The organism is Lacticaseibacillus camelliae DSM 22697 = JCM 13995 (genome assembly GCF_001311195.1).
Classification (GTDB): domain Bacteria; phylum Bacillota; class Bacilli; order Lactobacillales; family Lactobacillaceae; genus Lacticaseibacillus; species Lacticaseibacillus camelliae.
Genome location: NZ_BBAJ01000008.1, coordinates 1 through 52,439, shown reverse-complemented (window position 1 = coordinate 52,439; position 52,439 = coordinate 1). Strand labels below are relative to the sequence as shown.

Annotated in this window: 35 protein-coding genes and 19 pseudogenes; 17 read left to right on the top strand and 37 right to left on the bottom strand. The window is 57.1% G+C overall.

Features of this window, described 5'->3' with window-relative positions:
- Positions 1–144 precede the first annotated feature (144 nt).
- From JCM13995_RS02735 to efp, 4 genes are all read right to left on the bottom strand, one after another.
- Positions 145–651: a polysaccharide deacetylase family protein gene (locus tag JCM13995_RS02735; protein WP_082397679.1), complete on the bottom strand. Its 507-nt coding sequence runs from the start codon at positions 649–651 to the stop codon at positions 145–147.
- The gene (locus JCM13995_RS02730; RefSeq protein ID WP_156314293.1) at positions 606–887 is read right to left on the bottom strand and encodes a polysaccharide deacetylase family protein; all 282 of its coding nucleotides are present in this window, start codon (positions 885–887) and stop codon (positions 606–608) included. Before JCM13995_RS02730 ends, JCM13995_RS02735 begins: the two co-directional genes overlap by 46 nt.
- 119 nt (positions 888–1,006) lie before the next feature.
- Complete coding sequence (locus tag JCM13995_RS02725; protein WP_156314292.1) at positions 1,007–1,411, bottom strand: hypothetical protein; 405 nt, start codon at positions 1,409–1,411, stop codon at positions 1,007–1,009.
- Positions 1,412–1,629: 218 nt separating this feature from the next.
- The gene (gene efp, locus JCM13995_RS02720) at positions 1,630–2,232 is read right to left on the bottom strand and encodes an elongation factor P (protein WP_054662217.1); all 603 of its coding nucleotides are present in this window, start codon (positions 2,230–2,232) and stop codon (positions 1,630–1,632) included.
- A gap of 238 nt (positions 2,233–2,470) precedes the next feature.
- On the opposite strand from efp, the gene JCM13995_RS02715 reads away from it, so the two are divergent.
- Positions 2,471–3,172, top strand: coding sequence for a DUF805 domain-containing protein (locus tag JCM13995_RS02715; protein WP_054662214.1), 702 nt, complete (start codon positions 2,471–2,473; stop codon positions 3,170–3,172).
- 63 nt (positions 3,173–3,235) lie between these two features.
- Here the strand turns inward: JCM13995_RS02715 and JCM13995_RS02710 are convergent, their stop codons facing one another.
- Together JCM13995_RS02710 and JCM13995_RS02705 are read right to left on the bottom strand one after the other, a co-directional pair.
- The gene (locus JCM13995_RS02710; protein ID WP_054662211.1) at positions 3,236–3,640 is read right to left on the bottom strand and encodes a flavodoxin family protein; all 405 of its coding nucleotides are present in this window, start codon (positions 3,638–3,640) and stop codon (positions 3,236–3,238) included.
- A gap of 341 nt (positions 3,641–3,981) precedes the next feature.
- Positions 3,982–4,674 (bottom strand): 2,3-diphosphoglycerate-dependent phosphoglycerate mutase, encoded by a 693-nt coding sequence (locus JCM13995_RS02705; protein WP_054662209.1) that lies wholly within the window; start codon positions 4,672–4,674, stop codon positions 3,982–3,984.
- A 150-nt stretch (positions 4,675–4,824) separates the two neighbouring features.
- Between JCM13995_RS02705 and JCM13995_RS02700 the strand changes: the two genes are divergently transcribed.
- Entirely contained in the window at positions 4,825–5,034 is a 210-nt protein-coding gene (locus tag JCM13995_RS02700; protein WP_054662206.1) for a hypothetical protein, read from the top strand.
- A gap of 49 nt (positions 5,035–5,083) precedes the next feature.
- Here JCM13995_RS02700 and JCM13995_RS02695 read toward each other — a convergent pair whose 3' ends face one another.
- The gene (locus JCM13995_RS02695) at positions 5,084–6,115 is read right to left on the bottom strand and encodes an AI-2E family transporter (protein WP_054662203.1); all 1,032 of its coding nucleotides are present in this window, start codon (positions 6,113–6,115) and stop codon (positions 5,084–5,086) included.
- 77 nt (positions 6,116–6,192) lie between these two features.
- Positions 6,193–6,906, bottom strand: a complete 714-nt coding sequence (locus JCM13995_RS02690) for a class A sortase (RefSeq protein ID WP_054662200.1) — start codon at positions 6,904–6,906, stop codon at positions 6,193–6,195.
- A gap of 171 nt (positions 6,907–7,077) precedes the next feature.
- On the opposite strand from JCM13995_RS02690, the gene JCM13995_RS02685 reads away from it, so the two are divergent.
- The gene (locus tag JCM13995_RS02685) at positions 7,078–8,454 is read left to right on the top strand and encodes an MFS transporter (RefSeq protein WP_054662197.1); all 1,377 of its coding nucleotides are present in this window, start codon (positions 7,078–7,080) and stop codon (positions 8,452–8,454) included.
- 56 nt (positions 8,455–8,510) lie between these two features.
- Here JCM13995_RS02685 and sfsA read toward each other — a convergent pair.
- The 5 genes and pseudogenes from sfsA to JCM13995_RS02660 all read right to left on the bottom strand — a co-directional run bounded on the left by sfsA (position 8,511) and on the right by JCM13995_RS02660 (position 13,378).
- A pseudogene (gene sfsA / locus JCM13995_RS17465) lies at positions 8,511–9,233 on the bottom strand (DNA/RNA nuclease SfsA).
- A gap of 96 nt (positions 9,234–9,329) precedes the next feature.
- A complete protein-coding gene (locus tag JCM13995_RS02675; RefSeq protein ID WP_054662194.1) occupies positions 9,330–9,791 on the bottom strand; it encodes a universal stress protein in 462 nt (153 codons plus the stop codon).
- 138 nt (positions 9,792–9,929) lie between these two features.
- Positions 9,930–10,739 (bottom strand): DUF2785 domain-containing protein, encoded by an 810-nt coding sequence (locus JCM13995_RS02670; protein ID WP_054662191.1) that lies wholly within the window; start codon positions 10,737–10,739, stop codon positions 9,930–9,932.
- Positions 10,740–11,328: 589 nt separating this feature from the next.
- A pseudogene (locus tag JCM13995_RS02665) lies at positions 11,329–12,420 on the bottom strand (metallophosphoesterase family protein).
- Between the two features lie 42 nt (positions 12,421–12,462).
- Positions 12,463–13,378: pseudogene (locus JCM13995_RS02660) on the bottom strand (1,4-dihydroxy-2-naphthoate polyprenyltransferase).
- A gap of 86 nt (positions 13,379–13,464) precedes the next feature.
- Between JCM13995_RS02660 and JCM13995_RS02655 the strand changes: the two are divergent.
- Positions 13,465–14,432 (top strand): annotated as a pseudogene (locus JCM13995_RS02655) (polyprenyl synthetase family protein).
- A gap of 65 nt (positions 14,433–14,497) precedes the next feature.
- Here the strand turns inward: JCM13995_RS02655 and cydC are convergent.
- From cydC to JCM13995_RS02630, 5 genes and pseudogenes are all read right to left on the bottom strand, one after another.
- Positions 14,498–16,213 (bottom strand): annotated as a pseudogene (gene cydC, locus JCM13995_RS02650) (thiol reductant ABC exporter subunit CydC).
- A pseudogene (gene cydD / locus JCM13995_RS02645) lies at positions 16,200–17,938 on the bottom strand (thiol reductant ABC exporter subunit CydD). Before cydD ends, cydC begins: the two co-directional pseudogenes overlap by 14 nt.
- A gap of 28 nt (positions 17,939–17,966) precedes the next feature.
- Positions 17,967–18,974 carry a cytochrome d ubiquinol oxidase subunit II gene (gene cydB / locus JCM13995_RS02640; protein WP_054662188.1) on the bottom strand — a complete coding sequence of 336 codons (1,008 nt, stop codon included), beginning with the start codon at positions 18,972–18,974 and terminating at the stop codon, positions 17,967–17,969.
- A pseudogene (locus tag JCM13995_RS02635) lies at positions 18,971–20,346 on the bottom strand (cytochrome ubiquinol oxidase subunit I). The gene cydB and the pseudogene JCM13995_RS02635 overlap by 4 nt, the downstream one beginning before the upstream one ends.
- 196 nt (positions 20,347–20,542) lie before the next feature.
- The gene (locus JCM13995_RS02630) at positions 20,543–21,847 is read right to left on the bottom strand and encodes a pyrimidine-nucleoside phosphorylase (protein WP_054662186.1); all 1,305 of its coding nucleotides are present in this window, start codon (positions 21,845–21,847) and stop codon (positions 20,543–20,545) included.
- A gap of 116 nt (positions 21,848–21,963) precedes the next feature.
- Between JCM13995_RS02630 and add the strand changes: the two genes are divergently transcribed.
- Entirely contained in the window at positions 21,964–22,983 is a 1,020-nt protein-coding gene (add, locus tag JCM13995_RS02625) for an adenosine deaminase (RefSeq protein ID WP_054662183.1), read from the top strand.
- A 62-nt stretch (positions 22,984–23,045) separates the two neighbouring features.
- Here add and JCM13995_RS02620 read toward each other — a convergent pair whose 3' ends face one another.
- Both JCM13995_RS02620 and JCM13995_RS02615 read right to left on the bottom strand, forming a co-directional pair.
- A complete protein-coding gene (locus JCM13995_RS02620; protein WP_054662180.1) occupies positions 23,046–24,491 on the bottom strand; it encodes an amino acid permease in 1,446 nt (481 codons plus the stop codon).
- Positions 24,492–24,649: 158 nt separating this feature from the next.
- Entirely contained in the window at positions 24,650–25,816 is a 1,167-nt protein-coding gene (locus JCM13995_RS02615) for a GNAT family N-acetyltransferase (protein ID WP_054662177.1), read from the bottom strand.
- 152 nt (positions 25,817–25,968) lie between these two features.
- Between JCM13995_RS02615 and JCM13995_RS02610 the strand changes: the two genes are divergently transcribed.
- The gene (locus JCM13995_RS02610; protein ID WP_054662174.1) at positions 25,969–26,208 is read left to right on the top strand and encodes a hypothetical protein; all 240 of its coding nucleotides are present in this window, start codon (positions 25,969–25,971) and stop codon (positions 26,206–26,208) included.
- 1 nt (position 26,209) lies between these two features.
- On the opposite strand, the pseudogene JCM13995_RS02605 reads toward JCM13995_RS02610, so the two are convergent.
- Positions 26,210–26,703, bottom strand: a pseudogene (locus JCM13995_RS02605) (hypothetical protein).
- Positions 26,704–26,843: 140 nt separating this feature from the next.
- Here JCM13995_RS02605 and JCM13995_RS17460 point away from each other — a divergent pair.
- A pseudogene (locus tag JCM13995_RS17460) lies at positions 26,844–27,030 on the top strand (hypothetical protein).
- Positions 27,031–27,091: 61 nt separating this feature from the next.
- On the opposite strand, the gene JCM13995_RS02600 reads toward JCM13995_RS17460, so the two are convergent.
- The 6 genes and pseudogenes from JCM13995_RS02600 to JCM13995_RS02575 form a co-directional block, all read right to left on the bottom strand.
- A complete protein-coding gene (locus JCM13995_RS02600) occupies positions 27,092–28,192 on the bottom strand; it encodes a cysteine desulfurase family protein (RefSeq protein WP_054662171.1) in 1,101 nt (366 codons plus the stop codon).
- A gap of 8 nt (positions 28,193–28,200) precedes the next feature.
- Positions 28,201–29,289, bottom strand: coding sequence for a quinolinate synthase NadA (nadA, locus tag JCM13995_RS02595; RefSeq protein ID WP_054662168.1), 1,089 nt, complete (start codon positions 29,287–29,289; stop codon positions 28,201–28,203).
- Entirely contained in the window at positions 29,276–30,700 is a 1,425-nt protein-coding gene (locus JCM13995_RS02590; protein ID WP_439645192.1) for an FAD-binding protein, read from the bottom strand. Before JCM13995_RS02590 ends, nadA begins: the two co-directional genes overlap by 14 nt.
- A gap of 257 nt (positions 30,701–30,957) precedes the next feature.
- The gene (locus tag JCM13995_RS02585) at positions 30,958–31,884 is read right to left on the bottom strand and encodes a DMT family transporter (RefSeq protein ID WP_054662165.1); all 927 of its coding nucleotides are present in this window, start codon (positions 31,882–31,884) and stop codon (positions 30,958–30,960) included.
- A 29-nt stretch (positions 31,885–31,913) separates the two neighbouring features.
- Positions 31,914–32,446, bottom strand: a pseudogene (locus JCM13995_RS02580) (DNA-3-methyladenine glycosylase I).
- A gap of 135 nt (positions 32,447–32,581) precedes the next feature.
- Positions 32,582–33,030: pseudogene (locus JCM13995_RS02575) on the bottom strand (universal stress protein).
- Here JCM13995_RS02575 and JCM13995_RS14840 point away from each other — a divergent pair.
- The 4 genes and pseudogenes from JCM13995_RS14840 (at position 32,926) to JCM13995_RS02560 (ending at position 35,023) form a co-directional block, all read left to right on the top strand.
- Positions 32,926–33,234, top strand: coding sequence for a hypothetical protein (locus JCM13995_RS14840; protein ID WP_162230897.1), 309 nt, complete (start codon positions 32,926–32,928; stop codon positions 33,232–33,234). The pseudogene JCM13995_RS02575 and the gene JCM13995_RS14840 sit on opposite strands and share 105 nt — an antisense overlap.
- Positions 33,235–33,323: 89 nt before the next feature.
- On the top strand, positions 33,324–33,716 hold the full coding sequence (locus JCM13995_RS02570; RefSeq protein WP_054662162.1) for a helix-turn-helix domain-containing protein: 393 nt from the start codon (positions 33,324–33,326) through the stop codon (positions 33,714–33,716).
- Between the two features lie 89 nt (positions 33,717–33,805).
- Positions 33,806–34,594: a tyrosine-protein phosphatase gene (locus tag JCM13995_RS02565; protein ID WP_054662159.1), complete on the top strand. Its 789-nt coding sequence runs from the start codon at positions 33,806–33,808 to the stop codon at positions 34,592–34,594.
- Between the two features lie 64 nt (positions 34,595–34,658).
- Positions 34,659–35,023 (top strand): annotated as a pseudogene (locus tag JCM13995_RS02560) (hypothetical protein).
- Positions 35,024–35,083: 60 nt separating this feature from the next.
- On the opposite strand, the gene dapF reads toward JCM13995_RS02560, so the two are convergent.
- The gene (gene dapF, locus JCM13995_RS02555; RefSeq protein WP_054662156.1) at positions 35,084–36,079 is read right to left on the bottom strand and encodes a diaminopimelate epimerase; all 996 of its coding nucleotides are present in this window, start codon (positions 36,077–36,079) and stop codon (positions 35,084–35,086) included.
- 168 nt (positions 36,080–36,247) lie between these two features.
- On the opposite strand from dapF, the gene lysA reads away from it, so the two are divergent.
- Positions 36,248–37,492, top strand: coding sequence for a diaminopimelate decarboxylase (gene lysA, locus JCM13995_RS02550; protein WP_369385587.1), 1,245 nt, complete (start codon positions 36,248–36,250; stop codon positions 37,490–37,492).
- Between the two features lie 60 nt (positions 37,493–37,552).
- Entirely contained in the window at positions 37,553–38,125 is a 573-nt protein-coding gene (locus tag JCM13995_RS02545) for a class I SAM-dependent methyltransferase (RefSeq protein WP_054662154.1), read from the top strand.
- 41 nt (positions 38,126–38,166) lie between these two features.
- Here JCM13995_RS02545 and JCM13995_RS17455 read toward each other — a convergent pair.
- A pseudogene (locus tag JCM13995_RS17455) lies at positions 38,167–38,912 on the bottom strand (TIGR02452 family protein).
- A gap of 95 nt (positions 38,913–39,007) precedes the next feature.
- On the opposite strand from JCM13995_RS17455, the pseudogene JCM13995_RS02535 reads away from it, so the two are divergent.
- From JCM13995_RS02535 to JCM13995_RS02525, 3 genes and pseudogenes are all read left to right on the top strand, one after another.
- Positions 39,008–40,396, top strand: a pseudogene (locus JCM13995_RS02535) (hemolysin family protein).
- Between the two features lie 169 nt (positions 40,397–40,565).
- Positions 40,566–42,025 (top strand): annotated as a pseudogene (locus tag JCM13995_RS02530) (MDR family MFS transporter).
- Positions 42,022–42,525 carry a DUF4811 domain-containing protein gene (locus JCM13995_RS02525; RefSeq protein ID WP_054662151.1) on the top strand — a complete coding sequence of 168 codons (504 nt, stop codon included), beginning with the start codon at positions 42,022–42,024 and terminating at the stop codon, positions 42,523–42,525. The pseudogene JCM13995_RS02530 and the gene JCM13995_RS02525 overlap by 4 nt, the downstream one beginning before the upstream one ends.
- 69 nt (positions 42,526–42,594) lie before the next feature.
- Here JCM13995_RS02525 and JCM13995_RS02520 read toward each other — a convergent pair.
- The 8 genes and pseudogenes from JCM13995_RS02520 to JCM13995_RS02485 form a co-directional block, all read right to left on the bottom strand.
- Positions 42,595–43,272: pseudogene (locus JCM13995_RS02520) on the bottom strand (ABC transporter ATP-binding protein).
- Positions 43,273–43,287: 15 nt separating this feature from the next.
- Complete coding sequence (locus tag JCM13995_RS02515; protein ID WP_054662148.1) at positions 43,288–44,748, bottom strand: ABC transporter permease; 1,461 nt, start codon at positions 44,746–44,748, stop codon at positions 43,288–43,290.
- Positions 44,749–44,909: 161 nt separating this feature from the next.
- Positions 44,910–45,911 (bottom strand): aldose epimerase family protein, encoded by a 1,002-nt coding sequence (locus JCM13995_RS02510; protein ID WP_054662145.1) that lies wholly within the window; start codon positions 45,909–45,911, stop codon positions 44,910–44,912.
- A 13-nt stretch (positions 45,912–45,924) separates the two neighbouring features.
- Positions 45,925–47,388, bottom strand: coding sequence for a UDP-glucose--hexose-1-phosphate uridylyltransferase (locus tag JCM13995_RS02505; protein WP_054662142.1), 1,464 nt, complete (start codon positions 47,386–47,388; stop codon positions 45,925–45,927).
- Positions 47,385–48,381, bottom strand: a pseudogene (gene galE / locus JCM13995_RS02500) (UDP-glucose 4-epimerase GalE). The gene JCM13995_RS02505 and the pseudogene galE overlap by 4 nt, the downstream one beginning before the upstream one ends.
- A gap of 45 nt (positions 48,382–48,426) precedes the next feature.
- Positions 48,427–49,591 (bottom strand): annotated as a pseudogene (locus tag JCM13995_RS02495) (galactokinase).
- Between the two features lie 32 nt (positions 49,592–49,623).
- Complete coding sequence (locus JCM13995_RS02490; RefSeq protein WP_054662139.1) at positions 49,624–49,875, bottom strand: substrate-binding domain-containing protein; 252 nt, start codon at positions 49,873–49,875, stop codon at positions 49,624–49,626.
- A complete protein-coding gene (locus JCM13995_RS02485) occupies positions 49,857–50,609 on the bottom strand; it encodes a LacI family DNA-binding transcriptional regulator (RefSeq protein ID WP_054662136.1) in 753 nt (250 codons plus the stop codon). The genes JCM13995_RS02490 and JCM13995_RS02485 overlap by 19 nt, the downstream gene beginning before the upstream one ends.
- Positions 50,610–51,071: 462 nt before the next feature.
- On the opposite strand from JCM13995_RS02485, the pseudogene JCM13995_RS17450 reads away from it, so the two are divergent.
- Positions 51,072–52,439: pseudogene (locus JCM13995_RS17450) on the top strand (DHA2 family efflux MFS transporter permease subunit); the annotation flags it as partial.

The window sequence follows — 52,439 nt, the reverse complement described above, 5'->3', positions numbered from 1 at the left end:
GGCGAGTCGACCAGGCCGCCGTTAAAGGCCCCTTTTTGATTGATTTCCGTTTCGCCGTGCCGCACTAAATAAAACTCTGTCATGAGCCGCCTCCGGGGTGATTCTACCAAAAAAAAGCGTCTGCTCTCGCAAACGCTTCTGGGCCTAACTGATCAACCGCTCGTCGCCCTGACCAAAGTACTGATGGCCCGGCAGCAGCCGCTGACCCAGCAGCTGGCTGACCGTCACGAACTGATAACCCTGGCTTTTCAGCTTCGTGATCACGACCGGCAGCGCCTCAACCTCGGCCGGCTGGATGTCATGCATCAAAACGATGGCCCCTGGCCGCGCCGTCGCCTGGACGCGCGCAATGATTGCAGGTTTGCTCTTTGACCGCCAGTCCTGTGAGTCGACCGACCACTGAATGGCGGGCATCCCCACCAGAGCGGCGTTTGCCTTGGACATCGCCCCGTACGGCGGCCGGATAAACGGTGGCAGCGTCCCGAACGCCTGGTAATAAGTCCAAAGATTCTTGCCGTAAACTTCATCCAGCAGCTGAGGCCGGGCCAGCTTGGGCAGGTATGGGTGATCATAGGTGTGGGTCCCGACTTCGTGGCCTGCTGCCTTCACACTTTTGGCCAGAGCCGGGAATTGGGCAATACCAGTCCCCACCTCGAAAAATGTGGCTTTGACTCGACCGCGGCCAGCGTCTTTAAAATGCTGGGCGTCGTCTGCGGGTTAGGCCCATCATCGAAAGTCAGGGCAATCAGCTTCCCGGCAGGCGCGTGGGGCGTCGCGCCCTTCAGGTAAGGAGCAAGTTTCGGGTATGGCACTGTCGCGACCGCCTGGCCGGCTGCCGCGGTGATGGTCAACGCCGCTGCGGTCAGTTTGAAATTGGTTGCGGTCAATGACGCCAGTAGCGGGGCCTGTATCAACTGATTCAGCTGTGCCTCATCTAGCCGGTGCGTTTCAGCCTGGTGCGTTTGTGCCGCGTAGTTGACCGCCCGTCGTGCATTGTCATCAGCGACTAAATCCCCAATGCGCGCAGCGTCCCCTGAGCGGTAGTCGTCAGCTCCCGAGTCAGTTGCCGCTGCTGGACACGCTTGCCCTGTGCGTACAGGCTTTCAATATCTGCGTTCCACGTCACCAACCCCAGCGGTGCAGGCTGCGATTGAGCCGTCACGATTACAGTCTTGTTTCGCGCCTTTTTCGGCAGCTGCGAAAGCACCGCCGCAGCAGCCTGTTTAAGCGCTGGGGCCACTGTTTTTTGCCTATCAGGGAGCACAAATCGCGCACGCCCCTCAGGCAGCGTCACTTTGATCGACTTGCCTACGTGATGTCTGAGCAGCGAGGCTTCTTCCCGGCTCAGCGAATCGGGCTGCACCGCCGGGTGATTCACCCTGGTGGCCGTCCACAACCCAAGTCCGACCAAAAGCGCCCCCACGCCGCCTAACGCTAGGCCCCATCTGATGTTGCGGCGTCGTCTCCTTCTCATTATCCTCCGCCCTTCCCTGTTACCTTTTCAGTATAAGGGGAAAGGAGGTGATTTGACCTAACAATGCTGTTAGAAGTAGACCAATTACTCTCAGCGGGTTCTCATAAGTAGGTTGTGCCTGTCAAGATTGTGTGCGTTTTTTCCATTAAACGCCTTCAGAAGGGACAAAAAAAAGCGCCGCCGCAGCGGTGCTTCGGTAACCTATGCACGCTTCTCGTAGTTCCCAGTCTGGTGCTGACAACGATTGTTTCGCCCGCCTGAACAAAGTCGGGGACGTTCACGACCAATCCAGTTTCCATCGTAGCCGGCTTGCCGCCGTTGGTCACTGACCCACCCTTAAGCGACGGCTGGGTCTCAACCACCTTCAAGTTTACCGTGCTTGGCAGGGTAACCCCAATGACCTCGGTGCCGTAGAACTCGATAGCGACCTTCATGTTTTCTAGCAGGTACTTGCGCTCCGATTCCAAGCTAGCCGTCGGGATCTCATACTGCTCGTACGTTTCCAGGTCCATGAAAATCGCGGTGTCATCCTGCGTGTACAGGTACTGAGCCGGCTTGGTGATCAGCTCGGCCAGCTCGATTTTTTCCGTCGGGCGGTAGGTCGTTTGGACCGTGGAGCCGGACCGTACGTCGTAGAGTTTCAGCTGCATTAAGGTGTTACCCTTGCCCGGCTTGTGGTGATTGCTTTCCAAAACCTTGATCAGCTTGCCGTCCTTCACGAACGTCATGCCGGCACGTAAATCGATTGCTTGCGTCATTATTTATCTCTCCTTAAAAGCTAAGCTGCGTCCGACTGGCCTTGCGCCATGGGGGCGGCAGCACGCGCCACTTTAAAATGTCCATGCAACAGCCTCCAATCAGCGGTGCATCAGCGCACCATCCGTTCCAGTATACCATTTATAACGGCGCAAAACTAACCACCTCTAGGCGGAAGCGATTGCGTGCACCACGGCGTTATGCTACGATTCAGTAAAATTGGGTAAGGAGTGAGAAAAAATGGCAATCAAGTCTAGTGCACAGGAGCAGGCCGCCGCGAACAACAAGTACTACCGCGCCACGGGCTTTTCAACAATTAAGGCATTTTTCGGTAACTACTTCAACTTTACGGGACGCTCCAGTCGCAGTGAGTACTGGTGGGTCATTCTGTTTGGTGCCATCCTAAGCATTGTCGCCATGATTGGCTTTATCGTTGCGGTGGTTGGCTCTGCGATTGGCCTCGACCCGGACACCATGAGCCCGGCCAAAATCTTTGGCCACATGGGAATCGGCCTTGTGATTTTTCTACTGTTGGTCATTCTTGTAGCACTGGTGCTACTGGTCCCATCCTTGGCCCTGCTCATTCGGCGCTACCGCGATGCGGGGATTCCATGGTGGATCTACCTGGTCCAACTGTTAATAAACGCCTCCACTAACTTCATGCCGAAGGACTCGACAGTCGCCAGCCTCCTGTCCTGGGCCGTCTCCCTGTCGATCCTGATTCTCACCTTACTGCCGTCCAAACCATTACCAAATTTGCCTGCTGATGACACCGGTACCCGTTCCGACTTAGATTCGCGGATCGATCCTAACGTCTTTGCAGCGCCGACTACCAGTGTTGCACCACAAGCACCCAAGGCACCTGAGACTCCGAAAGGCTCTCAGGCCAGCGAGGCACCGGAAAAACACGACGACCCGGATCATCCTTACACAGAAGGGTAATGACAAATAGGCGATGGGACTTTTGCCCCACCGCCTGAACCGAGATTCAAATTTAATCCATGCTCATTTCAAGGATTGCTGCGCAAAGGCGGCAATCTTTTCTTTTTCGTCATCACTGAGCGCCTTTTTGCTTGGCATCATGCCGTGCAGGAACAACCGGTGCTGCGAAACGTTGAGGTGCTGGGCCTTCAGCTCTTTTTCCAGCCCGTGGCCGATCGACATCACGCCGCCTGAGGTCCCGAACATGGTGACCGTGCCGACTTGCGCCGGGTCCAGCTTGGCGACAAACGCCTTCAACTCCTTGTCGATGCTGCCCATGTGAATGGCGCCACCTAAGAAAAGCTGATCAACGTGCTCCGGCAAAGGCGTGTCAACGGTTTGCGCCTCGACGTTCAGGTGCTGAGCCAGTTCATCAGCGACCTTTTGCGTGTTCCCGGTCTTAGAAAAATACCTTACTGCAATACTCATCTTTCTGCCTCCATGATCATGTGATTTTTTAATCTGTTGCCTGGCGCTCCCCGTTGACCCGGCCAATCATTTTTGTGCCACTGCTGGATGACCGCTCCTAAACTCATCATAGCACCACGGTTTCACCTGCGTTTCTTTGCACCCCTGAACGCGGCAGCTGCGACATCAGCCTGATCGTCCCAGGTCCAAGGACAATTGATGTTTGCGCTTACACATTGCTAGCACTTTTATTATAGGCCATTTAACCGGCAGCGGCGCATTTCAGTCACGGGTTACCGGCTCGCCTTGCTCAACACAAAAAGCCGCCTGCATAAGCAGACGGCTGATGGTGTAGACTGAAATTACTTGCTGAGCTTAACCTTGTCGGTAACTTCCAGCTTGTCGTTGAATGTGTAAACAACAGGTTCGCCAGTGGTCATTTCCAGGTTGATGATGTCTTCATCGGAAATGTTTTCGATGTACTTGGTCAAGGCGCGCAGTGAGTTGCCATGGGCAGCGATGATGACGTTCTTACCGTCAAGCAGGTCTGGCGCAATGTGATCTTCCCAGAATGGGATAACCCGTTCCAGCGTGACCTTGAGGTTCTCGCCGCCAGGAATGATGCGTGGGTCGAGGTTCGCGTAACGACGGTCCTTAGCAGCAGAGCCTTCGTCGTCAGCGCTCAAAAGCGGTGGCAAAGTGTCGTACGAACGACGCCAGATGTGAACCTGCTCATCGCCCCACTTCTTGGCTGCTTCGGCCTTGTTTTGGCCCTGCAAAGCGCCGTAGTGACGTTCGTTCAGGCGCCAGGTCTTGGTTTCTGGGATCCAGAGCTGGTCGGATTCTTCCAGTGCGTAGTGCAAAGTCTTGATCGCACGAGTCAAAACGGAAGTGTACGCCTGATCGAATTCAAGGCCGGCCTTCTTGATGCGACGACCTGCTTCCTTCGCTTCTTCAGTTCCTTTTTCGGACAGGTCAACATCGACCCAGCCGGTAAACTGGTTGGACAGGTTCCATTCACTTTGACCGTGACGGATAAGCACTAATTTTGCCATCGAGAGATTACCTCACTTTTTAATTTTGCTGCATTCACAGCTGTTTTCGACACTTAATGATACACCATTTGCAGAAAAAGCGCGACGCCTTTTACCCGCCGTGGCATCCTCAAGGCAGATTTCTGGTAAACTCTAAGCGGAGGCGAATTTATGCGTAAATATTGGTGGCTGACCGTGGTCGTGCTGTGGCTGCTCAGCATTGTTTATTTTCTCGTCTACGTCAACAGTCCGGCCCTGCGCACCGCCGTCGATGCCAGCACCGCCTTGTCGATGCTGCACGGCCTGATGGACCTGCTGCTGATTGGCGGCGGCATTGCCATCATCGCCGGGTTGTTGCATAAAATTTTTCATCGCAAGTAAAAAACCAGCCCGTTGCGGCTGGTTGATGGCTCATTTAGTCGGCGCGGCCTTAGCGGGTGGCGTTTTTTTTCGTGTCTGGCAACTTCTTGACGCCCAGCAGATCCAAGATAAACGTGAAGATCGGAATGCCGACGATCAAGCCCCAGGTGCCAAACAACCAATCGCCCGCCATCAGCACGACGAACGTGAAGAATACCGGCAGTTTGGTGCGGCTGCTCATAAATTTCGGGTTCAGCACGTAAGTTTCGAGCAGGTGGATGACGATGATCATGATGATAATCGTGAGCACGCCCTGCCACCCACTGACAGTGTAGGCAATGATGGCCAGTGGAACCACCGAGATCAGCGCCCCGGCGACGGGAATCAGGGACAGGAGGAGGACCATGACCGCCAAGCTGGGAATGTTGGGCATTTTCAGGAAAATCAACGTGACCGTCGTGATGGCCGTGTTGACCAGCGCGATGAACAGCTGCGCCTCGATGACGACCCCGAAGGAATCGATAAACTTCTTGGCGAAGTAGGTGACATCCTGGAAGTACCAGCCAAACGTCGAATTCGTGAAATTGCGGCCAAAGCGCATCAGCTCATCGATTTCGATCGAAAAGAAGAAGCTGAGGATCAGGGATAACACCAACGTCACGCCCATTGCAGTCAGGCTCCCGGCGTACTGCAGCAGCGCGGTCACCGACGTCTTGATCTGCTCGTTCAGGTTCATCTGGTTGGCGGCCTGCACGACCCACTGCATGGCCTTGTTATTCGCAAAGGCCTTGCTGTTGTAAAAATCGCTGACGGAGTTGACCAAATGAATCGTCTGCGCCACCACTGCCGGGACGTAGTGAATCACCGCGTACGCCATGCCGGCGATGATCAGCAGGTACAGCGGCACCACTACGACCATGGCGGGCAAGTGCACGCGCCGGCGAATCAATCGGATCAGGCGGGTCACCAGAAACGAGAAAATGAACGTCAGCAAAATGGTGCTCATCACCGAGCGCACCAGCCATAGAACAATCACTAAGCTAAGCAGCACCACCCAGCGCCGCAGTTTCACATTCGCCACAAACCGTTCATACTTGGTCATCAAACCCCTCCCATCAGCCGTTATTATACCCTAGCAAGCACAAAAGCGCCGGCTCAGTTGCCGACGCTTCGCAGCAGTCACTTATCCGCTTTAAAGACTTTGAGGTGCTTCTTGGTCGCCTTCGACACTTTTTTAAGCTCACCGCGCACCATAATGCGGTCGGCACGGCTGGCCGTGCTGACCTCACAGGTGATGAGCGTAATCAGCTTCTGGTTCGGCACAGGATCGACCCAGTGCACCTCGTACTGATCAACGTTTTTCTTCAGGGTCACCTTGTAGCGGTAGACTTTTTTCATGTCGGTCAGGTAAATGTTATCGCCTTTTTTAACGTAACCCAGCGGTGAAAACAGCACGCCCTTGTGCGAGGTGTCATGCCCGGCCAAGGCGTAGTTGCCCTCACCCATTTTCTGGTCTGCGGTCATCGTCGCAGCGCCGACAGACAGGTTGTCATTGGCCAGCCCCTTCATGATTGGCAGGCGCAGCGAAACCTTGGGAATCGCGATCATCCCGATGGCGTTTTTCGTGTTCATCGCGGCGTTGCCAACGGTCCCCAGGTCCAGATCATTGACCTTTGAAAAATCGTACGTGGCCTTCTTCTTATTGTTCTTTTCAACTGACTGCTTGTCGACCGCACTCAAGGTCGAGCGGCTCATCCAGTCAACCACGAACAACTTGATCTGCTCGTTGAACACCAGTGCGAGGCCCAGCAACAGCCCCAGGGTCAAAAAGACGCGCCACGCCCACGTCTTGGCTTTCGAACTTTTCTTCGGCTGCTTTGGCGCTTTTGCCATCCTACTACCTCCCACAGACTGGTTTGAACTGACTCTTGTGCTGATTATAACCCGTAAATTAATTGAGCACAACGAAGCCACTTGCGCTGCAAATTGGAACAGTTATAATTGAACTCGGGATTAAGGGTTGCCTAATAAGTGACCCAAAGCATTTAGAGAGGATGAGTTTTTTTGTCGCAATCACAATCGGTTTCAGGCACCAAGCACACCGCGTTTATCGTGACGTTGCTGACCGGCACGTTTTCCATGTCGATCTCACAGTCATCGCTGAGTACCGCCTATCCAGCCTTCATGAAAAGCTTTGGCCTCAGCGCCAGCACCGTCTCCTGGCTGACCACCGGCTTCATGCTGGTGATGAGCCTGATGATTCCAGTCTCGCCATGGCTGCTGAACAACGTTGGGTTTAAGCGGCTGTTTCAAAGCATTGTCGCCCTGTTCGCGGTGGGAACGGTCTTTTGCATCTGGGCCCCAAGCTTCACGGTCCTGATGATCGGGCGGTTAATGGAGGCCTTGGCCGTGGGGATCATTTTTCCCAGTTACCAAACCGTGCTGCTGACGATCACGCCGCGCGAAGCACGCGGGCGGACCATGGGCCTCGCCGGTCTGGTCATGGGTTCGGCCCTAGCGGTCGGTCCCATCATTTCCGGGGTGCTGCTCAGCTTCTTCCCGTGGCAGGCGCTGTTCGCCCTGTTTCTGATCGTTGCGCTGATGGTCTTGGCAGCCTCCACTGTCACGATCACCGATGTGATGCCCAAGGACCTGTCCACGCTGGACTGGCTGTCGGTGATCCTCGCCGCCAGCTTCCCGGCCCTGCTGTACGTACTGTCTGAAGCCACCCACGCCGGCATGAACGCGGCGCTGTGGACCATCCTGATCGTCTCGGTGCTGGCCGCGCTCTGGTTCACCGCCCGCCAGTTGAAGATGAAAAAGCCGCTGCTGGAACTGCGCGTGTTCAAAACCTCGCTGTTCACTAAAGCGGTGCTGATGACGGGCATTTCCTACATTGCGTTGATCGTCACGACCATTGTGATGCCGCTGTACTTCCAGGACGTGCTGAAGGTCTCCCCGCTGATCTCCGGGCTGTCACTAGTCCCTGCCGCGGTCCTGCTTAGCCTGCTGAATCCGCGCGCTGGGTCGCTGCTGGATAAAATTGGGCCGCGGCGCGTGGTCACCATCGGCATGAGCCTGATTGTCATCGGGTTCATCATGCTGGGGCTGCTCGTCGGCCGCATGCCGCTGATTGTCGCAATCATTGGCGCCATGTTCACTGAGGCCGGCAACGCGTTTGTCATGATGCCGGCGGTGACCGCTGGCGCCAATGCGCTGCCCAAATCGCTGATTTCCGACGGCACCGCGGTGACCACCACGATTCGCCAGCTGCTCGGCTCCACCGGCGTTGCCGTGGCCACCATGATCCTGAGTACTGTCCAGGCGGCGACTGGCAGCCAGAATGCCGGCTTCACGGCCACCTTCTTCGTCTTTGCGGCGGTCGGCGTGGTCGGCCTACTGCTGGGGTTGACCATGCTGGAAAACAAGCTGCCTAACTAAAAAATGGCTCGGTACCGCTTCGCTCAAAAGTTTGAGGAAGCGGCGCCGAGCTTTTTTTAATCCAGTTTGATTTCTTCAAATGGCAAGTTTTCATCGAACAAGATTGGCTGGTCGAGGGTAATCTCAGCCGGCCCCGTGTGGCAGGTCATGGCGATGAACTGCACGCCGGCGCTTGGCTGCTGTGATGGCAGGGGCCAGCTCCGGAAACCGAGCCTTGAAAATCGTCATGCTGGTAATGCCAGGCAGCTGCACCACAAACACAAGAAAGGCGCGGTAGCCGCTTTGGGCCGCATGCGTCAGCGTGTGCACATGCTTCAGACCGCGGACGGTCGGCGCATCGGGGAACGCTGCGCGCGGACCGTTGGCCAAGGTCACGCCTTTGACCTCAACAAACCAGTCCTGACCGCCTGCATCCTGACCCGCAAAATCCAGCCGGCTGTCCAGGTAGGTCGTTTCCGGCCGCACCTGATAAGGTTCGACGCACGCCGCAGCACTAAGCTGCCGTCATTCAGCGCGGCGTTCACCACGCGGTTCGGGGCCAGACTATCGATGTTGATCCACCGCTGGGCGCGCTGGACGGCCAGAATGTCGTAAGGCGTTTTGCGCGCAGGATTGTCAGCCTTGCGCACGCTGATTGGCGCGCCGGGAAGCAGGAGTTCCTTGTTGCGGCCAGTGTTGCTGAGGTGTGCTGCCACGTGCTCTCCCTTGAGGTCGACCGTGACCGTGAAGCGGCTCACGCGCTTAACGACGCGGCCGATAACGACATTTGAATATTTCACCATGACCTCCGACTAAGTTCGAACTCACAACGCACGAATGGCTAGGTTGCTTCGCACACCTGACAAAAAAAGCCGGCAATCACTGCCGGCAGCCGGTTAACGAACAATAATCACCGAGGCATCCGCTTCGCGCGCAATTTCCGCGGCGACATGCCCCAAGCGAGAGCGGCCGCGCCGCTCGTGCGAGCCCAAAACAATCAGGTCTGGCTTGAAGGCCGGCACGATCTCGTCGAGAATGACGGCGGCTGGTTTGCCTTCCCCAATCAGCGGCTGAACGTCTTGCGCGCCGAACGCCTCCGCCTTTTCGACGTAGGTGTTCAGGTGGGCGGCCATTTGGCTGCGCCGGTCCGCTAACAAGTCCGGGGAAAGCGATTGATAAATGTTCAGATCGCCGGTTTCCAGGACCGAGACGATGCCAAGCGGGATATTGTAGATTTTGGCCAGCGTTGCCGCGTAGTTAAACGCCTTGTGTGATGAGTCGTCATCGTCGTCATCAACCGCAAGCAGCAGCCGGTTGTAATGCATTGATTCAACTTCAAAATCCTGTTCAGTTGCCATGTGCACTCCTCCTTGGTTTGACCGCGGCAAGCCGCGGGCTGAAGCTTCCCCTTGATTATACCGCACCAGTCGGCATTAAGGGACTAATCGCTCGCGCCGAAAGCACCGAGCCGATGAGGGAAAAAGTCCGTCAAGCCACTAACTTTCGAGGTAGCCATTTTCGCGGTAGTAATGCCTGAGCAGAGGTAAACAGGCCTGCTGCAGGCTCGGCGCGAGAAAATAAAGTGTCTGAAGCACCCGCTTCCAGGCACTGAGGCGATAACCCGCCGCCCGCTCTGAGTCGGCGCCTTGCCACAGGGCCTGATCCGTGGCCGTCAAGAAATGGGTCAGGGTGGCTTGACTCAAAGTATGGGCCTGCAGTCCCTGCTTCAAGGCATTGGCCAGGCGCTCCTCCTCATCCTCGGCCAAGGGTTGAATGATCCGGTCAAGCACGGCGCGGACCGTGCCCAGCACCACTTCCTGTCGGGCAGACCCAAAAAGCGGATGGGCCAGCGCCGCCGCCAAAAGGTCGCTGCCATGCGCCAGCGCGTGGGCGAAGCCGTGGCCGGCCACATAGCCGCGCCAGTCACGCTCGCGGTAAAGGTACTCCAACGCCCACTGAAACCACAGGCCACGGTCAGTGCGGGTTAAAAAAGGCCTTTGCGCATCCGCCTGCAAGATGCAGGACCCGATTAACGCGGTGAAACTGCGCAGAAAAACGGCATTGTTTTGAGGCGCGTCAATGCCGGAGAAAATCTGTTTAGAGGCAACGATTGCGTCGTTGACCCGTCGTTGTTGCGCGGCTGTAAAACCGCCAGCCAACACGCCACGCGCAATCAGCGTGAAGGTCAGGTCGTCGCGAATGTGCCCGTCCAAATCTCCAACATGCGCAATGAGCCACGCCACGTCGGCCCCTGTGAACGTCAGCGGATCCGCCTCGTTCAATTTTGCTTCCAACGCCTGCTGCATCCAGCTCGCCTTCTTTGGCTCCATGATAACGGACCCGTGCGCCCTCGGCAATCCGAAAAAAAGCACAAAAAATAGGCTTCAAATCGGATCTTGCACTAATCACGATTCGAAGCCCTTTAAGAGTTAAGGTGATCCTCGGTACTGCTAAGTTGCTTACTAGAAACTTGGATACTGCGACACCTCTAATATCTCTTATTCACTTGTACGGTCCGACAACTTGAAGTACTTTGGTGCTGCCAGATAACTTGGCGTTGTGTGTTGTTACTTTATTCAACCGATATGCACCTTTATCTCGTCGCCATTCCGCTTGGATTATTGAGCCTCTTTAACAGACTCACACCTCCATTAAACTGACAACTTTCTGGTTCTATCAGGTAGTTCACTTGGTGGCACAGAATCAACTGTGTCTTGGCTCTAATCATGTGTTGGACAACCGGCACTTTCGAGCAGGTCTTGATGGTGCTAGTGCTTGGATCTCTCCGAGTGACATCCCTTAACTCCATCTATAATATACCATGGTCCGCGAAAAGGTGCAAGCGCTTACGCCGTTATTTTTTTTGAAGAAAAATTGCGTTCTTTCCAGCGCTCGTCAGTAGCGGAATTGGCGGAGCGGGCTGGCCGCGCCGTAGCCGAATTCCCGCAGCATTCGCGCCTCCTGGTCAATGGAAACAATGTACCCTGCATACTCGCTGGGCGTGTTGATCAGCCGGTTCCACTTGCGGTTGTAATTAGTCGTCAACCCGTGCAGCCGGCCCATCAGCGCCGAGCAGTTCAGCAGGCTGTAATGCAGGCCGTTCACGCGGTAGTCTTCTTCTGTGTGCCAGTGCCCCGCCAGATAGGCAATGATTTTGCCGCTCGTCTGCGAGAAATCGAACCGGGCGCTGCCGCCAAAATCAGGATCAGTGCCGCATTCGACCCGGCCGGTGAGCTTGGCGTTAAAGGCGCGCAACAACTCGTGCAGCGGGCGACCGTTGAACTTCAGCCCCGGCTTGCCGCTGCGCACCATCGCCGGCGCGTGTGCCATGATCAGCACGTCGCGGCGGCCAGCCCCAGCCAGCGCGTCGCTCAGCTCTTGAAGCTGCTCGGCGGTGACGGCCAGGGTCTTCTTTAAATCATAGTTGCGGCGGCCGCCCACCCAGCGCACCGGCACATCCGAGGTGTTCAGGACAATGACGCGCACCGTGCCGGCGTCGAAGAAGGACAGGCCATGGCGGGTCACGGCCGGGCCGCCAACCTGCTGCGTCATCGGGCGAAAGACCGTGTCGTTAAACACCCAAGGGTGAAAACTGCCGGCAAACCGGCGATTTTTTTTCGGCGTACTTGTCATTATCGTCATGGTTGCCCTTCGCGATCACAAACGGCAAATCGTCAGCTTTGAAGTCCGCGGCGATGTTGCGCAGCCGCCACATGGTCATAAACGCCGGCTCCGAGCCGTCAACCAGATCCCCCAAGTGAATGCGCCAGCTCACCGGCAGCTCGCCGGCCAGCCAGTGCTGCTCCTGCACGTGCCAGTAGCCGTTGGCCCATAGTAGGTGCGCGAAAAGGCGGTCCGGTCATGGGTATCCGTGATCACGGCCAGATTCAGCGCCGAGGCCGGCAACTGAGGCCGTACCCACTCGGCAAACTGGGTCAGATCAGCCTTGGCAAAACGGCGAATCGAAATATTCGGCAGCAGTCTCATCTTGTCCTCCTTGCGGCGCCGCGTCGGCGCCACTCATTTTAATCAGAAGTTCACCAGCACGCCCAACCCCATGAACACGACCTGCGCGAGCGTCGTCAGAAATAGACTCTTGATCGCCAGTGGGAACGTTTCGGTTTTCACCGGCCGCTTAGCAAAGGTCCGCACGTTGCGCACCACAATGGGCACGGTCACTAGCGTCAGCAACGTCAGCACCGGCAGAATCCGCATCCACACGGCGATGATCAAAGCCGCGTACCCCACCGTGTAGAGTCCGGCAAAGAAGGTCAGACTACGCTTGCGGCCCAGGTAGTACACGATTGTCCGCCGGTTCAACTGTTTGTCCTCTTCCTCGTCGGCAATGTTGTTCGCGAGCAGTAGCGCGGCGATGGCGCCTTGCGCCAGGCCCGAGGCCAGCAGGACCGGCCAGACAAACGCCCAGTTAAAGGTGACGACCGAAAACACATTCACGTAGACGGCAATCAGGAAGATCACAAATCCCATGGTAAAACCGGAGAAAAGCTCACCGGTCGGGGTGCTTGAGATCGGGCGCGGGCCGCCGGCGTAGCAATAGCCAACTGCGAAGCTAAACAGACCCAGCCATAGCAGCGGCCATCCGGTCCGGGTCACCATCCAGAGTCCCAACGCCCCACTGACTGTCATCATGCCCACGATCAGCCAGCCAATCATACTTGGATTCAGGTGCTCGCGGCCGATGATGTTGGTCTTTTTGCGAAAGGCCTCGGCCTCCTCACGCTGGGCTCGGCGGTAGTCTTGGTAGTTGTCGTTGGCGTCCACGGCCATATTGAACAGAAGCATCGCAATAAAAAAACACGATCAGCTCCGGCAGGTGCAGGGTGTGATAATGATACCAAGCGTACAGCGTACCCATCAGAAAAGGAAACACGGACGCGGTTTTTGCTTTGATCTCAACCAGTTCAAAAAACACTTTTGGCTTCAAATTCTTTCCCCCTAATCCTCGGTCTTAGCGTTGACACTGTTAAAGTGGCTGGGGTAGAGTTGACGTACAAAGTGGAGGTCAACGTGATGGTCCAGCCGCAGTGGCAACAGTATCCCGAAGTTTATGAAAAACTCGCCTTGGTGCAGACCCGCCTGGCAGACCGCACCCGCCTGCGCGTGCCGCCGGTCAACGCCCGCGTGCAGGCGCAGGTGAAAGCCGGCGGCAAAATGCTCCGCAGTGGCTCATGTTCATGCTAGCGCGTTTCCATAGCATTGACAATCCGGCCCTGATTTCGGCCGGTGCGGCGATCGAAGCCCTGCACCTGGCCACCCTTGAGCACGATGACGTGTTGGACACGGCGGCCACGCGCCGCGGCATGCCGACGCTGACCGCCACTGCCGGCAACAAGGCTGCCATTTACGCCGGCGACTTTCTTTTCTCGGTCTACTTTGAACTGCTGGCAGAAGCCGCACCTACCGTCGACAACGTCGGCACCAACGCCCGCATCATGCACCGCATTTTCATGGGCGAGCTTGACCAAAACGCCGTCAGCCGCGGCACCAAACTGACGGTACACCAGTACTTGCGGCAGATCAGCGGCAAAACGGCGGCGCTGTTCGGCCTGGCCGCTTACCAAGGTGCAACTCTGTCTGGTGCCTCCGCCGCCGAGCAAACCGCCGCATATCGCTACGGTCGCTGCGTCGGCATGGCCTTTCAAATGATCGACGACCTGCTTGACCTCACCGGCCGCCCGACCCAGACGCAAAAACCGCGGCTGGAAGACCTGCAAAACGGCATCTACACCCTGCCGGTGTTGTACGCCTTGCAACAGGACGACGGCACGCTGGCGGCCCTGCTTGATCAGATTGGGACTGAAGACCAGGCCTTGCTGCAGGCCGCCACGCTGATCACCCAAACCGGGGTCCCCGCCGCAGAAAATCTCGCCACGGCCTACACCAGCAAGGCACTGGCGGCACTGGCGGCATTTCCGGCCGGGGCCGCGCGCGACGAGCTGCGTGACCTGACAAAACGACTCCTGGCAAGAACCAAGTAAACCTTACGCTGCCCGCATGCCAAAATGACCAGCTGACGATTCACGCCAACTGGTCATTTTTTGACTTAATCACCGGCATCCAGTGCGTACAGGCGCTGGTACCGCTCGTTATTCGCCATCAGCGTCGCCGGCTTGCCGGCCATCGTCAACTTGCCATCTTCCAGGAAGATCACCTGATCGCACTGGCTGACCCCTTGCAGGTGATGGGTCACCCACAGCACGGTTTTACCGGCCAGCACCCTGAACATCGTATCCAAGAGCGCTTGCTCGGTAATGGGATCAAGTCCCACCGTTGGCTCATCAAGCAGCACAATGGGGGCGTCCTGAAGCAGGATCCGAGCCAGTGACAGCCGCTGGCGCTCCCCACCGGAAAAGCCAAACCCCGCCTCTTCGACCGGAGTGTCCATCCCTTTCGGCAGACCGGCGATCAGCTCATCCAACTGCACTTCCTTAAGCACGCGCTGAACGTCTTCATCGCTGGCGGACTCGTTGCCGAGCCGCACGTTGTTCAGAATGGAGGTATTGAACAGAAATGGGCTTTGGTCCAGGATCGCAAACAACTTGGTGCGCTGATCCTGGTACTGCAACACGTTGACACCATCCAGCGTGACCGCCCCGCGCGTCGGCGTCAGGTCGCCTAAGATCAGCTGAAGCAGCGTGGTTTTGCCCATGCCGCTGGGGCCCAAAATGGCGAGCTTCTCGCCGGCCTTCACCGTCAGCGCCAGCTGATCGATCAGGACCTCGCTGTCCGCATCGTACTGGAAGACCAGATTTTGCACGTTGAGCGCCCCCACGCTCTTTGGCGCGGCCAACTGCTTGGGCAGACTGCGCGTGGTGGGCTTCAGGCCGTTCAGGTGAGCCAGCGCCGTCTTGTACGTCGGCCACTCGCCGATCCCTTGGGCCACGTTGGAAAAGGCCATGGACAGCGGGAACATCACGAGGACAAAGGCCCCGATCCAGTCCGCGGTCAGCTGCGTGCCGGCAAAATACCAGCTCGCCCAGACCATCAAGCTGCTGGAATCGCGCCAAAGAACAAATCTGAGACAAAATCGCGGGCCCACTGAAACATTTTGGAGTGATGAGTCGACACGGCCAACTTGGCGGTCGCCGCGCTGGCCTGGGCCACAAACGTGTCCTGGCGGTGAGTAATGGCCCAGTCAGAAAGGCCAAGCACGGCGTCGGTCAGATCCACGTAAGCTTTTTGGGTGAGCTCCTTCTGGCGCAGTTTGCGTTTGGTTTCAATCAGCAGTCCCCACCACGGGATCAGTACGATTTGCACCAGCAACAGCAGCAAGACCCAAAGCGCAAAGCGCCAGTCAAAGATGCCCAGCCCCAGCGTGATCAGCAGCGTTAAGGTGCCGGCGACCACAGTTGGAAAAATCGCGCGCAGATACATGTTTTGAATGTGTCCAATGTCGTCGCTCAGCAGGCTGAGGATGTCACCGGTTTGGTGATGCTCCTGCACAAACGCGGCGTCGGTTTCGAGGACTTGGTATAACTTGCGGCGCATGTGACTCGTGATCTTGAGGACAATTGTGCGACGTCAGCCGCTCCAAGTACTGAAACACTGGCCGCCCGATCCCAAACGCCCGGGTCAGCACGACCGGCACGTAAATCGCGGCAAACAGCGGCATGGTGGCCGCAAAATCGATCAGGTAACCCGAGGTGAACATCAACGCGCCGGCGCAGAAATAGGTGAGTACGCCGAGGGCCAGTGACCAGAACAACAGATTCTTGTACCGACGGAGGTCCGGTTTGACCCAAGTGTCATTTTTGAACATTGAACTCACCTCGCATTTCTGCAACCAAGGCTTGATAGGGTTGCGAGTGGGCTTGCAGGTCCGCCGGTGTCCCCTGGGCCACGATCTTGCCCTCTGCCATGACGATCACCCAGTCCATTTGGTTGAGCCAATGGAGCCGATGCGTGGCAAAAATCACCAGCCGGTCCTTGAAAAGCGGCACCAGCGTCGCCTTCAGCGCGGCCTCAGTTTCAATGTCTAAGTGGGCAGTGGGTTCATCAAACAGCCAGACTTGTCGTTTGGTATCCAGCAGCGTCCGGGCCAGCGCGATGCGTTGGGCCTGACCGCCGGAAATCCCCCGACCGCCTTCGCCAATGCGTGTTTCCAGCCCCTCAGACAGCGTCTCAAGCCAGCTGGTCAGGCCGGCTTGGGCAACCGCCGCGGCCACCTCAGCCGCAGTGGCGGTTGGGCGATAGAACTTAACATTTTCCGCAATGGAGGCCGCAAAAATGTACGGCGCCTGCGGAATGTAGGACAGGTGGTCCTGCCAGGCCGGCTGGGCCAAATGGGGCAGCGCGTGCCCATTAAGCGTAAAGGGTGTCGAACCTTCAGCCGGCTGCAGGAACCCACCAATCAGGTTCAGCAGCGTAGACTTACCAGAACCACTGGGCCCGATGATGGCGACCTTTTGTCCGCCATGCAGCGAGAAGCTGGCATCGGTGACGCCGGTGTCCCGCCCAGTAGGTAAAGTTCAGGTGTGAAGCCGCGAGCGTTGCGTCGTGGTCCCAGCCGGTCAGCTCCGGCAGCCCTGGCGTGGGCGTCGGCACCGGCTGGGCCAGCACCGTCAGCACCGCATTCATCGCGTTCTTGCCGTTCAGCGTGGCGTGATAGTCGTTGCCGAACTCGCGGATCGGCATGAAGTACTCCGGTGCAAGAATCAGCGCGACCATTGCGCGGTACAGCGCCAGCGTCCCGTTCAGGAGGTCAATGCCCATGAACACCGCAACGATGGCAATCGACAGCGTCGAGAAAAAGTCCATCGCAAAGCTCGACAACATCGCAATTTTGAGCACCTTCATCGTCTGCTTGCGGTAGCGCTCGGACACTTGGTAGACGTTGTCCGCGTACTGCTTGGAAATGCCCATCAGCTGCAAGGTCTTAAGCCCGCGCAGCGAGTCGATGAACTGGTTGGACATCGACTGAAAGCCGGCGTACTGCTTCTGCGATTCATCGCGGGCGGCGTAGCAGGATGATCATGAACAGGATGATCACCGGAAACATGATGAGCAGCGCGATGCCGGTCAGGTGCTGCTGCATGAAGATGTAAACAAGCAGCACCCAGGGAATGATCATCATGTTGAGAATTTTATTCAAAATCAGTTCAATATAATTTTGCGTTTCTGGAATGCCGTCCAGCGCCATGGTCACCAAGTTCCCGGTGCCTTCGGTGGCCGCTTCGGCCGGTCCCAGGGCGTACACTTTGGCCAAGAGCTGACGCTGCAGATTACCCGCAGTCTTGCGAGCGAACCGCTCGGCGATCACGTTCCGGATCCAGGTGATGAACTGGCGCAAGGTGTAGGCGACCGCGAACCCGATCACGAACACCCAGATGCCGGTCAGTGGTTTGCGCTGCCAGGCGTGCACGATACCAGCGGCCAGAAAGTGACCTTGGCCTAAAATGACAAATGCTTGCACGAGCGCCAGCCCGGCAAGCATTGTCATAATCGTGCGCATGCCCGGCAAACGCATCAGTCGTTTGTCGATCATACTGTAAACTCCTTTGATTACCTAAACATCAGGCATTGCCTTTTGGTGCGATGCGCTTGTGAAAGACCACGTAACTCCAGATGAAGTAAGCCAGCGCGATCGGCAGCAGCACGCAGGTGACCCCGGTCATAATTTCCAGCGTCAGCGGACTGGCCGACGCGTCGGCGATCATGATCGAGTGCGCCGCGTTTTGCGCAATCATCACCCGTGGGAACAGGCCGTTGAAGATCAAGCCGACCACCAAGGCGAGCCCCATGCCGGAGCCGATGAACGACACCAGTTCCTTGTCCTTGAGCACCCCGTAATGCTGGATCACCGCCGCGCAGACGATCAGCAAAATGATCAGCGTGGTGGAAATTGGCCGCTTCGCAAAGAAGTCCGTGAAGAAGAACACCAGCAGCGCGAAGACGACCTCACCAGCGTAAAGCACCCAGGACAGCACTTGGTTGTACTGACGGGCGCGTGCACGCAGCGGACCGGTGGTCTTCAGCCGGATGAAGTTCAACCCGTGCATGAAGCACATCAGCGTGACGGCCACCCCGCCAACGATTGTCAGCAGGTTGATCTGGTTGCCCAGCGTCGCAAAGACATTGCCCTGCGCGTCGATCGGCAGCGGCTGAATGATCGCCGTAAAAATCATTCCGAGGATGAACGGCGGAATCAGTGAGCCGCAGAACAGCGCCCAGCGCCAGATACTGCGTCCGCGCGCGCTTTCCGCATGAGCGGCAAACTCAAACGACACGCCGCGAATGATCAGCCCGAACAACACCAGGAAGAACAGGATGTAAAATCCGGAGAACAGGCTGGCGTACCAAAGCGGATACGATGCGAACATCGCCCCGCCGGCGGTGATCAGCCACACCTCGTTGCCATCCCAGTGCGGACCGATCGTGGCGACCAACTGGGTCCGCTCGTCCTCGTTGTGGGCGAGCAGCCTAGTGGCCATGCCAACGCCGTAGTCAAACCCTTCCAGGAAGAAGAAGCCAATAAACAAGACCGCAAGCAACAGAAACCAGAGAATTTGTAAGCCGCTCATTTTGCGAACGCCTCCTTAGCAAACGGATCCTTGGCGACCCCGTAATCGGTGTCCAGCGGTCCATCCGGCCCTTTTACCAGTACGCGGTGACTGTAATAAATCATCACCCCGCCCAGCAGGCTGAAAATCAGGAAGTAAACAATGTTCGTAAACAACAGCTCGCCAGCGGTAGTGGTCGGCGATACCGCATCGGCGATCGTGTACAACCCGTACACGACCCACGGGTAACGACCCAGTTCGGTGATGAACCAGCCGCGGTGTTGGCAATAAATGGCAGCCACAGCGCCAGCCCCGTCAGGTAGAGGAGCCACCGCTTGTTCTCAATGGTGTCCTTCTTTTTGCGGGAGAACCACAAAACAGCCGCAGCCCCGATAATTAGGCCCGTGCCGATCCCGGCCATGACCCGGAACGACCAGAACAGCGTCTTGACCGGCACGTAGTAATTCTTGTTCGCGCCGTACTTCTTCTCCAGCTCCTTGTTGACGGTGTCCATGCCTTTGACGCTGCCGCTCATTTTGTGATAGGACAAAAGGCTCAGCAGGTAGGGCACATCGACGTTATCCTTGACCGTGTGATTCTTGGTGTCGATCAACTCGACGACCGCCCATGGCGCCGGATCCTTGGTATCCTTGTAAATTCCTTCAGTGGCCGCAAACTTCATCGGCTGATCGTTCATCATAAACCGTGTCTGCAAGTCGCCGACCGCGACCACGCCGATTGAGGCGACCAGCCCAATGGTCAGACCGATACGCATGGATTTCTTGTAGAACTCAACGTGATCGTGCTTGAGGATTCGCCAGGCGGACATGCCTGAAACGGCAAACGCCGCGGTGACAAAGGCGCCAAACACCACGTGCGGGAACTCGACCCACAGCTGGGGATTACTGATCACGGCCATGAAGTTGACCAGCTTGACGCGGCCAGTCGCCTGATTAATGGCAAACCCGGTCGGGTGCTGCATGAACGAGTTCGCGCTCAAAATCCAAATTGCCGACAGCGTCGTGCCGAGCCACACAAACCAAATCAACGCGGCGTGGGCGGCGGGCTTAAAGCGATCCCACGTGAACATCCACAGGCCGATGAACGTCGACTCCATGAAAAATGCCAACAGCGCTTCGATCGCCAGCGGCGCCCCAAAAATATCTCCCATGAACCGGGAGTAATTCGACCAGTTCATCCCGAACTGGAACTCCTGAATAATACCGGTGACGACCCCAACGGCGAAGCTCAACAGGAAGATCCTGCCCCAAAACTTCGTCATTTTTTTGTACATTTCGTTCTTCGTACGCACATATCGGGTCTCCATAATTGCGGTGACAAGCGCCATCCCAATCGAAAACGGAACGAAGAAGAAGTGGAAAACAGTCGTCATGGCAAATTGAAACCGTGCAAGACTAAGTACAGACAACCCTGCAATCATCGCCATAACCTCCTTGCGGTGCCGCATTTGGCACCGAAATTTGCGACGTCCCCCACGTCGAAAAAAAGTGCTTACACTTGTACGGTTCCAGTTTAGCACCAGGACTATAAAAAAAACACGATTTCCCTGCCGGAAAACCGTGCCTTGCTTAGCCTTGAATCACTTTTTTGATCAGCTGGAACTTGGCCGGCGCGCTTTGGCCAATTGTGAAAGCCCGCTGCACCGCCTGTTCAATGGCGGAAGTGTCCTGGCTGTCGGTGTGCAGTGTCGCCAGCGTATCCCCAACGCTGACAGGGGTGCCAAGCTTTTTGTGTAACACCAGGCCCACCGCCAAATCGAGTTGGTCATCCTTTTGCGCCCGGCCGCCGCCCAAGCGCATCGCGGCCAACCCCAACGCATCCGTGTCAATACCAGTCACGACGCCGGCTTGCGTCGCCTTGACGTCCACGCGGTACTTCGCCTGAGGCAGCAGACGGGGATCATCCACCACCGCCGGGTCGCCGCCTTGCGCCTTGATCAGCTGTTTAAAGGCATTTAAGGCGCGCCCGTCGCGCAGGGCGTCTTCCGCCATGCCAATGGCCTGTTCGAGACTTTGGGTCTTGCCGCCAAGCACCAGCATGTGAGCGGCTAAGGTCACGGTCAGGTCACGGACATCCCTGGGGCCGCGGTTTTTCAGGATCGCGATGCTTTCCGCAATTTCAAGCGAATTGCCGATCGTGATCCCCAGCGGCTGGTCCATGTTCGTCAGCAGCGCCACACTTTTGACCCCTGCCTGCTTGGCGATAGCCACCAGCGCTTGCGCCAGCTTTTCCGCCTGCGCCTCGGTTTTCATAAACGCGCCGTTGCCGACCTTGACGTCGAAAACCAACGCATTGGTGCCAGAGGCGATTTTCTTGGACATGATCGAACTGGCGATCAGCGGAATCGACTCCACCGTGGCGGTGACGTCCCGCAGCGCGTAGAGGCGCCGATCCGCCGGAGCCAGGTCGCCGGAAGCGGAGACGATGGCCTGGTGAATGGTAGCGACCTGCGCTTTGAATTCTTGCTCGGACAAGTCCACGCGAAACCCTGGAATACTTTCCAGCTTGTCCAGCGTCCCGCCGGTGTGACCAAGCCCGCGCCCAGAAATCATGGGCACCGGTACGCCGAGGCACGCCACCAGCGGCGTCAAGGGGATGCTGATCTTATCACCGACCCCGCCAGTCGAGTGCTTGTCGACCTTGATGCCGGGAATGTCCGAGAGATCCAGCCGGTCGCCGGAATTGAGCATCGCCAGCGCCAGTTCGGCCTGTTCCGCGTCCCCCATGCCTTTGAAGTATGTCGCCATCAGAAAGGCACTCATTTGGTAGTCAGGAATCTCATCCTTGACGTAGCCTGTGATCATCCAGTTAATTTCCTCTTTGGTCAGTGTCTGGCCGTCGCGTTTTTTCGCGATCAGATCCACCATGCGCATCGCGATCCCTGCTTTCCTGTGTGATACATCTATTGTAGCAGAATCCGAAAAGCGTGTTGAAACCGATTACCAGCCGGGCCAGTATGGTACACTGCAAGTAGTTAAGGAGGGCGAACATGGACGAAAAAGTGTTACATGACATCGGTAAAGTGGAGCTTCATTGTCATCTCGACGGCTCGCTGAGCCTGGAAATGATCCGCAAACTGGCCAAACGCATCGATTTGGCGCTACCAGCAAGCGACGCCGACCTGCGCAAGCTGGTGACGGCGCCGCCGGAAAGTGAAGACCTGATGGACTACCTGAAGACCTTTGACTTCATTCGGCCGCTGCTTCAGTCCAAAGAAGCCCTCGAGATGGCTGCGTATGACGTGGTGGCTCAGGCCGCCGCCGAAAACGTCCGCTACATTGAGGTGCGCTTTGCCCCCAACCAATCGACTGACGAAGGATTGTCCGTCGCCGAAGCCACTACCGCGGTCGTTGCTGGGCTGCACCGCGCGATGAGCCAGTTCGACATCATCGCCCGCGCCTTGGTGTGCGGAATGCGCCAGCTGCCACTTGGGACAACGGGGCACATGTTCGAGCTGACCGCCCCGCTGCTGACTCACGGCCTGGTCGGCGGTGATTTTGCCGGTAACGAAGGCGCCTTCCCTACCGCCGCCATCGCCCCAGCCATCAAGCAGGCCCAGCAGCTCAGTGTCCCGTTAACGCTGCACGCCGGTGAGTGCCATGAGCCGGCAAACATTGCCAAGGCCTTGCAGCTTGGCCTTCGCCGCATCGGCCATGCCACCGCCATTTATGACCAGCCGGCGCTGATTCACCAGTTTGTGAACGCCGGCGCCACCGCCGAGCTCTGTCTGACCTCAAACCTGCAGACCAAGGCGGCGCGCAGTCTCAAAGAATTTCCGTACCGCGCTTTGCACGAAGCCTGCGCAAAGATCACCATCAACACCGACAACCGCACGGTGTCCAACACCACCCTGACGCGCGAGTACTGGCTCTTCGCCCAGAACTTTGGGGTGACGCTGAAGGACCTGCTCGCCTTCAACCACACCGCCGTCGACGCGGCTTTCTGCTCTGAAGCGCAAAAAGCCGTGCTGCATGCGCGGCTTGAAAAAGACTATCAACGTTACCTATGATTCAGCGCCAAAAAAAGTGAAACGCCACCTTGCCAATTGCAAGCAAGGTGGCGTTTTTCGACTTATTTACCTGCAAGAGTCGGCTGCTGCCGGCGCGCAATGGCCGGCAGGATCAGGCCAAGCGCCAAGAACAGGAGCGGGGTGACCACGTTCAACCCCATCTGGAACCACCAGGTCTCCGGGTCAGCGGCGTAACTGATTTTCGGCATCATCCCCATCAGGCAGGCAAACGCGGTGAAGAAGAAGCACCAGCCGCCGATCACCATGCCCAGCCGGGGATTTTTGACGAACTCGTAATCCGACTTGAACCGGTCAAGGTGCTTGTTCAGCAGAATGTAGGCCAGGAACACCCAGAGGTACCGCAACGGCATGACCACAGAATTCAGGTTCAGCAGCCAGTTGTACAACATATTCATGTTGCCGATGCCCAAGGCCGGCACCACAATCAGCAAACTGACCAGCACCCCTGTCATCAGGTATCCGTTCACCGGTGTCCCGTTCTTGTTCAGCTTGCGCAACCCGCGCGGCACAAAGGCCGGGTCCGCGTCGCCCAGCAAGATTTTCAGCGGCGCATCGATTGAAAACGCAAGCGCTGATATCTGCGCCATCGTTTGGGCCAGCGCGTACAAGATCACGAACAAGTTGCCGACGTGGTAGTACCCACCGAGCTTGGCAAAGGCAAGGTAAGCCCCGTTGGCCATCAAATCCTGCGGAATGTGGCGCGAGTTGAACAGCATGCCCATCCCAAAACTGCCAAGGATCGCGCACAAGGCGACCATGCCAGCCAGCACTAGCATCCCCAGCGGAAATTCCTTGCTGGCGTGCTTCGTGCTGTTGACATATGGCGAAATTTTCTCCGCGCCGCCAACGGCAAACACCAGCATCGACAAAGTGGTGAAGTAATTCAGGTTGAAGTTCGGCAGGTATGTGCTGAGCCGGTCCATGCGCGGCGTGGCGATTGGTGTCCCTTTCACCATGAACGGCGCAGACACCGCCAGAATGATGAACAGCAGTGACATGATGAACATCGCGGTCCCCGCCACAGAACCAATGCGATTCAGGGTGGTCAAGCCGCGCGACGATAACCAGAGGAACGCGAGAAACAGCGCCAGGCAAATCAACGACACTGTGATCGAAGATACCTCGTTGACGAACTTACCGTTGCCCTTAAAGAGCCAACTCAGCGAAATCAGGATACCCTGCGGCTTTTGCGCCAGATATGGCACGTGCACCACCCAGTAGGTCCAGGCCGCATAATAGGCCAGGCGCTTCGTCGATGTTCGCTTGATCCAGCTGGACACACCGCCGCTTTCGTCCTTGAATGCCGATCCCAGCTGGCCGACGATCAGCGCATACGGCACAAAATACAGCAGCATGATGAGCACCCATGAAGTGACCACGGAAAGACCCTGCTGGGCGTAATTGTTGACGACGTTGCCCAGGCCCCACACGGCCACGAAGGCGATCAGGGCAACGTTGTACCAGCGCAGCTTTTTGCTTTCTTCCATGAAGATTCCCCCTACTTTTAACCTGAAATCACAAACCTGGTTTAGTGTACGGGAATGGGCCGGAAGATTCGGTGAACCGGCAGTCAAAATCTGATGAGAAAGCGGTTAATATGGGCAAAAAAATACCGCCATAAGATCAGCGGTATTGGTGAATTCACTTAGAAGTAATCATACAGCTGCGCTTGACGGCTGATGAAAGCCGCACCGACGCTGGTGATGGTGAACGGATCGCCGTCGATCAAGCCAAGGTTATAGGCATCCTGAAGTGGCCGGACGCCAAACGTCGCCTTGACTAGCTGTTGAATCGACAATGAGATCTGCGGCGTGCCGGCCGCCTTTTCGAACGTCGTCTGACCATCGTCCAGGGCCAGCGACCACACCCCTGCGTTTTCGGGAATGTAATCGTCGGTAATCGCAATCAGCGTGGGCGCCAGATCCGTCACCTGATACGGATAGCGCTGCATGAAGTCGGCCACGTCCACGATCCGTGCCATCATGTACGCGTGAACCGAAGTCTGAAGCTGGCTGGGGTCCGGCAGCAAATCGTGCAGCGATTCCGGGTTGCCAGTGGTGTAAACGAAACGCCGATACGCCGTGCGGTGGCCGCCAATGAAGCGGGCCAGCGCCAGCAGCGTGTCCAGGTCGTCGTGAAACTGCTCCACAATGCGGAACGTGTCCGGGTCGCGCTGGTAAATCACATAGCCCGTGGGCCGGTCCCCCAGCGTTGCCACTGCGACCTCGCGCGCCGGGTAATGGTCGGCCAGGTTCTGCCACCACCAGTCGGCCCGCCGCAGGCCGCCACGGGTCGCATCCAAGCTGCGCGCGTATACTTCTTGCATCGCTGTGATTGCCGCCCGAAACGGCACCCGGTGCACCGTGATCTCGGCGCTGCGCTGCGGGACCTTGGGAAAAGCGGCAGCCGGCAGGATGTGCTCAACCTGATCGAACGCACCTTCGTAGCCGAACCGGCGATAGAAAGTGCTGGAAAAAGGCGCCAAGTAAGACAGCGTTTCGCCTGCTGCCCGCATATCCTTGAAGGCTTCTTTCATGATGGCGCTGATCCCGCCGTTGCCGGCGGTTTCTGGATAGGAGGCCACGTAGCCGAGCCCACTCATTTGATACGTAGTGCCCGCAAAATCGACCTCAAAATGAGTACCTAGCACCCCACTTTCGAGCGGCTCACCGACGCCCCAAGCGCTGGAATGCGCGTACAGGCTGGCAAACGCGCGGTCCCGACTTGCGCTTTGCGGTAAGTTAAAGGCATAACGGGCCAGCGCGTAGTACGCAGCCTCATCTGAAGCAGTCAACCGAGCAACTGAAGCCATAGTTTCCTCCCTGAATCGTTAATGCGTTAAGTATACCGTATCCGCGACACGATTTCTTAAGTGTAAAAGCGCACAAACTTCACAATTTCGCTGAGGATTGTGCACATCCCGTCGCTAAGATGAATTTATCGAAAGCGGAAAGGATGAGTTTTATGGAACTGAATCAAAAGCATGTCGTCGCCGCCCAGCTCGAGACGATCAAATACCCGAAAATCATTGCCCACACAGAGAACGGGTCGTCACTGACCATTGAAACCAACGAAAAACAGCGCGATGACCCCGCGTTTTGGCAGGCCATCAGCGCTATTCTCAAAGCTCACTTGTGGGTTCCAGTGTCGACAAGGCTGCATCAGTTGACCGATTCAGACTGGCTGATGCCAGACCCAGCCTAAATCACTTGGCCTCCTGCCACTGCCGAAAGCGCGCCGAGGCGACGATCAACGTCACTGCCGCATCCTTGGACAGCGCGGCAGTCACAGTCGCCAAATGGCCCGAGGTTGCCACCGCGCCGATGACCTCCAGGCCGAACTTAACAATGTTTAAGTCCTTCTTGGCCTCGTAGCCGTCCTCGAACACCGGCTCATGGTTGTAAGTAAAGTTGAGCTCATCTTTGGTGATGGACCATCCACATGGTTGACCATGATTCGGTCCTCCACCTGCGCCAGCGCCTGGTCATCCGCCATCAAGTTGAGCTTGTGATCGGATTCTTCGCGGTCATACGTGCCCTGTTTCATCACCAGGTACGCAGCGGCCGGCTGAGCGAGCAACTTCAGGTAGTCCACGCCGGCCAGCACTTTGTCCGTCGGCATCATCTCCGCCTTATCCAATAACTGATCATTGTGCGCCTCTAGCCAGTCAGCCAGTTCACTGATTCCAAATTGATCCATTATGTCCTCCACGCTTTCAGTGCCGGAACGCTCCGGCCGAGTCAAAACATCAAAAACATTGTACCATTGTCCACAGCCCAGCCCAAGGTTCGGTGACTTGCCACCCCTGCTATAATAGAGTTAAGGAGGGATGATTATGCCTGACATCAAAAAAACGGCCGTTGCCGGTGTTTGATGCGGAAGGCCGGCCCTTGCGTCTAAAACCGCGGATCACGTACAAACTGCGCGTAAAAAAACGGCTACATCTTGGCGCTGACATCCAATCAGCATCAAACCCGCTTACCGAATCTCGTCAACTTACATGAAGACAATCCCCACACCAAATAAGGGGTGATGATCACGTGGTCAAGCCACGTGATTTTTTGCGGCAATCCCCATCGACTGCCGCTCAGGCATAAGCGGAGTTGATGGCCGCAACCACGGTGTGCACTTCTTCAGCGGTATTGCTCATCCCCAGTGAAAGGCGAATAAAGCGTGAAGCCGATGCCGCGGTTAGGCCCAATGCCAGCAGCGTCTTGTCCGGGCGGGGGTCCTTAATGCTGCAGGCGCTCACCGTTGACAGGCAAATGCCGTGCTGACCAAGCCAAGTGGCCGCTTCTTGCCCCTGCGTGTGGGGCAGGATCAACCCAATGATTCCGGGATAAGCCGCCCATGGTGCGACCGGCGTAATGGAAGGTGCAAGCCCGGCCAGCAGTTGGCTTTTGAGCGTCGTTAAATGGTCAAAAAGTCTCGGCTGCGCTGTCATCGCCTCGTCAAACGCCGTCTCAGCACTGATAATCGCAGCGGTATCCATGGTCCCTGGCAAGTACCCATTCTGTTGAAAAACGTGGTTGAAGCGCGGTTTAGACGGCACGGTCGGCGCCAGAGATAAAAAGCCACAACTTTTGGGCCCATTGAACTTGTGGGCACTCACAGAAAAGCCCGCCACTGTGCTTAACGCCAATGGCACCTTGGCGATTCCTTGAACAGCATCCACAAATAAGGGCACCTGATGCGTCTGCGCCACCCTGTTCAGTGCCGTGATCTCCTGCACAATTCCCGTGATGCCATTCACCGCCTGGACAATAATCAGTGCTGTATCGGCAGAAATCGCACTGTTAAGGCCAGCAGGCGTCACCTGACCATGGTGATCGACAGGCAGCTCCTTGACGCGAAAGCCCTGGGTGCTGGCTAACCTGCTAGCAATTTCGTACACCGAGGAATGCTCAAGTGGGCTGATCAACAGCTCCCGCCTTGCACTTGCCGCCGCCAACGCCTCAATACCCAACTGATTGGCCTCGGTACCGCCACTCGTAAAAATTAAACTGTCCGGAGCGACATGCAGACGGTCGGCGATTGACTGCCGGGCCTCCTGCACCAAGCCCCCTGCGGCCGTGCCCGGTTCGTGTAGACTTTCGGGATTGCTGTAATAGTCCTGGGCAACCTGATTGTAAGCCGCGAGGGCATCTTTGCTCATCGGCGTTGTTGCAGCATGATCAAAATAAATCATTTTATCTCCTAACTAAGCGCCAGCATCCGATCAAGCGCCTTTTTGGCCCACTGAGCGGTTTGCGGCGCAACGGTGATCACGTTGGCTGGTTTGCCAGCAGCTAACTGGTCCATCGTCCAGGCCAAGTGCGGCAAATCAATGCGGTTCATCAAAATACAAGCACATGAATACGGGTTGAGGGCCATCACTCGCTTTTCAGGGTAGGTTTTGATCAGCCGACCCACGAGATTGTTATCAGTGCCAACTGCGATTCGAGTATTTTTCGGCGCTTGCTGAATGTAATGAATGAGATCACCAGTGGAACCATAAGCATCGGCAGCCGTCACCACCTCGTGCTTGCATTCCGCGTGCACAATGATTTTGATCCCCGGATACTGGGCCCGAAGCTGATCAATTTGGGCCACACTGAACTGCTGGTGCACTGAACAGTACCCATTCCACAAGATCACCCGATAGTCACCAGGGTTTTCGAGGCGGCCATCCTGAGCATTCCACAGGCCAATTGCCGAGTCAGGCACCCCTAGTGCCATCGCCGTATTGCGACCAAGATACTGATCCGGTAAAAACAGCACGTGTTTGGCCTGCTGAAGGGCCCAGGCAACAATTTTCGGGGCATTACCGGATGTGACCACAACGCCGCCATGCTCACCAACAAATGCCTTGATGGCCGCTGTCGAATTAACATAAGTAACGGGCATAATACTGCTGCCATACTGCGCGGTCAGCGCTTGCCAGGCGGTCGTCAGCTGATACGAGTTAGCCATGTCAGCCATGGAACAGCCAGCCATGGGATCGGGCAAAATCACCGTTTGATCATCACTGGTCAGAATATCTGCTGTTTCGGCCATGAAATGCACCCCACAAAAAACGATCTTTTCAGCAGTATGATTACTGGCGGCAATTTGCGCCAGTTTTAACGAGTCGCCTGTCGCGTCAGCAAACTGGAAGACTTCATCTTTTTGATAATGATGCGCCACTAACAGCAGCCGGTCACCAAAACGCGCTTTGATGGCCAAAATCCGCTCAATCTGCGCTTGGGGCGCTTCGTCGTAATACCGATAAAAGTCCTGCTTTTGCTTCAACTCAGTCAGTAGCATGGGCGTCCTCCTTCATGTAATGTGCGCCAAGGCTCTTCGGTTCCGCTAGCGCGGCCTGTGCGATCAGCTGACTGCATAAGCATAGATTCGCCCGTGTCAGTTCATCGGCAGACAGGTTAGCGGCGGCCAGCTGAGCGTAGTTAAACTGCTGCAGCCAACGCAAAAATGCTTGCAACTGGGGGCGGGTCCGTTCCACCCCAAGGTCTGCCCACGCTCGCTTTTGAAGTGCCGCCAAAGCGGGCAGATGGATCGGTCGCGCCGGCGGTGTCGTGACCGTCATGGGAGACAGCGCCTGTTCAGGCATCTGCTGGATGCTATCGGCCGCTTTTTGGCCGCTGACTAAGCAATCCAGCAGCGAGTTGCTGGCTAACCGGTTGGCGCCATGGACACGATTGCAAGCGACTTCACCGACCGCCCACAACCGTGGCAGTGAAGTGCCGGCATTGAGATCCGCCGCGACGCCGCCCATCATAAAGTGTGCGCCGGGTTGAATGGGAATGCGGGAGGTTTGGCGAAAAGGCACGTGGTGTTTATCCAAATTAGCGGTCACACCAGGGAAATGCTGCTCAAAATTAGCCACCTTAGAAATATCCAGAAACAGCTGATGTCCCTGGGCCTGCCAAGCAGTCAGATGGCGGGCCACCACATCTCGCGGCGCCAGGTCCGCACAGGGGACTCCTGCCATGATCTTGGTGTCATTTTCGTCAACTAAAATCGCCCCAGCACCGCGAATTGCTTCAGTAATGAGCCCATAACAGTGATGGTCGATTGAAAGCAGCGTGGGATGAAACTGGACAAACGCCATATCTGTCAGCTTGACGCCCTCGCGCGCCGCCAGCGCAATGCCATCCCCAGTGACGGTCCGATCATTGGTCGTAAAATCAAACAGATTACCGAGCCCGCCGGTGGCCAAGACAACGGCATCGGCGACCAACACCTCCTGCTTGCCAGTGGCGAGATGCCGAACCAGAACCCCTTGGCAAGCGCCGTTTTGGACAACCAGTTGCAGTGCCTCAACCTGCGTCTGCCAAATGACATGATGCAGTTGCTGCTGAACAAAACTGGTCAATGCCTCCCCGGTTTGATCCCCATTGGCATGCAAAATCCGGTGATGGCTGTGCGCGCCTTCCAAGCCGAAGCTCAATGGCCCATCCGGATGGCGATCAAACGTCATGCCTGCCGCAATTAAGGCCTTGATCAGTTTGGGCCCAAGCGTGACCAACTGCTTGACCGCCGCCTCATCATTGTGATAAACGCCAGCTTTCATTGTGTCTTCTTCATGGGACTGCGGCGAATCGCCAGGGTCTAGTGAAGCAGCGATACCGCCTTGAGCCAACATTGAATTACTTTCACGCCGGTCGCCTTTGGTCACGATCGTCACTGCGCAAGTGTCCTGCAACCGCGTTGCCACAAAGCAGCCAGCTAGGCCACCACCAATAATTAGCACTTTCTTCATTACCCGTTGCCCTCAATCTTTGCTTTTTAGTCAAATCGACTTTTATTCTGCTAAATAAAAAAAGGTGTCGTGACACCTCATGGACTCAGTTGTACACCCCCAGGCCGAGCAGTGCAACAGATAAGCGTTAAATTTTTCACAAGCAAAAAGCGCAAGTCAGTTCGGCCACTGTACTGCACCAAACCAATTTGCGCAAACTCGCAAAGCCAAAATCATGCCGCGGGGTCACGCGGCTTGACCGTCTTGGGTGCCTTGGGGCCTGTCGCCGCCATCAAGAACACCGTCCCGATAATCACCGCCGTGCCCAGCAGCTCGGCAAACCCGAGGTGCAAGTGTAAAAACAGCACTGAGGTGATGGTGGCGCCAATGGGTTCGAAGGCGTCTAGCAGCCCCGCCGCCGTCGCCGAAATGTACCTTAGGCTGGCGAGATACGCCAGATACGCGATCAGCGTCCCAAAAATGACGACAAACCCGAACGCACCCCAGCCCAGGCCGTTCAGGTGCGGGACGCCGATCCACAGCGGCCGATAGAGCGTCATCAGCAGCCCACCAATCAGCTGCGCCCAGCCGACCACGACCAGCGGCGAGTAGTGCGCAAGCAGCCCCGCCGGCAGCAGCGTGTAAAGTGCCGCGGCCAGCGCTGCCCCCAGGCCCCACATCAGCGCGCTCGGCGAAATCGCCAGTGTCGTCAGGTGGCCCTTCGTGACCACCAGCAGCGTGCCAAACATGGCCATGGCGATCACCAGCACGTCAATGCGGCGCGGCAGCTGGCGCGTCTGCACGGCCAGGATCAAAAGGATCACAACCGGCGACAAATACTGCAGCGTGGTGGCAGTCGGTGCGTTGGCCACTTCCACGGCCTTAAAGTAAATGAACTGCATCGTGATCATGCCAAACAGGATAAAAATCGTCATCTGCCAGGCGTCATGTTTGTTCTGCCACGGGGCAAAAATTTGCTTGCCCTCACGCAGCCAGGCAAATGCCATCGTTAAAATACCGGCGATCAGCATCTTAGCCGAAATCAGCCAGGCCACGTCCGTTCCTTGTTGAAATAGCACTTCACTGGCCGGCCCTGACACGCCCCACAGGCACGAGCCAAAAATCGCCAGTCCTAACCCTAGTAACCGTTTATTGTGCATGATTGTCCTACCAGAAATTAATTTTTCAGTCAGGCCAGATGGTCGTCGATCACTCCAGCCCCCTGCAGGAAGCTGTACGCCGTGGTCGGCCCGATCATGGTGATGCCGCGTTTTTTCATGTCCTTGGCGACCGCTGTCGACAGGTCCGTGTACGCCGGCACATCGGCCCAGCGGCGCGGCTTATTGACCAGCTGCTTGCCGTCGGTAAAGTGCCACACATACGCCGCAAAGCTGCCGAACTCTTGTTGGATCTGCTGAACCGCGCGGGCGTTGTGCGGGATCGACGCGAGCTTGCGCCGATTGCGGATGAGCCGCGCGTCTGCCATGAGCGGCAAGATGTCTGCATCCGTCATATGCGCAACGGCCTCAATATCAAAGTCGTGAAACACCTCGTTAAACGCGGCGCGCTTGTTCAGCACCAGCTCCCAATTCAGCCAATTTGCAGGCTTTCCAGGCTGAGCAGCTCGAACAGCTGGCGTTCGTTGTGCTTGGGCACGCCCCATTCATGATCGTGATAGTCTTTTAGCACCGGGCTTTTGGCCCACCAAACTGATTCTTCCATATTAGCACCTCCGCAGGTAGATTACGCGGCCAAAAAGCAGTTTTCCAAGGCCTGACCAAAAAAGGGCCAGCTGTCGTCAAACACAGACTGGCCCACCTAAAAAAGCCCCGCCGCAGCGAGACCCTCAGTGATTGACTAAGCTTCAGTTTTGACGATCAGCACATCACATGGCGCGGTGCGGTTGACGTACTCGGTGACCGAGCCCACCAGCACGCGTTCGACCGCATTCAGCCCCGTGGCGCCGATCATGATCAAATCAGTCTTGTGATCGTGCGGAAAATCAGTCGCGATGACATTTTTCGGATTGCCGAAGCGCACGTGAATCGCCACGTCGGCCAGTCCGGCCTTCTCGGCCCGCTCCTGCAAGCCTCCAGATACTTTTGCGCATCCTGGGTCAGCTGATAAATCGCATCGCCTGAAATCATGCCGCCGTAACCGCCAATAAACTGCTTCGTGTCAAGGACGTTCAAGATGTCCAGGTGGGCGTGGTTGGTCTGTGCGACCTTGACCGCCTTGCTGAATGCCAGCTCAGCCTCGTCGGAGCCATCAACTGGAACCAGTATCGTGGTATATTCTTGATCCATGTGATCACACCCTCTCTTTCTTCAAGCGTAAATCATCAGCCCGTTAAAAACAAGCAGAAGCATCACGGCGGCAGACGCTTTCGCAGACCACAGATAAGCTTTTTTTTAAGAGTAAAAAAATCGTCTAACAGGGGCTTTCAGATTTGCAAAGGGTTTCTATTGAATGTTGACAATAAAAAAATCGATAAAAACGCCCGCGAATAATTGCATTTTCCCAGTAAAAAAGCTAAATTGAACGGTGAACCGATTTCAATTGGTTTAGTGATTCTAACTTATAGGAATGTGGTGAAAATATGACAGAAACAGTTGGCAGTGCCTTGCGTCAGATTCGCAAGGGCCGCGGCGAGTCCATCGTTGAAGTCGCTAAGGCCACGCACACCTCCCCGGCCAGCTTTACCAAGTGGGAAAACGATCAAACGATTCCCAGTGAACGCAGTATCCGCAAGCTTGCGGAGTACTACAACACGGACGCGAACAATATCCTCGCACTTGCCTACCCGGACAAGTACGCGACCAATCGCGATGCGATCGACCTTGATGAGTACAATGTGATCCGCGTTGAAGATCTGCTTGCAGACAACACGATACTGACGTACAACGGCTCTCGCTTGCCGCAGACCAAAAAAGACTTAGTGGCTTCCTTCACCGCCGGTATGATCATCGGCAGTGCGGCGGAGCAGGACTAAGCGCGTCACAAAGTCGCCTGTCCAGGCGGCTTTTTTTATTTTGGCCGCCTTCGGTATACTGAAACCGAATCCATCAAGGAGGTTTTATCGTGACACCCATCGTTCTTCCCATTCACCACGGCTTTAATTTTCGCGACCTCGGCGGCTACAAGACGAAGGCCGGCCAAACGGTGCGCACCCACCGCCTGCTGCGGTCGGGCCGACTCAATGAGCTTTCCGCAACTGATCTGACCTATCTGACGGATTACGGGCTGCAAGCCATCGTCGACTTCCGCTCGCCCCAGGAACGCGCCGATGCCCCTGACCAGGTTCCCGCCGGCGCGCAGGACCTGTTCGATCCGGTTTTCCCCACTGATGAAACCAAGGTCACCGAAGAGGCGGAAGAAGCGCGCCACACCGAGCTGGCCAAGGACCCGCTCGCCGGCTTTCGCAGCATGGTCAACACGTACGCCAGCATCGTGGTGCAGCCCAGCGCAAAAAAAGCGTACCGCCAGTTTTTCGATGTGCTTTTAAGCCAAGGCAGTGACGGCGCGGTCCTGTTTCACTGCAGCGCCGGCAAGGACCGCACCGGCATGGGCGCGGTGTACCTGCTGACCGCGCTCGGCGTCGATCCCATCACGATTCGCCAGGACTATTTGGCTTCGAATCTTTACCTAGTGGCGGAAGGCCAGCGGATGGTGGACGAGGTGATTCAGGCGGGCGGCTCACCAGCGCTGCAATCGTCGTACCGGTCCCTGGGCGGCGTGGCCAACGAGTACCTGGACTCCGCGCTTAACACCATAAACCGGGAATACGGCAACCTGCCGAACTACCTGAAAAACGAGCTCACGTTAAGCGACGCCGAACGTCGCGATTTGCGCGCCTTGTACCTGAAGTGATGTGCAAACCTGTCTTGACCCATGTGCGTTATAATAGACCCAAAGCGGAAAGGAGTGTGCGCTTATGAAACTATACCAAGGATTGACCAGGTGCAGGTGAACGACTCGCTGGTCGATGACGCGCCGAACTTCACGATTCAAACGGAGCTCGACAAGCCGCTGAACTTTGCGCCGACGACGCTTTTCCACTACATTGACAGCGTCCTGAAGCCAGGCAGTCGCCACGACCAGAACAACCTGCGCTTTGTCACGGACCCCGCCTTTATCGGCGAAAACTTTGACTACACAAGTATTCCGGAAACTAAGGCCTACAAGGATTTTGAGGATAAAATGAACTTCGCGCGCAACATGGTTCAAGACCTCAATCGCCACGTGGCCGTCAACATTGATACTAAGAACAATGAGTTCCAGCTCGTCTTTGTGGACTAGCCAGACGCAAACGCCCCGGTTCAGCGAAAAACTGAACCGGGGCGTTTTTTTTAGCTAAGCTTAGATTGCGGCGATGACGTCGCGGTAAGGCAAGGTCGCCACAAATCGCTGGTAGGCGGCCTCCTCGCCGGTTTCGGCGATTTGGGCGCCGCCAAACCGGCCCTGGTGCAACGCGGTTTCCGGCACATCGATCAGGTGGGTCGTCGTCGCGTTACCGATCAGCTCGATCCAGTAATCGGCCCCGCTGCCGTGCACGTTGGTTTGGACCACGCCGCCCGGATTGTAAACCGTGTTGAGTTGATCCAGTGCAGCGGCCTCAGGGTGCGTCAGCACAAAGGCGAGGCTGGTGGCCGCCATCCCGGTACCGCACGCATTGGTGAAGCCGACCCCACGCTCATACGTGCGCGCGAACAAGGTGTGCGCCCCTTCGATGGCGGCAAACGTGACGTTGACCCCTTCTGGGAAGTACGGGTTGGGCGCGTTAAGCTTTTTGCCCAGCGCCCCGATCTTTTCTCCATTAAGTTCAGCTTCAGAGACGAACGCGATCAGGTGCGGGTTCGGCACCGCCACCGCCGTGAAGCGCAACGCTGGGTCTAGTGCCGGCAGCACCTGGTCAACGATTTTATCCGTGCCCAACGCGGCAAACGGCAAAGCGCTGGAGGCAAAGCTGACTGGGGAGATCTCCACCGAAAAGCCTGGCACGCCGGCAGCAAAATCTGCCACATGGCGCACCCGCAGCGCCGCCTCTTCGGTTTGAACGGTGAACTGCTGCTGGCCAGTCTTCTCACTGAGGTAGCGCGCAACGGTCCGCAGCCCATTGCCACACATCTTGGCTAGACTACCATCCGCGTTGATGACGGTCATGCGGCCCACAGCGCCTGCCGCGTCGTCGACGATCAGCATACCGTCCGCCCCACCGAGCAGTCCGGTCTCCCGGCTGCTCAGCCGTTTGGTCAGCGTCACCAATTCCGCGCGTGATAATTGGTGCTCAAGCGTGGTTTGATCCAATAGAAAAAAAGTGTTTTCCGAGCCGTGGACGCGGCGCAATTCAGCCATTCGAAAGCCTCCTCATAATAAGTGGCTAAATTGTAGCACAAGCGCATGCGGCTTGCCATCGATGATTGACCAGCCGACTGGCAAAGGCTAGACTTTGCTTAAACTGACTTCGGGAGGCATTGTCATGAAGATTGAAACGAATGCGGCAGGTCACTTGGTGATTGGAGGCTGCGACGCATTGACGCTGGCCCAGCAATTTGGAACGCCGGCCTACGTGTACGACGTCGCGGCGATCCGCGCGCAATTTCGCGCGTTTGCCAAGGTTTTCAAGGCGCACCACGCCAAGTACGCGATCAGTTATGCCAGCAAGCTTTCGCCACAGTCGCGATGTACCAAGTCGCCGCCCAGGAGCACGCCCATGTGGACGTAGTCTCCGGCGGTGAACTGTACACGGCCCAGGCCGCGCAGTTTCCAATGGCCCATGTGTCTTTTCACGGCAACAACAAAAGCGAAGCAGAACTTCAGCAGGCGCTAGCGGCGCACGTCGGCACCATCATCATCGATAACTTCCATGAGCTTGACCTGCTGGCCGATCTGCTCAAGCAGCAGCCGGCCCGGACCCAAGACGTCCTGCTGCGCGTGACGCCGGGAATTTCCGCCCACACGCACGCGTATGACCAAACAGGGCAAACCGACAGCAAGTTTGGCTTTGATGTCGACTCCGGCCAGGCCAAGGCCGCAGCCACCCGCGTGCTGGCCGATCCGCAGCTGCACCTGCTGGGCATCCACGCCCACATTGGCAGCCAAATTTTTGCGGTCAAGGGGTTTGTGGCAGCGGCAAAGCGCCTGCTCGCCATCTTGACCGACTGGCACGAGACCCTCGATTTCACGCCTACGGTTCTGAACCTTGGCGGCGGCTTTGGGATTGCGTACACCGACAGTGATGACCCGCTGCCCGCGGAAGATTTTGTTGCCGCCATCCTTGATACCATTGCAGCGGCCGACCTGCCGTTTGCCACCCCGGCGATTTGGATCGAACCCGGCCGTTCGATTGTCGGCCCTGCCGGCTACCAACTCTACACCGTTGGCAGTCGCAAGGACGTGCCAGGACTCAAGCCGTTTGTTGCCGTGGATGGCGGGATGGGCGACAACATTCGCCCGGCGCTTTACCAGGCCGACTACCAGGCGGTGCCGGCCGCCGACCCGCACGCCGAAGCAACAGAAACGGTGCGGCTGGTCGGCAAGTACTGCGAGTCGGGCGATATTTTGATCGATCAGGCCAAGTTGCCCCACTTAGAAGCTGGCGCCGTGGTCGCAGTGCTGGCCACTGGCGCATACGGCTACTCAATGGCCTCCAATTACAACCGCAACCCGCGCCCTGCCGTCGTGTTCGCCGAAAATGGCCAGGCCAAACTCGTTGTGCGCCGCGAAAGCTACGCCGACCTGACGAAAAACGACCTCAGCTATCTCTAACTGCCAGCCTGGCACCCTAAGGTCAGTTCTCGTATAATAGTAGCGAAAGGTTGTGCAAATATGGAACCTTATCCCACCATGAAACCTGCTGAAGGCGCCTTGCCGACGAGCAGCAACCAGCCGCTGTGGCCCGTGCTTGCGCAAAAAGCGCCTGACCTTGAAGGCAAGCGGGTCCTTGCGATTCACTCTGGCGACGGCGCCTTCTGCCGCGCTGCCATCAACGCCGGTGCGATTGCGGTGCTGGGTGTGGACCGCGACCGCAATGCAATCAGTGCCGCGCGCGCCGTTGCGAGCTCTGATCGTCTACGCTACCGCATCATGCCGGACCGGCGCTTCGATCTTTTGACCGGGCCCTACGACGTGATTATCGGCCCCTTTGCCTTTCCGGCAGAAGATCTGCGCCAAAGCACTCATCACCTGGCCAAGCTGCTGCGGCCAAGCGGCGAGATGGTCCTCGCCGTCACTGGCGCCGCCGATGCCAGCCAGGTCAAGGCAAACTTATCCAGCTTGATCACCGTCAGTGAATGCTTTGCGCCCAGTCAGCAGCCCACCGGCACGAAACTGTTTGTCGTGGTCGCCCATCGCGCCAAAATCACGCCGCCGGCATCTAAGTGGCGGCGCAATCGTGGCTAGTTTAACCAGTCAGTGCTTTCCGCATCGCGGGAGGCACTTTTTTAGTCGTGCCACCCAGCCAAGGTTTCCTCAAACACCTGCACGCGGCCGCCGTCCGGGTCATAGATCGAGAAAACAATTTCTGGAAAGGCCCCATTAAATTCAGGCCGCAGCAGCTGCTGGCGAAAAATCGTGGCAACTTGGGGCAGCGGATTGCCGAATACCCCACTGCCAAACGCGCCTAAAATCAGGTGATCAGCGCCGTGCGTCTTGAACGCCCGCAGCGTCTGGCTGATTTTAAGGGTAATGTCCGGGGTGGTATCCGCGTCGGTCAAGCCAGGATACGCGCTGCGATTTGGTGCCGCCACGGTCGCAACATCGACATAATGGTCAGTGAGCTCGCGGCTGGCGTCATCAAACACCTGCCGCACGCGGGCGGCGTAAATCAACGCACTGCTGAACAGGCCCCTATTGGCATCTAGTCGGTTGGCTGGTAATACGACTGCTCGAACTGCTGCAGCACAGGCAGCAGGTAGGTGCACTTGGCGATGCTTTCCTCTTGGGCGTGGGCGCCGTACTCGACCCCACCGCCGGGCGTCGTCGGACTGGCAAAGTTCATCACGCCGATGTGACCGCTCAGGCGAGCCATGGTTTTGACCACGTCCTCGTTGATCACCTGCCACTGCGGCGAAGTTTTGCCCTTGGCTGGCGTTTCCGGCAGCCGTTCCGAAATCAGCTCGCCTTGCGGTTTAACCGGATCCTGCTGATACGCTGCCACGCTTTTTCGTACCATGGTGATTTGGTCCACGAGAATCACTCCCCTCTTTTGCTAGCATAACTCACTGGTACGTGTATAATGCTACAATAGTCTCAAAGAATACCAAGAAATGAGGAATCGAATCAATGGATGGTGGCCAAGTTGCCTCTAATCTAGTTGTGTTAGTCATTACGTTTGTGTTTGCCATTTTTTTCGTGGCAGCGGAGTTTGCGCTGGTCCAAAGTCGGCCAAGCGCGTTGGAAGACATGATCGACAAGGGTCAGGGCAATCGCAAAAAAAATTGCAGCGCGCGCTGCGCATGGTCCAGCGACTGAATGAATATCTATCCACCACGCAGGTCGGCACCTCAGTCTGCGGCATCATCCTCGGCTGGATCGGGGAAGATTTTGTCACCTTTTTGCTGATCGACGTCATGAAAATGACGCATCTGGCACTGCCTAACGGGAGTCTCCACGCGATTGGCGCCGTGCTCGGGGTCATTGTGCTGACGTACCTAGAAGTCGTGATCACGGAAATCGTGCCGAAAAACATCGCGATCGATATTCCCGTCAAGGTCCTGATGATCGTCGTCACCCCACTACACTATTTTCACAGCATCTTCTACCCGTTCGTGTGGCTGCTGAACGTCAGCGCTAACGGGCTGGTGCGCCTGATGGGCATGAAACCGGCCGATGAAAGCAACGAGGCCTTCAGCCAAGCCGAAATCCTGAACCTGTCCAAGGCCGCCATTGATAACGGCGACATGGAGCAAAACGATGTCACCTATATGCAGCGGGCCTTTGATCTCAACGACAAAACCGCGCACGACATTATGGTGGATCGCACCAGTCTGGTCGTGATCGATATCAACGCGACCGTGCACGAGGTCATTCGCGACTACCTGCAAGAGGGTTACTCTCGCTTCCCGGTCGTGGCTGACGGCGACAAGGATAAGGTGCTCGGGTACGTCTACATCTACGACCTCGTCAAACAAGCGCAAGTGGACGACACGGTTCACGTGTCCAAGCTCCTGCGCGCCATGGTCACGGTGCCTGAAGCGACGCCAATCAACTCGATCCTGCAGCAGATGATCAAAAAAACAGACCCCAATTGTCGTGGTCGTTGACGAGTACGGCGGCACCAGCGGCATCGTCACTGATAAGGATATCTACGAGGAACTGTTTGGGACCGTCAAGGACGAGATCGATGACGTGTCCGACGAGTACATCATCAAAACAGGCCAGGCAAACGTCTTCAAGGTGTCTGGCAAAACGACGCTGTACGACTTTGAGCGGTTCTTCCACGTTGATCTCAAGCAGTTTGAAAATGCCAACATCGTCACTATCGCGGGCTTTTTGATGGAAGATTACCCCGACCTCAAGCTCAATGATTCAGTGGTGCTGGACCGGTTCAATCTCACTGTCACGGATTATAGCCGCGGCTTTGCCAACTGGTTCAACGTCACAGTGGGGCCGGAGATTCCGAAGGCCATGGACGTTGACGGCGACGGTGAAGATGAAGAATTACCAGTTTAAGTTTCAGAAAAGCGGATAGACCTGGGCTCAGGCCTATTTTTTTGTCCTCTGAGGTAGGGACCGCGTGCGGTCGGCAATCAGCTTTCCATACGTAAGAGTTGTAACTTACCATTAATTAGTGATAGACTTATTAATTGCAATTTTAATTATTGAAGGGAATGAAAATTACATGACTCAGCCCACAGACGTCAACGGCAAGCCTTACAATCGAAACTTGCTCGTTGTCACCATGCTGATTGGGACGTTTACGACGTTCCTGACGCAGACGATCCTGACCACGGCCTTTCCCACGCTGATGAAAACTTTCCACATCAACGCGTCGGCCGTCCAATGGTTAACCACCGGGTTCATGCTCGTGATGGGGATCATGATCCCCGTTTCGGCGTGGTTACTCAGCAAATTCAACGTGAAGTACCTGTACATGACCGCCATTTCAATCTTTTTCGTCGGCACCTTGATCTCGCGCTTCGCGGTCAGTTTCCCGATGCTGCTGACAGGCCGGCTGATTCAGGCGATGGGCGTCGGCATGTCCGCGCCGACCTTCCAGACCGTCATGTACTCAGTCTTCCCGCCAAACAAACGGGGTTCCGCCATGGGTCTGGCTGGCATCGTCATCGGCCTGGCACCGGCGGTCGGGCCAACCCTGTCTGGCTGGATCCTGCTCAACCACTCGTGGCGCTCGCTGTTTTCCGTCATCCTGCCGATCGCCGCGCTGGTGCTCATTTTGTCATCCTATTCGATGCGCAAGGTGCTGACCACGACGAATCCTAAAATCGACGTGCTATCCGTCGTTGAGTCCACCATCGGGTTTGGCTCGCTGCTGTACGGCTTCTCAAGCGTCGGCGATGCCGGCTGGGGCTCCCCGATCGTCATCGGCAGCTTGGTCCTCGGCATTGTGGTCGTGGCGGCCTTTGTCTACCGCCAGCTGCACCTGGACAAACCGCTGCTGGAGCTGCGCGTGTTCACCAGCAAAACCTACACCCTGTCCGTGATCTTGACGGCCGTCGCCTTCATGTCGATGGTCGGCGTGGAAATGGTCCTGCCGATGTACATCCAGACGATTCGCGGCCAAAGCGCCTTCCACTCAGGCTGATCCTCCTGCCTGGGGCCATCATGATGGGGATCATGTCGCCGATCACCGGCCGGATTTTTGACCGCATGGGCGCCAAGCGGCTGGCCACGACCGGCCTGTTCCTGCTGCTGGTCGGCACGTTCCCGCTGATCACCCTGACGCCGGATACGCCTATCCTGTTCGTGACGGTGCTGTACACGGTCCGGATGTTCGGTATTACCATGGTCACCATGCCCGTCACCACCAGCGGCATGAACGCCCTGCCGGACAACCTGATCAACCACGGGACGGCTGTCAACAACACCGTGCGCCAGATTGCGGCGTCAATTGGCACCGCGATCCTGGTTTCCGTACTGGCCTCGGTCACCAAAGGCCAGACGCCGACCGCCGGCTTAGCCAAAAGCAACCCGATCGCCTTTGCGCGCCAAATGCAAACTGCGACCGTGGCCGGCTACCGCGCAGCCTTCGTGGTGTCGCTGATTTTTGCCGCCATCGGGTTTCTGCTTAGTTTGCGCCTAACCAACGACACCATTGATCAAGGAGGGGACCGCTCATGATTCTGGTTATCCTAATTGTTGCGGCACTGGCGCTTTTTCTGGTCGCGGTGCTGGGCCAACGCTCCCTGCGCCGCCGGATCTGGATCGCGGGGCTCGGCGTCTTGCTGATTGCCAGCGTCGGCGCCATTGCGGCCAATGACGCCTCGCGCTTCGGCATGACCACCAAAGTGTTCACCCAAACCACTGAAATCGTCGGTGCGGCTGATCACACAATCCTGACCGTCCCAATCGGCACCGCCAAGCAAAATCTCGCGGTGGTCTACCGCAAGAATCCGCTCAGCAAAAAGGTCTCAGTGGCAAAGCCCGGCGTCAATACTGATGTAAAGCTGCACCGCACCAATTCACGGCAAGCGCACGTGACTATCAAGCGCACCGAGCTGCGTTACAAGGACACCTTTGCCGCCTTCCTCTTCGCCGGCTCCGGCCAAAATGGCCAGGTGCTTACCACCACCTACGACTTCGCCATTCCGCAATCCTGGCGCGTCAGCGAGCGCAAGTAAATCTAGCGAAAAAGCTCAACCTCAGCGGGTTGAGCTTTTTTTTGTCAGGTTAATTCCTATGTTCACCCCTCACACTGCTGCGGCGGTGGGCGTTTTCTCCCACCTGAAGGTCCGCTGAGCCAGGCGCAGCACGCCATCGCACTGCTCGGCCACGCTGTTCATGGGTGACGATGATCACGCACTTGCCCTGCTCATGGGCGATTTGGTTGAACAAGGCAATCACCTCATCCGTGTTGGCCTCGTCCAGGTTCCCAGTGGCTCATCGGCGACCACCAGCGGCGCGTCGCAGACCATCGTGCGGGCGATGGCCACGCGCTGCTGCTGACCGCCCGAGAGACGCTGGACATTCTGGGTCATCTGCTCATCCGTCAGGCCCAGCCTGCGCAGCATGTCCCGGGAAAATTCCTGATCGCCCCGGCGGCTGGACTTCGTGATGGCCATCGCGGTCATCAGATTCTCCAGCGCCGACATGTAGGTGAAGAGATTGAACGCTTGAAAAACGACACTGACTTGCCGCCTTCGATAAGCGCCCAGACCCATCTTGGCAATGTCCTGCCCGGCAATCTTGATCTTCCCGGCCTTGGGCGCGTCTAGCCCCGCCAGCAGCGACACCATGGTGGTTTTGCCAGTGCCGGACTGGCCGACAATAGCATAGGAGCGCCCGGGCTCAAACCGCAGGTCGACGTCCTTGAACAAGTAGTCCGATGCGGTCGTATACCAGTAAGTCATCTTCTCAGTTTCTAACATCGTTGACCCTCCAGTCTATTGAATCAGAATCATCTTGGGCTGAAGCCGCAAGATGCCCGCAGCCGCAGCCAGAATCGCCAATAAAATGATGGCAAGCCCTAGCCCGAACAACAGCGCGACGTCTTTGGCCGTCACCTTGACCGCCAGTTTGGTCTGCTTTTGCTGTGTGGCCGCACCAGTCCGTGCGCTCCCAGGCATTTGGCCGCTAGGACCGCCAGCTGGTGCTTGCCCACTTGGCGCGCCGCCCTTGCCGCCGAGCATTTGGCTCGCGGTTTGGCCGGTGCTGGTGCTCGACGCACTGGCTGTCACTTGCGCGGCCAACCGGTTGCCGACGAAGGTACCCCCAGCGGCCGCAATGCCAACGCCGACCAGGAGCACGACAAACAGTTCAACGAAGAACTGGGCAATGATCTTAAAGCGACTTTCGCCCATCGCCATTAAGATTCCAATTTCGTAGCGCCGTTCGCGGATCATCAAAATCACGATCAAGGCCAGGATGATGGTCCCGGCAATTGCGACCAGCCAAACGACCTTGTCCGCAAAACTCGTCACACTGCTCATTGAGGTTTTGACCATCTGGTAGTTCTGGTCATCCAGGCTCAGACTGTACTTACTGGAGACCAGCTTGCTCGCCTGCTTCTTGACTGCAGCGACCTGGCTCGGGGTGCTGACAGTGAAGACCACCGAATCCGCCGTTCCTTGGTATTTACTACCTTTAAGCGTGTTGGCCAGCGTGTAGCTCGTAAATATCGTGTTGGCCGGGTCGCTGGCACCGGGACCCATGGTTGCCGTGGCGGTGCTCTTCGCCTTATAGATGCCGACGATTTTCAGGGCATGCGTCTTCTTGGTCCCGCTTGTCGCCTTGACTGTGATCGTGTCGCCGACCTTAAGGCTGTTTTGCGTGGCGAGTTCGCTTTCGATCACGACGTTATTAGTGCCAACGTCGCTGGTCTTCAGGCCGCGCCCTTTAGTGAGCTTATCTGTGCCGTCAGCAAAGCTGCTACTACTGCTGGTACTCGACACCCCTGAGAGACTGATGTCACCACGGCTGGTCGTCATGCCGCTTGGGCCTTGGCTGCTGGCAGAGGAGGTACTGATCGCGTCAAAATTCTTGGCGTTTGCTGAGGCCGAAACGGCGACACTATAGCCGGAAACATAGTCGAGCTTAGCGATTTCTTTTGCGCTGCTTAGTTTGACCGGGGTCAGCGTCAGGCTGGGGGGCTGACCCCCTGGCTGCCCACCGGGGGTACCGCTGCTGCCACTGCGCATTTTCTTGAAGGCCGCCTGGCGGTTGGCGGTCAAGGTAATGGTGGCACCCACGCTGCTTTTGGCGTTGGCGACGGCTTGGCTCGCCGCCGACTTGATCAACAAGCCTGCCATGACGAACAGCATGATGGCCCCGGTCACCAAGATCAGCAATAGACTGCGGCCCTTTCTGGCAATCAGGTTAAGCCATGCACGTTTAATAAAATTCATGGTCGATGCTCCAATCTGAATGATTTCGTCTTCACGACAGAGATTAGATTATCGGCCAATTAGGTGTAAATTATGAATTTTTCGCAGTGATTCCATATTGCGAAAAGACTTTTTTTGCGATGAAAAAATAACCCCTTCGCGGCTGCGAAGGGGTATTAGTGTTATTCAAAGAAGCGCCAACTGGTTTCCAGATCATACGGCTCGCCTGGCAGCAGCGTAATGCTGGACCAGTCCTGCCCGCTTGGTGGCGCAATCTGCGCCTCCAGCGCCACGCCGCTGTGCGCCCCAATGTTGTGGGCGATGCCGCTGTGGTCAAAGTGATTGGCGGTGTACATGACCACCGCCGGCGCCGTCGTGGTCAGTGCCATTTTGCGACCGGTCTTACCCGTGAGCAGCACGGCCTGCGCCTTTTTAATCAGGAACGGGTGGTCAAAGCCTTGCTCGTCCAGCACCTGCGGCATTCGGTCGCCCAGCTTGGCCCCGCTGCGAAAATCAAACGGGGTCCCGGCCACAGGCGCCCAGCCGCTGCTGGGCAGGTGGTGGTCGTCAAGCGGTGCGTAATGATCCGCCGCCAAAGTCAGCGTTGCGTCGTCAATCCCGGCCGTCAGCCCGTCCAGTGCGAAGTAGACGTGATTGGTCGGATTGTACAGCGTTTCCTCGTCGGTGACGGCGTGAAGCGCAAAGGTCAGCGTGTTGTTCGCATGCAAGGTGTAGGTGACGGTCGTTTTGACATTCCCCGGGAAGCAGTTGTGGCCGGCCGGATCCAGCAGCGTGAACGTCACCTGGTCGCCGGTTTCACTCTCCTGATAACGGGCGGTGAACACCTGCGTGTCCGACCCTTCCGGACCGCCGTGGATGGCATTGTCGCCTTCGCCGGCCAGCAGGGTCACATCCCCACCCGCACGGTGCCAGACATGACCCGGCAAGCGGCCGACCACGCGGCCGACCGTCCCGCCCAGGAAGTTGCGCTCCTTGGCATAGTCGGCAATGCTGGGCAGGGTCAGGATCTGATCCAGCGGCCCGTGTGCAGTCGGCACCACCACGCGCGCCAAGGTCGCGCCGTAGTTAAGCAGATGAACGGCCATTCCCGCCTGGTTGGTCAGGATGAACTCATACAACGGCTCGCCGCGCAGCGTGCCGTATTTGTGCATTTGAATGCTCATGACATGCCTCCTGTCATAGCGCCTTGACGAACCGGCCAAACGCCGCGCGGCCTGCCGCATCACGCTTGAACACCCCGGCGTCTTCCAGCACCCGCGCAAACACGTGGCCCACGGCGTCATCAAGCTGGGCATCGGCATTGGCTGGCGTCCAGGTCTGCTGCTCCTTGAGGTGATCCGCCCAGGGCTTGTGACTGGCGGCAATCTGATTGGGCTGGTCCAGCAGATACTTTTTGACCTCGACCAGTTCGGTCTTGAGCCGTGCCGGCAAAATGGCTAGGCCCATCACTTCGATCAAACCGATATTTTCGCGCTTGATGTGCTGAACGTCCTGATGCGGATGAAAAATGCCATCCGGAAATTCAGACGAGGTCTGGTTATCCCGCAGCACTAGATCCAGGCGAAAGACGTCTCCATCGCGCGTGGCGATCGGCGTCACTGTGTGATGACGCTCACCTGCTGTTTGGGCCCGGACATCGACTGACTCATCGGTGTACGCCGCCCAAGTCGCACGAACCTGCTCGGCCGCTGAAACCAGCGCCTCCTTGTCCGCCGACTCCAGACGGATCACACTCATTGGCCACTTCACGATCCCGGCGGACACCTGCGGCCACTGGGTCAGCTTAAACGGCGTCTCCACGGCAGCTTTGTTCATTGCAAACACGTGCTTGCCGCCCTGATAGTGCTCGTGCGCCAGCATTGAGCCGCCGACGATCGGCAGGTCGGCATTGCTGCCGACAAAGTAATCCGGGAACAGCGTCAAGATCTCCAGCAGGTTCGTGAAGGTCGTGCGCGTGATTTTCATCGGCTCATGCACACTGTCCAGAAAAATCGCGTGCTCCCCAAAATACGCATACGGCGAGTACTGGAAGCCCCAAGTGCGCCCCCCTAAAGTGAAACGAACGATGCGGTGGTTGCCCCGCGCCGGATAATCGCTGCGGCCGGCGTACCCCTCATTTTCCATGCACAGCTGGCAGGCCGGGTAAGTCGCAGTGGCGCTGGCATGAGCTGCCGCAGCGATGTCCTTCGGGTCCTTTTCTGGTTTGGATAGGTTGATGGTGATCTCCAGGTCGCCATAGTCCGTGCGCGTGGTGAAGCCGATGTTCTTGGCAATCGCACGGGTTTGAATGTAGTTATTCGCTCGTGACAGACCGTAGAACCAATCTGTGGCCGTTTTCGGCGACGCCTGATACTTCTGCCAAAAGGCCGCGTTGGTCTGGCTTGGCGTCGGGGTGGCCAAGGCCATCAGCTCGGCCTCCAGAATCTGGCGGGCGCTCAGCCGGTCTTCGATCCTACCGCTTTGGATCCCAGCCTCAACCAGCTGATCGAGGTTCGCTAACGCATCAGCCTGCGCCGGCAAATCGCGGGCGGCATCACCAACCAAGTTCAGGATTCGATTCACGAGAAAGGTCCGATCCAGCTCGGAGTACGCCGTGTTCAGCTGGAGAATGTAATCAACCTGGCGCTCGACTGCTGTCATGCCCGGTCACCGTAGCCTTTCGGGTGACTTTCGTGCCAGTTCCAGGCGGTTTCGATGACCTTTTCGACGTCATCGTACTGCGGCTTCCAGCCCAGAATCTCGCGAGCTTTATCAGACGCCGCAATCAGCGTGCTGGGATCCCCGGCCCGCCGCGGCCCAATCGTGGCCGGGATTTCCTTGCCGGTCACCTTGCGCGCCGCGTTCAGGATCTCCAAGTTGGAAAAGCCCGTGGCGGAACCCAGGTTAAAGGCGTTCGAGTCGTGTTCTTCGCGCAGGTACTTCAGCGCGAGAATGTGGCATCGGCCAAATCGACCACATGGACGTAATCGCGCACGTTGGTGCCGTCCTTGGTCGGATAATCATCACCGAAAATCTGCAGTCCGGTGCGCGTCCCTGCCGCGACCTGCAAAATAATTGGGATCAGGTGCGTCTCAGGGTGGTGGTCCTCACCAATGCTGCCGTCTGGCATGGCACCGGCGACGTTGAAGTAGCGCAGCGCGACAAACTTGATGCCGTACGCAACGTCGCTCCAGTGCATAATTTTTTTTCCATGGCCAGCTTGGACTCGCCGTAGGGATTGGTCGGGACCTGCGGATCGGTTTCTTTGATGGGAATCGATTTCGGCTCACCATACGTGGCCGCCGTTGAGGAAAAGACGATCTTATTGATGCCGAATTGGTGCATGGCCTCCAGCAGCGTGATCAAACCGCCGGTGTTGTTATCAAAGTACTTGAGCGGATCTTTCATCGACTCCGGCACGATGGAAAAAGCCGCGAAGTGAATGATGCCCTCAATTTTTTCCTTTGAAAATACACTGCTCAGAAACTTGTAGTCGCGAATGTCGCCTTGGTAAAAGCGCGCCTTCGGGTCCACCGCCTGGCGATGGCCGGTGATCAAGTTATCAAGCACGACGACGTCCTCGCCGGCCTTGACCAGCTGCGCCACGGTGTGCGAGCCGATGTAACCGGCCCCACCTAAAACTGCAATTGTCATCAACAAAACTTCCTTTCCTATTTCCCTGAAACCTGAACAGGCGCCTTAATCCAACCGCTTGGGGCCGTCAGCAATTTCTGCGACGTAGAACGATGGCGCGTAGCCAATCGTCTCTTGGTACTTAGCACCGACCGCCGCCTTGACCGCGTCAACGTGGTCCTTGGCCACCAGCGCGATCGCACAGCCGCCAAACCCGGCGCCGGTCATGCGAGCGCCCAACACGCCAGGCTGCTTAACGGCCTCTTTGACCAGCGTGTCGAGCTCAACGCCGGTCACCTCGTAATCATACGCCAGGCTGACGCCGGACGCTGAGACTAAGTGGCCGAAGCCGACCAGGTCGCCGGCCTTGAGCTGAGCTGCGCCTTGATAGTCCGCTGGTTTTCAAACACCGCGTGGCGCGCACGCCGAATCAGGGTGCCGTCGTAAATCAGGTAACTGGCCTGATCGAATTGATCCTCATTCAGGTCACCAAGGGTCTTGATGTCGAGCTTAGTCTGCAGGCGGCGCAACGCCTCCTCGCACTCGCTGCGGCGCTCGTTGTACTTGGAGTCGGCCAGCTCACGGCGCTTGTTGGTGTTCATGATCAAGATCACATTGTCTTGCAGGTCCAGCGGCACGGATTCGTATTCCAGCGTGTTGGTGTCCAGCAAAGTCGCGTGATTCGCCTTACCCATGCCGATCGCGAACTGATCCATGATCCCGGAGTTGACGCCAATGTAGCCATTTTCAACCTTCTGGCCCAGCTTGATCAGATCAAGCATGGATTCCTTCAACCGTACTGATCCTTGAGAATCGTCCCTGCCAGCAGCTCGAGGGAAGCCGAGCTCGACAGGCCGGCGCCGTTTGGCAGGTTGCCGAAGATGTAAACATCCAGGCCTTGGGTGAAGGCTGGATAATTCTTTTGCAGCAGCTGCGCCATGCCCTTGAAGTAATCTGTCCACTTCTTGTCGGCCGGTGTTGCGAGGTCACTGAGGGCGACCTCAACGATACCCACTTGGTCAAAATTACCCGAGTACAGCCGCAGCGCCCCCGCGTCATTTTGGGCCACTGCCGCGTACGTCCCAAGGCTGATCGCGCACGGGAAAACATGCCCACCGTTGTAGTCGGTGTGCTCGCCGATCAGGTTGATCCGGCCTGGCGCAAAATAAGTGGCCGAGGCTGGCTGACCAAACACCGCTTCAAATTTTGTCTTCAGTTCCTCTACATCCATTATTGCTTCCTCCTTTAAGGTCAAACTACAAATTAATTAGTACTGCCGCGAACAATCAGTTCGCTTTCAGGGGTGATGCGCAGCGGAAAAGTGAGCGTTCCCTCCAGCTTAGCCTGCAACAGCTGGACCGCCGCGGCACCGAGTTCCTCGCTGCGCACGCGCACCGAAGTCAGCGCGGGGCTGACAAACCGCCCCATGTTCAGATCGTTGAACCCGTATACCGCGACCTGCTCCGGGACCTTGATGCCGTGCTCCTGCAAGGCCTTCAGCGCGCCGATCCCCATTTCATCGTTTGCGGAAAAAAAATGGCGTCAAACGCGCAGTGATCACGCTTGGCGAGAAACTGCGAGATCACCTTGTACGCCCCGTTCATCGTGAAATCAGAAGTCAACGTGGTCGCAATGGGCAGCCCGGCCGCTACCGCCTGCAAGGGGAAGAAGTGGGTGCGCGGATCGGCCAGGGCGAACCCGTCACTAGCGTGTTCCTGGCCCGCCAGAAACAGGGGGTGCCGCACACCACTTTGCACCATGTGCGCGACGACTTGCGCCACACCACCTTCAAAATCTGGAACGACACAGGACAGTTTACGGGAAAGCACGTCCTGATCAATGACGATCAGTGGCTGATCGCGGGTGGTCAGCTTGGTCAACTGAGCGGGACTAAACTTGCCCAGCGCCAGCACCCCATCGTAGCGCGACAGTGCCGGCATCGAATCGCCCGGGAAAAACCGGACCACGCCTAAGTCAACGGCAGCGAGTTCCTGTTCCACCGCTTGGCGGATCGTGCTGTAGTAATCCGTGCTCATGCCCTTGGCATCTGGGTACCACTGATAGAGCACGACCGTTCCACTATTCTTGTGGCGCACCGTCGGCCTAGCGTAGCCCAAGGTCGAAGCGGCCTTCAGGACGTTCTGGCGGGTCTGGTCCGTGACGGAAAAGCTCTCATCACGATTCAGCACCCGACTGGCGGTGGTAATGGAAACCTGGGCTGCCGCGGCGACATCTTTGAGTGTTGCCATGCACACGCCTCCTCTCTTTCTCCAATTTTACTGAATGCCGGTAAAAAGTAAAGCGCATTCAGCGTTTTCGTAGATATTTCTAGGTGATTCAAAAAATATTGCTAGTCCAAGTTACCAAAGCTGGTTGCTGTTATGTAGGCATTCTGATAAATGAAGCAGGTCCGTTTCGACTACTAAAATATTTACTAAAACATTTCTCAGTTTTTTTTAGTTTCCGACCCTGAAACCTGTACTACAGAGCGTGCTCTGGCACCACCTGTCGCCCCACCGTTTTCAGAAAATGCTTGACTTGGGAGGCCGCTTGCGCGTATTATAACCAGACGTTGGGCCTCGGCCCGAAAAGAACAAATCGCAGCAACATTCCGCCTATTATGGTGCTGCCAAGTCCCCATGCCAATGCCGTGGGGATTTTTTTGTTGGTTTGGTAAGGGCAATTTTTTTCAGGTAAGGAGTTTTTATTTTATGGAAATGTCTCAAAGTCTGCCGAAAGCGCGCGTGCAAATTGCACATCCCGCCGTTGCGATGCTGGGCCTCATGATCGGCTCGTTCGTCGGCATGTTCTCAGAAACCGCACTGAATATCGCGCTGCCATCCCTGATGGCATCTCTTCATGTCACTCAAGGCACCGTTCAGTGGCTGGTCACAGGCTACATGCTGGTCATCGGGATCTGCATGCCGCTATCCAGCATGCTGACGAAGCGGTTCGCCACTAAGAAGATCGTGCTGTTCGGCCTTGGTGCCTTCCTGATTGGCGCCGTCATCGCCGCTTTGGCACCCACTTTCCCCGTCCTGTTATTCGGGAGAATGATGCAGGGGATCGGCACCGGGTTGGTGCTGCCGCTGATGTTCGCCGTCGCGATGCAGATCTTCCCGCCGTATCGCCTGGGCACTGTCATGGGCTTGGCCGCTTTGGTCATCATGTTCGCACCTGCCATCGGCCCAACCATCACTGGGATCCTGCTGGGCGTTTCGTCCTGGCACGCCATTTTCTGGCTGCTCGTGCCGTTCTTGGCGGTTGCTTCATCCTGACTGCCGTCGCGCTGGACAACGCCTTTGAACAGAAAAGTGTTTCCATCGACTGGGCGTCCATTGCGCTATCCACGATTGGCTTCGGTGGTATCGTCATCGGGACCTCGATGGCCAGTGACGCTGGTTGGTTGTCCGTCCGCGTCATCTTGGCGCTGGTTGTCGGCATCGCCGCATTAGCCATGTACGCCGGCCGTCAGCAGAGTCAAACTGCCCCAATGCTGAACTTAAAGGCATTCAAAAACCGTGCCTTCACTACCGGCACCTTGCTGGTCATGCTGGACTTCGGCGTGATTCTCGCCTCGATGTACCTGCTGCCTCAATACCTGCAAAACGTCATGGGCCTGCCTGTCGCAATGACCGGTTTGGCCATGCTGCCCGGCGGCATCGTCAACGCTGCGGTGTCCGCTGTTGCCGGTCGCCTTTACGACCACTTCGGGGCCAAGTGGCTCACCCGCATTGGCTTCATCGTCGCGATGATCGGCGTCGTGGTCCTGATGTCAACTAACGCGCACAGCAGCCTGGCCCGAGTCATCGCCGGCCACATCATTTTGATGATTGGCGCACCGCTCGCCATGTCGCCTGCTCAGACTTACGGTCTGAACTCCCTGCCTGGGTCCGAGAGTGCTGATGGCAGTGCCATTCTCAACACCCTGCAGCAAATCGTCGGGGCCGTGGCCACCGCCATTGCCACGTCAATGCTCGCCTTGGGCTCGGCTCAGCAGGCTGGCGTTGCCGGTTTGACCACCGGCGCCCACCTCGGCTTCGGCTTTGTCCTGATCATTGCCATTGTCGCCTTCATCG

Bases quoted from the DNA above. Each gene is read 5' to 3' on its own strand.
- efp (WP_054662217.1), bottom strand. From the start codon at position 2,232: ATGACGCAAGCAATCGATTTACGTGCCGGCATGACGTTCGTGAAGGAC.
- JCM13995_RS02715 (WP_054662214.1), top strand. From the start codon at position 2,471: ATGGCAATCAAGTCTAGTGCACAGGAGCAGGCCGCCGCGAACAACAAG.
- JCM13995_RS02710 (WP_054662211.1), bottom strand. From the start codon at position 3,640: ATGAGTATTGCAGTAAGGTATTTTTCTAAGACCGGGAACACGCAAAAG.
- JCM13995_RS02705 (WP_054662209.1), bottom strand. From the start codon at position 4,674: ATGGCAAAATTAGTGCTTATCCGTCACGGTCAAAGTGAATGGAACCTG.
- JCM13995_RS02700 (WP_054662206.1), top strand. From the start codon at position 4,825: ATGCGTAAATATTGGTGGCTGACCGTGGTCGTGCTGTGGCTGCTCAGC.
- JCM13995_RS02695 (WP_054662203.1), bottom strand. From the start codon at position 6,115: ATGACCAAGTATGAACGGTTTGTGGCGAATGTGAAACTGCGGCGCTGG.
- JCM13995_RS02690 (WP_054662200.1), bottom strand. From the start codon at position 6,906: ATGGCAAAAGCGCCAAAGCAGCCGAAGAAAAGTTCGAAAGCCAAGACG.
- JCM13995_RS02675 (WP_054662194.1), bottom strand. From the start codon at position 9,791: ATGGCAACTGAACAGGATTTTGAAGTTGAATCAATGCATTACAACCGG.
- JCM13995_RS02670 (WP_054662191.1), bottom strand. From the start codon at position 10,739: ATGCAGCAGGCGTTGGAAGCAAAATTGAACGAGGCGGATCCGCTGACG.
- cydB (WP_054662188.1), bottom strand. From the start codon at position 18,974: ATGAGCGGCTTACAAATTCTCTGGTTTCTGTTGCTTGCGGTCTTGTTT.
- JCM13995_RS02630 (WP_054662186.1), bottom strand. From the start codon at position 21,847: ATGCGCATGGTGGATCTGATCGCGAAAAAACGCGACGGCCAGACACTG.
- add (WP_054662183.1), top strand. From the start codon at position 21,964: ATGGACGAAAAAGTGTTACATGACATCGGTAAAGTGGAGCTTCATTGT.
- JCM13995_RS02620 (WP_054662180.1), bottom strand. From the start codon at position 24,491: ATGGAAGAAAGCAAAAAGCTGCGCTGGTACAACGTTGCCCTGATCGCC.
- JCM13995_RS02615 (WP_054662177.1), bottom strand. From the start codon at position 25,816: ATGGCTTCAGTTGCTCGGTTGACTGCTTCAGATGAGGCTGCGTACTAC.
- JCM13995_RS02610 (WP_054662174.1), top strand. From the start codon at position 25,969: ATGGAACTGAATCAAAAGCATGTCGTCGCCGCCCAGCTCGAGACGATC.
- JCM13995_RS02600 (WP_054662171.1), bottom strand. From the start codon at position 28,192: ATGATTTATTTTGATCATGCTGCAACAACGCCGATGAGCAAAGATGCC.
- nadA (WP_054662168.1), bottom strand. From the start codon at position 29,289: ATGCTACTGACTGAGTTGAAGCAAAAGCAGGACTTTTATCGGTATTAC.
- JCM13995_RS02585 (WP_054662165.1), bottom strand. From the start codon at position 31,884: ATGCACAATAAACGGTTACTAGGGTTAGGACTGGCGATTTTTGGCTCG.
- JCM13995_RS02570 (WP_054662162.1), top strand. From the start codon at position 33,324: ATGACAGAAACAGTTGGCAGTGCCTTGCGTCAGATTCGCAAGGGCCGC.
- dapF (WP_054662156.1), bottom strand. From the start codon at position 36,079: ATGGCTGAATTGCGCCGCGTCCACGGCTCGGAAAACACTTTTTTTCTA.
- JCM13995_RS02545 (WP_054662154.1), top strand. From the start codon at position 37,553: ATGGAACCTTATCCCACCATGAAACCTGCTGAAGGCGCCTTGCCGACG.
- JCM13995_RS02525 (WP_054662151.1), top strand. From the start codon at position 42,022: ATGATTCTGGTTATCCTAATTGTTGCGGCACTGGCGCTTTTTCTGGTC.
- JCM13995_RS02515 (WP_054662148.1), bottom strand. From the start codon at position 44,748: ATGAATTTTATTAAACGTGCATGGCTTAACCTGATTGCCAGAAAGGGC.
- JCM13995_RS02510 (WP_054662145.1), bottom strand. From the start codon at position 45,911: ATGAGCATTCAAATGCACAAATACGGCACGCTGCGCGGCGAGCCGTTG.
- JCM13995_RS02505 (WP_054662142.1), bottom strand. From the start codon at position 47,388: ATGACAGCAGTCGAGCGCCAGGTTGATTACATTCTCCAGCTGAACACG.
- JCM13995_RS02490 (WP_054662139.1), bottom strand. From the start codon at position 49,875: ATGGGGATCGGCGCGCTGAAGGCCTTGCAGGAGCACGGCATCAAGGTC.
- JCM13995_RS02485 (WP_054662136.1), bottom strand. From the start codon at position 50,609: ATGGCAACACTCAAAGATGTCGCCGCGGCAGCCCAGGTTTCCATTACC.